47 protein-coding genes, 1 pseudogene and 1 riboswitch (2 of these 49 cut by a window edge) are annotated in these 57,671 nt (G+C 54.2%); of the genes and pseudogenes, 30 read left to right on the top strand and 18 right to left on the bottom strand.

Annotated elements, in window-relative coordinates; genetic code table 11:
* Positions 1–2,759, top strand: partial view of a beta-phosphoglucomutase gene (gene pgmB, locus NYE24_RS18120; RefSeq protein WP_235218356.1) — the 3' portion only. 295 nt of this gene lie to the left of the window's left edge; only the last 2,759 of its 3,054 coding nucleotides appear in the window; the start codon falls outside the window, past its left edge; it ends in the stop codon at positions 2,757–2,759.
* 280 nt (positions 2,760–3,039) lie between these two features.
* Positions 3,040–3,312, top strand: a pseudogene (locus NYE24_RS18115) (group II intron maturase-specific domain-containing protein); the annotation flags it as partial.
* A gap of 155 nt (positions 3,313–3,467) precedes the next feature.
* On the opposite strand, the gene NYE24_RS18110 reads toward NYE24_RS18115, so the two are convergent.
* From NYE24_RS18110 to NYE24_RS18100, 3 genes are all read right to left on the bottom strand, one after another.
* Complete coding sequence (locus tag NYE24_RS18110; RefSeq protein ID WP_342476339.1) at positions 3,468–3,617, bottom strand: hypothetical protein; 150 nt, start codon at positions 3,615–3,617, stop codon at positions 3,468–3,470.
* Between the two features lie 62 nt (positions 3,618–3,679).
* Positions 3,680–4,051, bottom strand: a complete 372-nt coding sequence (locus tag NYE24_RS18105; protein WP_036692017.1) for a hypothetical protein — start codon at positions 4,049–4,051, stop codon at positions 3,680–3,682.
* A 438-nt stretch (positions 4,052–4,489) separates the two neighbouring features.
* Positions 4,490–5,467: a LacI family DNA-binding transcriptional regulator gene (locus tag NYE24_RS18100; protein WP_036692019.1), complete on the bottom strand. Its 978-nt coding sequence runs from the start codon at positions 5,465–5,467 to the stop codon at positions 4,490–4,492.
* A gap of 273 nt (positions 5,468–5,740) precedes the next feature.
* On the opposite strand from NYE24_RS18100, the gene NYE24_RS18095 reads away from it, so the two are divergent.
* Entirely contained in the window at positions 5,741–8,650 is a 2,910-nt protein-coding gene (locus NYE24_RS18095; protein ID WP_342479258.1) for an ABC transporter substrate binding protein, read from the top strand.
* 166 nt (positions 8,651–8,816) lie between these two features.
* Positions 8,817–9,182: a DUF6713 family protein gene (locus NYE24_RS18090; protein ID WP_143804349.1), complete on the top strand. Its 366-nt coding sequence runs from the start codon at positions 8,817–8,819 to the stop codon at positions 9,180–9,182.
* A gap of 201 nt (positions 9,183–9,383) precedes the next feature.
* Here the strand turns inward: NYE24_RS18090 and NYE24_RS18085 are convergent, their stop codons facing one another.
* Both NYE24_RS18085 and NYE24_RS18080 read right to left on the bottom strand, forming a co-directional pair.
* Positions 9,384–10,796: an aldehyde dehydrogenase gene (locus tag NYE24_RS18085; RefSeq protein WP_342476338.1), complete on the bottom strand. Its 1,413-nt coding sequence runs from the start codon at positions 10,794–10,796 to the stop codon at positions 9,384–9,386.
* A gap of 9 nt (positions 10,797–10,805) precedes the next feature.
* Positions 10,806–11,510: a Crp/Fnr family transcriptional regulator gene (locus NYE24_RS18080; RefSeq protein ID WP_076159359.1), complete on the bottom strand. Its 705-nt coding sequence runs from the start codon at positions 11,508–11,510 to the stop codon at positions 10,806–10,808.
* A 132-nt stretch (positions 11,511–11,642) separates the two neighbouring features.
* Between NYE24_RS18080 and hcp the strand changes: the two genes are divergently transcribed.
* Positions 11,643–13,295, top strand: coding sequence for a hydroxylamine reductase (gene hcp / locus NYE24_RS18075; RefSeq protein WP_084648829.1), 1,653 nt, complete (start codon positions 11,643–11,645; stop codon positions 13,293–13,295).
* Between the two features lie 101 nt (positions 13,296–13,396).
* On the opposite strand, the gene NYE24_RS18070 is transcribed toward hcp, so the two are convergent.
* The 3 genes from NYE24_RS18070 to NYE24_RS18060 all read right to left on the bottom strand — a co-directional run bounded on the left by NYE24_RS18070 (position 13,397) and on the right by NYE24_RS18060 (position 17,971).
* Entirely contained in the window at positions 13,397–14,371 is a 975-nt protein-coding gene (locus NYE24_RS18070; protein WP_342476337.1) for an aldo/keto reductase, read from the bottom strand.
* Positions 14,372–14,401: 30 nt separating this feature from the next.
* Complete coding sequence (locus NYE24_RS18065) at positions 14,402–16,051, bottom strand: flagellar assembly protein A (RefSeq protein ID WP_342476336.1); 1,650 nt, start codon at positions 16,049–16,051, stop codon at positions 14,402–14,404.
* Between the two features lie 74 nt (positions 16,052–16,125).
* A riboswitch (cyclic di-GMP riboswitch) is annotated at positions 16,126–16,218 on the bottom strand.
* Positions 16,219–16,858: 640 nt separating this feature from the next.
* The gene (locus NYE24_RS18060; RefSeq protein WP_083678035.1) at positions 16,859–17,971 is read right to left on the bottom strand and encodes an FUSC family protein; all 1,113 of its coding nucleotides are present in this window, start codon (positions 17,969–17,971) and stop codon (positions 16,859–16,861) included.
* 282 nt (positions 17,972–18,253) lie between these two features.
* Between NYE24_RS18060 and NYE24_RS18055 the strand changes: the two genes are divergently transcribed.
* From NYE24_RS18055 to NYE24_RS18040, 4 genes are read left to right on the top strand one after another with little or no spacing between them, the layout of a single operon-like run.
* Positions 18,254–19,378 carry an ABC transporter ATP-binding protein gene (locus NYE24_RS18055; protein ID WP_179090487.1) on the top strand — a complete coding sequence of 375 codons (1,125 nt, stop codon included), beginning with the start codon at positions 18,254–18,256 and terminating at the stop codon, positions 19,376–19,378.
* Positions 19,368–20,174: an ABC transporter permease gene (locus NYE24_RS18050; protein ID WP_036692036.1), complete on the top strand. Its 807-nt coding sequence runs from the start codon at positions 19,368–19,370 to the stop codon at positions 20,172–20,174. The genes NYE24_RS18055 and NYE24_RS18050 overlap by 11 nt, the downstream gene beginning before the upstream one ends.
* Positions 20,171–21,016, top strand: coding sequence for an ABC transporter permease (locus NYE24_RS18045; RefSeq protein WP_036692038.1), 846 nt, complete (start codon positions 20,171–20,173; stop codon positions 21,014–21,016). The genes NYE24_RS18050 and NYE24_RS18045 overlap by 4 nt, the downstream gene beginning before the upstream one ends.
* Positions 21,013–22,086: an ABC transporter substrate-binding protein gene (locus NYE24_RS18040; protein ID WP_036692040.1), complete on the top strand. Its 1,074-nt coding sequence runs from the start codon at positions 21,013–21,015 to the stop codon at positions 22,084–22,086. The genes NYE24_RS18045 and NYE24_RS18040 overlap by 4 nt, the downstream gene beginning before the upstream one ends.
* A gap of 478 nt (positions 22,087–22,564) precedes the next feature.
* Here the strand turns inward: NYE24_RS18040 and NYE24_RS18035 are convergent, their stop codons facing one another.
* The 5 genes from NYE24_RS18035 to NYE24_RS18015 all read right to left on the bottom strand — a co-directional run bounded on the left by NYE24_RS18035 (position 22,565) and on the right by NYE24_RS18015 (position 27,398).
* A complete protein-coding gene (locus NYE24_RS18035) occupies positions 22,565–23,239 on the bottom strand; it encodes a hypothetical protein (RefSeq protein WP_342476335.1) in 675 nt (224 codons plus the stop codon).
* 110 nt (positions 23,240–23,349) lie between these two features.
* Positions 23,350–24,723, bottom strand: coding sequence for a helix-turn-helix transcriptional regulator (locus NYE24_RS18030; RefSeq protein ID WP_342476334.1), 1,374 nt, complete (start codon positions 24,721–24,723; stop codon positions 23,350–23,352).
* 250 nt (positions 24,724–24,973) lie between these two features.
* Positions 24,974–25,798, bottom strand: coding sequence for a class I SAM-dependent methyltransferase (locus tag NYE24_RS18025; protein ID WP_036692046.1), 825 nt, complete (start codon positions 25,796–25,798; stop codon positions 24,974–24,976).
* Between the two features lie 41 nt (positions 25,799–25,839).
* Complete coding sequence (locus NYE24_RS18020; RefSeq protein WP_342476333.1) at positions 25,840–26,691, bottom strand: 1,4-dihydroxy-6-naphthoate synthase; 852 nt, start codon at positions 26,689–26,691, stop codon at positions 25,840–25,842.
* Complete coding sequence (locus tag NYE24_RS18015) at positions 26,691–27,398, bottom strand: futalosine hydrolase (protein ID WP_076159340.1); 708 nt, start codon at positions 27,396–27,398, stop codon at positions 26,691–26,693. Before NYE24_RS18015 ends, NYE24_RS18020 begins: the two co-directional genes overlap by 1 nt.
* A gap of 291 nt (positions 27,399–27,689) precedes the next feature.
* Here NYE24_RS18015 and NYE24_RS18010 point away from each other — a divergent pair, with 291 nt between their 5' ends.
* From NYE24_RS18010 to NYE24_RS17945, 14 genes are all read left to right on the top strand, one after another.
* Complete coding sequence (locus tag NYE24_RS18010; RefSeq protein WP_341183495.1) at positions 27,690–28,379, top strand: response regulator transcription factor; 690 nt, start codon at positions 27,690–27,692, stop codon at positions 28,377–28,379.
* Between the two features lie 220 nt (positions 28,380–28,599).
* Positions 28,600–29,538, top strand: coding sequence for an ATP-binding cassette domain-containing protein (locus NYE24_RS18005; protein WP_342476332.1), 939 nt, complete (start codon positions 28,600–28,602; stop codon positions 29,536–29,538).
* Entirely contained in the window at positions 29,522–30,229 is a 708-nt protein-coding gene (locus tag NYE24_RS18000; RefSeq protein ID WP_342476331.1) for a hypothetical protein, read from the top strand. Before NYE24_RS18005 ends, NYE24_RS18000 begins: the two co-directional genes overlap by 17 nt.
* A 13-nt stretch (positions 30,230–30,242) precedes the next feature.
* Positions 30,243–30,989 (top strand): ABC transporter permease, encoded by a 747-nt coding sequence (locus NYE24_RS17995; RefSeq protein WP_342476330.1) that lies wholly within the window; start codon positions 30,243–30,245, stop codon positions 30,987–30,989.
* Positions 30,990–31,174: 185 nt separating this feature from the next.
* The gene (locus NYE24_RS17990) at positions 31,175–31,900 is read left to right on the top strand and encodes a HAMP domain-containing sensor histidine kinase (RefSeq protein WP_342476329.1); all 726 of its coding nucleotides are present in this window, start codon (positions 31,175–31,177) and stop codon (positions 31,898–31,900) included.
* A 146-nt stretch (positions 31,901–32,046) separates the two neighbouring features.
* Entirely contained in the window at positions 32,047–32,520 is a 474-nt protein-coding gene (locus NYE24_RS17985) for a MarR family transcriptional regulator (protein ID WP_342476328.1), read from the top strand.
* A gap of 146 nt (positions 32,521–32,666) precedes the next feature.
* The gene (locus NYE24_RS17980) at positions 32,667–33,068 is read left to right on the top strand and encodes a DoxX family protein (RefSeq protein ID WP_036692067.1); all 402 of its coding nucleotides are present in this window, start codon (positions 32,667–32,669) and stop codon (positions 33,066–33,068) included.
* A 50-nt stretch (positions 33,069–33,118) separates the two neighbouring features.
* A complete protein-coding gene (locus tag NYE24_RS17975; protein WP_156949551.1) occupies positions 33,119–34,069 on the top strand; it encodes a ring-cleaving dioxygenase in 951 nt (316 codons plus the stop codon).
* Positions 34,066–34,683, top strand: coding sequence for an alpha/beta hydrolase (locus NYE24_RS17970; RefSeq protein WP_036692068.1), 618 nt, complete (start codon positions 34,066–34,068; stop codon positions 34,681–34,683). The genes NYE24_RS17975 and NYE24_RS17970 overlap by 4 nt, the downstream gene beginning before the upstream one ends.
* 596 nt (positions 34,684–35,279) lie before the next feature.
* Positions 35,280–36,506 (top strand): multidrug effflux MFS transporter, encoded by a 1,227-nt coding sequence (locus NYE24_RS17965; RefSeq protein ID WP_036692258.1) that lies wholly within the window; start codon positions 35,280–35,282, stop codon positions 36,504–36,506.
* Positions 36,503–37,369, top strand: a complete 867-nt coding sequence (locus tag NYE24_RS17960; protein WP_342476327.1) for a DMT family transporter — start codon at positions 36,503–36,505, stop codon at positions 37,367–37,369. The genes NYE24_RS17965 and NYE24_RS17960 overlap by 4 nt, the downstream gene beginning before the upstream one ends.
* 89 nt (positions 37,370–37,458) lie before the next feature.
* Complete coding sequence (locus NYE24_RS17955) at positions 37,459–37,821, top strand: FlxA-like family protein (RefSeq protein ID WP_342476326.1); 363 nt, start codon at positions 37,459–37,461, stop codon at positions 37,819–37,821.
* Positions 37,822–38,253: 432 nt separating this feature from the next.
* On the top strand, positions 38,254–40,908 hold the full coding sequence (mprF, locus tag NYE24_RS17950; RefSeq protein ID WP_342479257.1) for a bifunctional lysylphosphatidylglycerol flippase/synthetase MprF: 2,655 nt from the start codon (positions 38,254–38,256) through the stop codon (positions 40,906–40,908).
* A gap of 161 nt (positions 40,909–41,069) precedes the next feature.
* Positions 41,070–42,134 carry a hypothetical protein gene (locus NYE24_RS17945; RefSeq protein WP_342476325.1) on the top strand — a complete coding sequence of 355 codons (1,065 nt, stop codon included), beginning with the start codon at positions 41,070–41,072 and terminating at the stop codon, positions 42,132–42,134.
* Between the two features lie 470 nt (positions 42,135–42,604).
* Here the strand turns inward: NYE24_RS17945 and NYE24_RS17940 are convergent, their stop codons facing one another.
* Together NYE24_RS17940 and NYE24_RS17935 are read right to left on the bottom strand one after the other, a co-directional pair.
* Positions 42,605–44,260 carry an ATP-binding cassette domain-containing protein gene (locus NYE24_RS17940; protein ID WP_342476324.1) on the bottom strand — a complete coding sequence of 552 codons (1,656 nt, stop codon included), beginning with the start codon at positions 44,258–44,260 and terminating at the stop codon, positions 42,605–42,607.
* Positions 44,257–45,069 carry an ATP-binding cassette domain-containing protein gene (locus tag NYE24_RS17935; RefSeq protein WP_342476323.1) on the bottom strand — a complete coding sequence of 271 codons (813 nt, stop codon included), beginning with the start codon at positions 45,067–45,069 and terminating at the stop codon, positions 44,257–44,259. Before NYE24_RS17935 ends, NYE24_RS17940 begins: the two co-directional genes overlap by 4 nt.
* 225 nt (positions 45,070–45,294) lie before the next feature.
* Between NYE24_RS17935 and NYE24_RS17930 the strand changes: the two genes are divergently transcribed.
* Positions 45,295–45,903: a biotin transporter BioY gene (locus tag NYE24_RS17930; RefSeq protein WP_036692081.1), complete on the top strand. Its 609-nt coding sequence runs from the start codon at positions 45,295–45,297 to the stop codon at positions 45,901–45,903.
* 381 nt (positions 45,904–46,284) lie between these two features.
* Here the strand turns inward: NYE24_RS17930 and NYE24_RS17925 are convergent, their stop codons facing one another.
* The 3 genes from NYE24_RS17925 to NYE24_RS17915 all read right to left on the bottom strand — a co-directional run bounded on the left by NYE24_RS17925 (position 46,285) and on the right by NYE24_RS17915 (position 50,650).
* The gene (locus NYE24_RS17925; RefSeq protein WP_342476322.1) at positions 46,285–47,769 is read right to left on the bottom strand and encodes an alpha-amylase; all 1,485 of its coding nucleotides are present in this window, start codon (positions 47,767–47,769) and stop codon (positions 46,285–46,287) included.
* Between the two features lie 117 nt (positions 47,770–47,886).
* On the bottom strand, positions 47,887–48,732 hold the full coding sequence (locus NYE24_RS17920; RefSeq protein ID WP_036692086.1) for a DUF72 domain-containing protein: 846 nt from the start codon (positions 48,730–48,732) through the stop codon (positions 47,887–47,889).
* A gap of 325 nt (positions 48,733–49,057) precedes the next feature.
* Complete coding sequence (locus tag NYE24_RS17915) at positions 49,058–50,650, bottom strand: histidine kinase N-terminal 7TM domain-containing protein (protein ID WP_342476321.1); 1,593 nt, start codon at positions 50,648–50,650, stop codon at positions 49,058–49,060.
* A 380-nt stretch (positions 50,651–51,030) separates the two neighbouring features.
* Between NYE24_RS17915 and NYE24_RS17910 the strand changes: the two genes are divergently transcribed.
* The 6 genes from NYE24_RS17910 to NYE24_RS17885 form a co-directional block, all read left to right on the top strand.
* Positions 51,031–51,813, top strand: a complete 783-nt coding sequence (locus NYE24_RS17910; protein ID WP_036692092.1) for an ABC transporter ATP-binding protein — start codon at positions 51,031–51,033, stop codon at positions 51,811–51,813.
* 2 nt (positions 51,814–51,815) lie between these two features.
* Positions 51,816–52,628, top strand: coding sequence for an ABC transporter permease (locus NYE24_RS17905; RefSeq protein WP_342476320.1), 813 nt, complete (start codon positions 51,816–51,818; stop codon positions 52,626–52,628).
* A complete protein-coding gene (locus NYE24_RS17900) occupies positions 52,628–53,482 on the top strand; it encodes an ABC transporter permease (protein ID WP_342476319.1) in 855 nt (284 codons plus the stop codon). Before NYE24_RS17905 ends, NYE24_RS17900 begins: the two co-directional genes overlap by 1 nt.
* A gap of 208 nt (positions 53,483–53,690) precedes the next feature.
* Positions 53,691–54,800: an ABC transporter substrate-binding protein gene (locus tag NYE24_RS17895; protein WP_342476318.1), complete on the top strand. Its 1,110-nt coding sequence runs from the start codon at positions 53,691–53,693 to the stop codon at positions 54,798–54,800.
* A gap of 98 nt (positions 54,801–54,898) precedes the next feature.
* Positions 54,899–56,362 carry a CoA-acylating methylmalonate-semialdehyde dehydrogenase gene (locus tag NYE24_RS17890; protein WP_342476317.1) on the top strand — a complete coding sequence of 488 codons (1,464 nt, stop codon included), beginning with the start codon at positions 54,899–54,901 and terminating at the stop codon, positions 56,360–56,362.
* A 30-nt stretch (positions 56,363–56,392) separates the two neighbouring features.
* Positions 56,393–57,671: the 5' portion of an aspartate aminotransferase family protein gene (locus NYE24_RS17885; protein ID WP_342476316.1), read on the top strand. It continues 89 nt past the right edge of the window; the window shows 1,279 of its 1,368 coding nt (coding positions 1–1,279); the start codon lies at positions 56,393–56,395; its stop codon lies beyond the right edge, outside the window.

The raw sequence follows: 57,671 nt of genomic DNA, 5'->3' as shown, positions 1-57,671 counted from the left end.
ACCCCTCCCGCAACCAGGCCATGCTGAATGTGAGCGATGCCCGTATCATCCGGCTTAGTATCGAAGGGCATGAATTCCGGCTGGATCAGGGGAAGCTGCACCGGTATAAGCGCCGGCTGGATATGAGGAGCGGCATGCTGCACCGGGAGCTGGAGTGGGAATCTCCCGCCGGACACCGGGTGCTGCTGGTGATCCGCCGGATGGTTGCCTTGGCGCACAAGCATCTGGCCGCTATCGACTATGCCGTGACGGCGCTGAACTTCTCCGGGACACTGAAGTTCGATTCTGCGGTGGACGGCGAGATCCGGCGGCCGGAAGCGACGGATGATCCCAGGCTGGGAGCGGGCAGCGCGGTGCCCAGCCTGCTGCTGGAGAATACCGGTTATGACGAAGCCTCCGGGGACCTGTGGATGAAGCAGCGGACCCGGCATACACGGTTCGCGCTGCTGACTGCTGTCAGCCATGCGCTGCAGGCGAAGTCCGGGCGCGAGATGAGTCACCAGCTGATCGGACAGCGCATCTCCGTCTGTTATGCCGCTGCTGTCCGCAGCGGAGAGACGGTGACGCTTACCAAATATATAACGTATCACACCTCCAGGGATTACGGGGAGGAGGAGCTGCCCGGCCGGAGTGCTGAAGCCTTGGCACTAGCCAAGGAGCTGGGCTTCGCCGGTCTGGCCGGGGAGCAGCAGACGTATCTGGACAGCTTCTGGGCACAGGCTGATGTAGAGATTAGCGGTGATCCTGCACTCCAGCAGGGCATCCGCTTCAATGCTTATCAGCTGCTGCAATCCGTGGGCCGGGACGGAGCAACGAATATCGGAGCCAAGGGCTTAACCGGTGAAGGCTATGAGGGGCATTATTTCTGGGACACGGAGATGTACATGCTGCCGTTCTTCACCTTCACACAGCCGGAGATTGCCCGTGCGCTGCTGGAATTCCGTTATGCAACGCTCGGCAAGGCCAGGGAGCGGGCAGCGGTTATGTCGCAGAAGGGGGCGTTGTACCCGTGGCGGACGATTGACGGCGAGGAGAACTCCGCCTACTTCCCCGCAGGTACTGCCCAGGCGCACATCAACGCCGACATTGCCTACGGCCTGAAGCAATATGTCCAGGCGACCGGTGATATGGATTTTCTGGTTAGCCGGGGGGCAGAGATACTGTTCGAGACCTCAAGGTTCTGGGCCGATCTGGGCCACTATAACCCCGCGCGAGGAGGGGCCTTCTGCATCGATGCAGTAACTGGGCCGGATGAATATACAGCGATTGTGAATAACAATGCTTACACCAACCTCATGGTGCAGGATCAGCTCCAGTATGCCTATGAGACAGCTCTGCTGCTTCAGCGGGATTATCCGGCGGATTACGAACGGCTGCGGCAAGAGATCGGATTAACTCCCGAAGAGGCAGAGAGCTGGAGGGATGCGGCCGCAGTGATGTTCATTCCTTTTGACGAACCGCTCGGCATTTATGCCCAGGATGACACCTTCCTGAGTAAGCAAAAATGGGATTTCGAGCATACGCCTGCGGACCGGTATCCGCTGCTGCTCCATTATCATCCGCTTGTAATCTACCGGCATCAGGTGCTGAAACAGGCCGATCTGGTCATGGCGTTGTTCCTGCTAGGGGACAAGTTCAGCCTGGCGGATAAGCTCCGCAACTATCATTATTATGAGCCACTGACGACGCATGACTCCTCGCTGTCTCCTTGTATCCACAGTATTATGTCTGCGGAGATCGGAGATCTGGCCGGGGCATACCGTTATTTCAGCCGCACAGTGCGGATGGACCTGGACGATATCAACCATAATGCCAAGGACGGGCTGCATATGGCAGCGATGGCCGGGTCCTGGATGTCGATTGTGAACGGCTTCGGCGGCATGCGGCTGGCTCAGGGGGAACTGGGTTTTGCCCCTGTCCTGCCGGAGCAGTGGGAGAGCTGCCGCTTTAAGGTTACAGTGGGTGGTAAACTGCTGGATATCTTCGTTGAACGTGAAGCGGTAGTGTATACGCTGCTGGAGGGAACAGCGCTTGAGATTAGACATAAGAAGCAGCCGCTGCGGCTGCTTCCGCAGGAGCCGGTGAGGATTTCGCTGGCGCACCGGCTGGAGGCTGTAATCTTCGATCTTGACGGTGTGATTACGGATTCCGCCGAGGCTCATTATCTGGCCTGGCAGGCCCTTGCGGATGAGCTGGGCGTACCCTTCAGCCGGGAGAAGAATGAACGGCTGAAGGGCATCAGCCGGATGGAATCGCTGGAGATCGTGCTGGAGGGCAGCGGTCTTGCGAAGCTGCCTGAAGCCGGGAAGCTCCGGCTCGCGGAGAAGAAGAACGATCATTACCGGCAGATGATCGGCCGGATCACCCCGGCGGACCTCCTGCCGGGTATCCGGGAGCTGCTCGATTCCCTACGCGAGCGGGGAATCGCTGTGGGGCTGGCCTCGGCCAGCCTGAATGCGCCGCTGATTCTGGAGCGCCTCGGCGCAGCCCGGTGGTTCCAGGCCGTTGCCGACCCGGCTGCGCTCCGGAAGGGCAAGCCCGATCCGGAGATCTTCCTGCAGGCGGCAGAGCGGTTGGGTGTTCCGCCGGGCAACTGCATCGGCGTGGAGGATGCAGCCGCAGGCGTGGCCGCGATCCGGGCGGCGGGCATGAAGGCTGTGGGCATCGGCGCGGCCGGGCAGCTTGGCGCGGCCGACCTGGTGCTGCCTTCTACGGCGGAGCTCGATGCCGGGAAACTATTTAAACTGTTCGCGCGTTAGCCGCTTGCGGTAGGCGGCATCGGGCAGCGAGATTGCTGTGCGTATAGGAAGGGAGCGGGCGCGTGGCCGGATGTATGCGGAAAACCGTATACAATGTGCTGGTGAACGCCTACCGTTAGCCAAGAGCAAGGGTGTCCGCCGCGAGGCGGAATTTGAAGGAAGCTAGAGGCAAATGCACGATCCAAGGTATACGCAAGTGATGGACCCGATCTTCGATGTGGACTTCTCAAGGCATAGGTACGGTTTTCGCCTTGGGAAGCGAGCGCATGACGCGGTCATTCGAATAGCATCTGCGAAAGGGCACTGTGAGAAATTCGACCAGTGGATTCGCCGCAGACTGCATATGTGCTTATGGAAGCAATGGAAACGGGTACGCACTCGAATCCATGAGCTTCGAGCACTCGGCGTCCCAGAATGGGCGGGTTTTGTCATGGCTAACTCCAGACGTGGAGCGTGGGAAATGTCTCGAAACACAAACAACGCCCTTCCGACTTCCTATTGGGAAGCGAAAGCACTGAAAATTTTGCTTACTCGTTATTTAGAGCTTTGTTAACCTTTCGGAACCGCCGTTTGCGCACCCGCATGTAAGGTGGTGTGAGAGGACGGGGGCTAGGCGCCCCCTCCTACTCGATCATTGCGCTATCGTTCTCCGTGATTTTTTCTTTTCATGAGCCAAACCCAGATTGACGCTTGTCCGTTTATGCTTGCTTATTGCGTTTTTGCTGCAGACACACCGTTCAGCCAATCCGCGATATCCGAGATAACTTGATCCGAAATATTGCCGGCTATGGTGTACTCGGCGCCTGTTGATGGCTGGTCAACGGATATGAAGAAGTGATTCAGCTTCAACAGTCTCAACTGCTGCGCAAAAAATACCCTTTCTTCTAGGAAAAAGCAGAGTGCCGGAGTACTATACTTGTTCAACTATCATTCGACGTTAATTCAACTCTTTCGGAAATATTTTTACTTATTTCTTCAGGATTTTTAATGCCAATGATCAACTTTGATATTTTGAACTTACCAACTTTAAAGCTATCCAAATCGAAATGAAGAGTTTCTAGCTCATTCTCAAAAAAGTGCAGTTGAAAACCACCTTTTGATCTGAATAACCCATTTCTCTTTTCTCCTAATAAAGCACCATATAGTTTAAAAGCATTTGGTATCGGTCTGCCTGTTGTTATTCCCTTGATGGAAGAGTATGGAATTTGCAGCCCTTTATCTATTTTTAAAAAGGGTGAGTTTCCAAGGTCGATATTTACGTAGGTTTCCATTAGTTGAATTTTACGTTCCATATTTTGAATCCCCCATTCCATTTATTTCACAAATTATAATAACATATAATACCACAAAACCCTCTTTTCATAAAAAAGTCTAAGCTCTTCCCGTTAGCTTAACGCACGCCGCCAGTGCGAAGAATACCTTGACGGTAGTGACCGTCCGCTCCTTGGGGTGGGGAATATAATTGATGCTGTTAATGCACTTTTACATTCTTTGAAAACCTCGGTTAAACTAAAAGATGATACGGGTTTGTGCCAATGGGACACGGAGTAGACCACTAACACAATTGAGATTAAACAAGCCTCTGCAGCTATGCAGAGGCTTGTTCGGCTACACTCATATATGCAGCGATGTATGGAGTTTTGTTCGAGGCCAACTTTCGGCGATAGATGTATGCTGTACAATTAAAAACCGTAAAAAGGCAGGATTTCCAGTTAAGTGGCAGCCCCCCCTCAAGTAGTCCCCCCCTCCTCCAGCTCCACAGGCAGAATATGCGCAGCGGCCACGCTGTGGCCTTGCACCAGCTGCAGAATCAGGTCCACTGCCAGCTGGCCCATCGCTTCCATCGGCTGGCGGATGGTGGTGATCGGCGGGTCGAGCAGGCTGCGGAGCGCGATGCCGTCATAGCCGACGATCTTCACATCCTCCGGGACGCGCCGTCCTCTGGTGCGGCAGGCCTTCAGGGCGTAGGCGGCAATGATATCGCTGCCTGCAAAAATCCCGTCCACTTCAGGATGCTCCAGGAAGAGCTGCCCGAGCAGCTGCTCGTAAGCTTCGAAGTCGAAGCTGTTGTTGTCGGTATGGAGGGTGACATACTCCAGGCTGTGCTGCTTCGCGGTATCCTCGAACGCCACGCAGCGCAGATGGGATAAGATATTCAGCTTGGGATGCCCGCCGATATGGGCGAGGTGGCGGCAGCCTTTTTGGATCAGAAGAGTTGTAGCCAGCTGGCCTCCCTCATAATTATCTGAACAGACATAAGGGATATCCGGTGAGATCTGCCGGTCAAACGTCACCAGCGGCAGATTCATCTGCCGGTAGGCTTCAACCTCCAGCGTATGGCTGCCCATAATAATGCCGTCTACCCGGCTTGCGCGCAGCATGTGGATGTATTCCTGTTCCTTCTGCTTGTCCTGCCACGAATTGCAGAGCAGCAGCTTATAGCCCTCCCGGTAGGCATGTTCTTCAATATGACTGGTCAATTCGCCGAAAAAAGGCAAAGATACATGCGGAATAATCAGTCCGATAATGTTGGATTTCGAGCGGCTGAGGGAGCGTGCCAACTCGTTCGGCCGGTAATTCAGCTCCTCCATCGCCTGGTGTACCTTGTGCTTCAATTCCTCGCTTAAGTAACCCCTGTTGTTCAGTACCCGGGATACGGTGGTTGCCGATACGCCAGCCTTCAGCGCAACGTCTTTGATGGTCGGCATGGCCAGGCCTCCTGTCTAAGCAGTCAACTGCAGATTCATTCTAACGTTAGCAGTCTGCTCTGTCCAATATCTACGGCTGCTGTCGCTTTTTGTTGTTTCTAAAAACACCTTTTCCCCCTATAATTGTATCAAAGCAGTCCCCGTAATGAAGCCCCATGTATACATTATCCTTCGACTTGTCAGATTCCGATTATGAGATAGATGAACGGGAGTGTGCGAATGAGTGTAGATCATATTCATCTCAGATTTTTAAGGAGTGTACTCTTGCCTCTGATGATCTTCCTGTGTACAACAGGCCCGGCAGGAGCTGCATTCGCCGCAGCCGAGGAGCTTCCCGCCCGGAACGTGCTGGTGTTGCATTCCTATCAGAAGGGCTTCGCCTGGACCGATGACCAAAGTGCCGGCATAGAGGAACGTCTCAAAGGTACCGCTAATCCTCCCGTCATCTACACCGAATACATGGACTGGAAAAGGTACCCCACGCAGGGGAACCTCGAACATTTCTACGAAACCATCCGCTTCAAGTATCAGAACATCCATATTAAAACGATCATTACAACAGACGATGCGGCGCTGAGCTTCGCGATGAAGTACCGCCATGAGCTTCTGAACGATGCTCCGATTATTTTCAGCGGGGTCAACGAGCTGGGGGTGGACAGCATCCCGGATAAGCGCAACATGACAGGCGTTATTGAGAAAATCGATGCTTCCCCCACCATCCGTATGGCCATGGACCTTAACCCTTCGCTGAAAAAGGTGTATGTCGTCTTCGATAATTCGGAGAGCGGGCTGTCGACCGGCCGGATGGTGATGGATCAGATTAGCTCCTTGAATCCGGAGCTTGCGCTGTTCCCCATGAACCGCTTGTCCATGGAACAGATCAAAGCTACGGCATCGGCGCTGTCCCCGGACAGTATTATACTGATGACTACATATTATAGTGACTCTACCGGAAGAATTGTGGAGTTCGACAGGTTCGCAAGCGAGCTGGGCAAGAGCAGCAGTGTTCCGGTGTATCATATTTATGATTTTGGATTGAACCATGGGGCCTTCGGCGGGAGCCTGATCAGCGGCAGAGTGCAGGGGCAGACGGCGGCCGATCAGGCGCTGCGTATCCTGAAGGGGGAGCGTGCCGGGGATATCCCGGTGGTGACCGACAGCAGTGTACGCAAGGTATTTGATTATAATGAGCTGCAGCGCTTCAAGATATCGCCGGAGAAGCTGCCGAAGGGCAGCGAAGTGATTAACGAGCCGTTCTCCTTCTATCAGACCTACAAGGTGCTGGTGCTAAGCATCGTGGCTGCTTTTGCGGTGCTGGTAACCTTCATTATGGTGTTGTTATTCTATGTGCAGCTGGTCAGAAGGATTAGAAGCAACCTGGAAAAAAGCAATGAACGCTTCAGCTTGGCAACCTACGGCTCGGATGCGGTAATCTGGGACGTTGATATGTCTACGATGATCTATTATTTCTCGGACAGCTGGTATGAGGTGCTCGGATATGCCCGGGATGAGCTGAATGAGAGCCGCGGCGGCTGGCGGGATATCCTCCATCCGGAGGATGCCGAGCAGGAGAATCGGCTGCGCATTCAGCATCTGGAGGGTCGTTCTTCTTACTACTACGCTGAATACCGGATGCGCAGCAAGGCGGGCGAATACAAGTGGTTTCAGGCGCGGGGCAAGGTGCTGCGTAATGCGGGCGGCGGATATATCCGGTTTGCCGGGTCGATGGTTGATGTAACGGACCGCAAGGGCTATGAGAGCAAGCTGCAGACGAGCTATCAGGAGCTGGAATCGACCTATGAGGAGCTGACTGCCCTACAGGATGAGCTGCTGGAGCAGTATAACAAGGTGGTGGAGAATCAGGCACTGCTGCAGACCAGTGAGGAGAAATACCGGCTGCTTGCTTATAATGACGTGCTTAGCGGTCTGCCGAACCGGCTGTCGTTATCCGAGGAGCTGCAGCGGTTCATTGAGGAGCATTCCGGCGGCCATGCGGCGCTGTTCTTCCTGGATATCGATAACTTCAAGTACATTAATGACTCCATGGGCCATACCTTCGGGGATGAACTGCTGGTGCAGGTCGGTGAACGGCTGCTTAGCCGCGCTGACGGGCGCAGTAAGCATTTCCGCTTCGGCGGTGATGAGTTTGTGATTCTGTTCAAGGATGTGGCTGAGGCGGGTGAGGTGATCCGTTATGCGGATTCCCTGGTACAGGGCTTCAAGGAGCCATTCCAGCTTCATGCGAGTGTGGTGCATATCTCGGCCAGTATTGGAATTGCGGAGTACCCGGAGAACGGAGGGAATGCGGAAGAGCTGCTGAAGAATGCCGACATTGCCATGTACAAGGCCAAAGAAGCGGGAAAGGGCAGCTATATGATCTACGGGCATGAGATGCAGCAGTATTTTGACGAACGGATGATTATTGAGAATCACTTGAGAAGCGCGGTATCCAATAATGAGCTGTCGCTGCATTACCAGCCGCTGGTGGATACCGGCTCTGGCGAGATCTGGGGCTTCGAGGCGCTGATCCGTTGGAACAGCCCGGTGCTCGGCTTCGTCTCCCCCTTATCCTTCATCCGGATTGCCGAGGACTGCCGCTTAATCGTTCCCATAGGTGAGTGGGTGCTGCGTGCCGCCTGCCGGTTCACCAAGGATCTGCAGAATCAGGGCTATGAGGGCTACCATATCTCGGTTAATATCTCGGTCATTCAGCTGATGCTGGAGGACTTCACGGAGATGGTGCTGAGCGTGCTGGAGGATACCGGGCTTGCGCCGGAGTATCTGGAGCTGGAGATTACGGAATCAATATTCATGGAATCCTTCGAGGCGATCAGCTCCAAGCTGGAGGCGCTCAAGGAGAGGGGCATTGGTATTGCGCTGGATGACTTCGGAACGGGCTATTCCTCACTCAGCTATCTGAAGCAGCTCCCGATTACTACCCTGAAGATCGACAAGTCCTTCATCGACAGCATTGATACCCCGAACAATATGTCGCTGGCCAGCTCCATCGTCACCATCGGCCATGATATGGGACTGAATGTTACCGCTGAAGGGGTGGAGACCCCGGAGCAGCTTGCTTTTCTGGAGCGGACCCGCTGTGACAAGATTCAGGGCTACTATATCAGCAAGCCTATTCCAGAGAAAGAGGTCGCGGGCTGGGTGGCGGGGCGGATGGTGGGTTGAGGTTAAGCTGTGAACCGAATAAGTCCGGGTTTTCTCACAGAGTAATACGGCAACATGGAGAAGAAGTGGGATTATGTAGTTCACCGGAACCTTTCCGTGTCTCGAAACGTAACTATCTATTTATGATGAAATTAACTCTGAGTATATCAATAAGTGAGGTGTAGGCTTGTCATCAATTTTACTAACGATTTTTTCGGTTAATTTTGCTCTCTTGCTTGTGCACGAAATGGATGCAATCAGAGCCAGGGAATGGAGAATGTTTATCTTCCTGAGAGAGTTGACAGATGAACGTGCCTTTAAAGTATTCACAATTTTGCATCTGCCACTGTATGCCATTTTACTGTTTTCATTTATAAGTCAACATCTGTTATCTTTCGTTATAATAGACATATTTTTAATTATTCACTCGATCGCCCATTTTTTCTTTGAGAAGCATCCAAGTAATAATTTTAAGAACCTATACTCTAGATTAATTATATATCCAATGGGCCTATTGGGTTTGTTGCATCTTGTTGGGTTAATGTATTTGTAGCAGCATCAGCCACCTATAGTGCATTTGAAATCACAGGACGCAGGCCAAATGAGTAAATCAAACGGCACCGTCCTTTAAAAGGACGGCGCAGCCGTTTCTAATTGGTTAAATACACGCTGTATCAGAGGAAGTGTTGCATAATGGGCAGGATTTTTAAATCGGCAATTCACATGAGAATGGCGCTATTCGTCTCGCTCCGCGCTATTTCAGCAGCTTCCGCGCCAGCTTGACCTTGCTGCCGTAAGGCGGGTAGACAATGCCGAGGTCAAACCGGGTGCCCCGCTTAACAATGCTTTTGTGATGGGAGAAGAGGTCGAAGCTGTATTTGCCGTGGTAGCCGCCGATCCCGGAGTTCCCGACACCGCCGAACGGCAGCCGGGTACTGGCTACATGGGAGATGGTATCGTTAATGCAGCCGCCGCCGAAGGATACCCCGGTCATCACTTGCTGCTCCACCTGCTTATCGCGGGTGAACAGATAGAGAGCGAGCGGCTTCGGACGGGCGTTGATGCTCTGGATGGCCTCCTCCAGCCGTGTATACTCCATAATTGGCAGCACAGGCCCGAAGATCTCGTCCTCCATGGAAGCGTCACTCCAATCCGCCGGATAGATCAGAGACGGCTCGATATACAGCTCCTCAGGGATCACTGTCCCGCCCAAAATCAGCTTATCGCGGTCCCGTTCCAGCATCTCTCCGATCCGCCGCAGCTGGCGTTCATTCACGATCCGCCCATAGTCTGTGTTGTGCCGGATGTCGGTGCCATAGAAATCGGTGACGCAGCGCTTCATCCGCTCAATCAGCTCCGCTGCCACCTCGCTGTGGACCAGCAGATAATCAGGCGCAATACAGGTCTGCCCCACATTGATCAGCTTCCCCCAGACAATCCGTTTCGCGGCGGTCTCCAGGTCAGCGCTCCGGTCTACGATTACCGGGCTTTTGCCGCCCAGCTCAAGGGTGACGGGCACCAGGTTCTTCGCCGCCGCTTCCATGACAATTCTGCCTACAGGCACACTCCCGGTGAAAAAAATATAATCGAACGCCGCATGAATCAGCAGATTCGTCGTCTCCTTCTCGCCCTGTACTACCCGGATATAAGCGGGATCAAAGGTCTCCCGGATCATATTCTCGATAACAGCGGAGGTAGCGGGTGTACTCTCGGAGGGCTTCAGTACGGCGCAGTTCCCGGCAGCAATGGCGCCGATTAGCGGCTCGATGAGCAGCTGGAACGGGTAGTTGAACGGCCCGATAATTAGCGCCGTTCCGTAAGGCTCGGCTATGATTCTGCTCCGCGCCGGGAACAGGTGCAGCGGTGAGCCTACCTTCACCGGCTTCATCCAGCGCCGCAGGTGCTTCATCATATAGCCGATGCTGTCCAGCGTGAATCCGATTTCTGTGGCATAAGCTTCGAACTCGCTTTTATGCAGATCCTGGTTCAGTGCAGCAATAATCCGGGCTTCATTGCGCGAGATAGCCTCCTTCAGCTTCTGAAGCTGCTCCAGCCGGAAGCCGGGGGTTCTCGTGACTCCGCTGGCAAACCATTGCCTGTGCTTAGTCAGCAGCTGGTCGATCTGTTGTGCAGTGGACGGTGGCATGCTTGTATCCTCCTCGGTCATTTGCGGTTCCTATAGATTGCCTGCCGAAGAAGGCAGAGTCTGGATGTAATCATGCATCCGGCTCCGGTTCAGCAGGGTGATTTCATTGCCCTTGAATTCGATCCAGCCCTGGTCGCGCAGGAACCCCAGCTCCCGCGACAAGGAGGGGCGGGCGGTGTTCATATGCTCGGCCCATTCCTTCCGGCTGAAGGGAAGCTTCAAGGTATCGGATTCCTGCTGCTCTCCCTGCTCCAGCAGGAAGTCTACGATACGGCGGCGCAGCGGCCCGGCGGACAGGTTCTCAATCTTCCTGTTCACGAGCACCAGCCGCTCGGACAGATTCTCGATGAAGCGGGTGAGGATATCGGTGTCGGCTGCGAATAATCTCAGCAGCTCCTGCTTGCTGATGAACATCACCTTGCAGGGGCCAGTGGCTGTGACGGTGGCGGGCACGGTGTTATTCCTGCGGAACAATACGGCTTCGCCGATGGTCTGCCCCTCCTTCAGATGCGCGATGGTCACACTGCTGCCGGTGGGGTGTGTCTTCTGTACCTCGATGCGGCCGGAGAGCAGAATCCCAAGCCGTTCCGCCGGATCACCCTCTGCCAGAATAATCGCATTCTTATGGTAGGAGCTGACAGAGTAGACCAGCGTATACAGTAACTGTTCGATCTCATCTGCGGATTTTCCGCGAAATAGCAGGCAGGCTTGCAGCGAAGCAGGCTCCGGTCTCATACTTTTCCTCCCGATGAGTTGTGATTGGTAACATTCGTTACCGATTGATAGACGAAAGTCTACTACAATTATTGGTAACTGTAAAGGCGAGGCACAGAGCGATTCCATTAATGATAAGGAGTGATTCAGGTAATGAGCGAAATGTTTTGTTTCCAGTGTCAGGAGGCAGCTAAGGGGACCGGTTGTACGATTCAGGGGGTATGCGGCAAGACCAGTGAGGTAGCAAATCTGCAGGATCTACTGGTGTATACACTCAAGGGCATTGCCATTTTCGCGCGCAGCGGGCGTGAGCTGGGGATTACCGATCCGGTGACGGAGAAATTTATCATAGAGAGCTTGTTCGCTACGATTACCAATGCCAACTTCGTGCCGGAATACTTCACTGCGAAGATCCGGGAAGGATTGGCCCTGCGGGATCTGTGGCGCAGCAGAGTGGCTGATGCCGGAGTAATGGCCTATTTGTCGGAGCATGACGCGGCGAACTGGAATGCGGTGACGGATGAAGAGCTGATGGACAAGGCGAGAGCGGTGGGTGTGCTTGCTACGGAGCATGAGGATATCCGCTCCTTGCGCGAGCTGCTGACCTATGGTCTGAAGGGAATGGCTGCTTACATGGAGCATGCTGCGGTACTGGGCTTCTACGAAGCTGGGGCACATGCTTTTATGGAAAAAGGCTTGGCAGCTGCGCTGGATAATAATCTGGACGGCGGTGAGCTGACGGCTCTGGTGCTGGAGTGCGGCAAGTTCGGCGTGGATGTGATGGCGCTGCTTGACCGTGCCAACACCGCAGCCTACGGTAATCCGGAGATCACCAAAGTCAATATTGGAGTAGGCACGAACCCTGGTATTCTGATCAGCGGTCATGATCTCAAGGACATGGAGGCGCTGCTGAAGCAGACCGAGGGTACCGGAGTGGATGTGTATACGCATAGTGAGATGCTGCCGGCCCACTACTATCCGGCCTTTAAGAAATATAGCCACTTCGTAGGCAACTACGGCAATGCATGGTGGAAGCAGAATGAGGAGTTTGCCAGCTTCAATGGTCCGATTCTGATGACCACGAACTGCATCGTACCGCCGAAGGACAGCTACAAAGACCGGCTGTACACGACAGGCAACACCGGTTATCCGGGCATTCAACATATCGCGGCAGGCGCGGACGGAGAGAAGGATTTCTCAGCTCTGATCGAGCAGGCCAAGAGCTGCAGTGCTCCGGTAGAGATTGAGACAGGCGAGATTATCGGCGGCTTCGCCCATGCGGCTGTAATGAACGTGGCAGATCAGGTGGTTGGAGCAGTAGAGAGCGGCGCCATCAAGCAATTCTTCGTCATGGCTGGCTGCGACGGACGGATGAAGAGCCGGAATTATTACACCGACTTCGCAGCAGAGCTGCCTAGTGACACGGTGATCCTGACCGCAGGTTGTGCCAAATACAAATATAACAAGCTGGCGCTTGGCGATATCGGCGGAATTCCGCGCGTACTTGATGCCGGCCAGTGCAATGACTCCTATTCTCTTGTGGTTATAGCACTTAAGCTGAAGGAAGTCTTCGGTCTTGCGGATATTAACGATCTTCCGATCTCCTATAACATTGCCTGGTATGAGCAAAAAGCGGTGATCGTACTGCTGGCGCTGCTGCATCTGGGCGTGAAGAACATTCATCTGGGCCCTACGCTTCCGGCCTTCCTGTCGCCTAACGTAGCTAAGGTTCTGGTAGATACCTTCGGCATCGGCGGTATTACTACCGTACAGGAAGACATGGAGCGGTTCATCGCTGCGGTATAATACACATTCTTCATGAGCCAAAATACACAAAAGCGAGTCTCCGTCTACGGGAGCTCGCTTTGTGTGTTTATAGATATGAACGTCACTGTCACCGTCACCGCTTACGGCAGCCGGTAGACCGCAAACGGCTCGCCGGTGCGGAAGGCGGCGCTGGCCAGGTCAAGCTGCTTAAGTATCCCCGCATCCGGCGAAGCAGAAAGACTCTGCAGATTATACTGTACCTGTTCTACTGTAGTCGCTCCGACAATCACCGTGGAGACCGCGGGCCGGTTCATTAGCCAGGACAGGGATAGAGCCGCAGGTGAGGTGCCCAGCCCCTCCGCAATCGCCTGAACCTGCTCCCCGAGCGAGATGCGCTCCGGGGTAAGGAAGCGGAGAAAGTTCGGATCGGTCTCTGCTCTGGAGCCGGCAGGGGCTTTGCTGCTGCCGGAATATTTGCCGGTAAGGATACCGCCCGCCAGAGGGAAGTATGGGATGATGCCCAGACCCTGATCCAGGCAGAGCGGAAGCAGCTCGGCTTCGGGCGTACGGTCAGCCAGCGAATAGCTGCACTGGATAGAGATGTATTTCGCCCAGTTACGGGCTTCGCTGATCCCAAGCGCCTTCATCAGCTCCCAGGCGGCATAATTGGAGGCTCCGATATACCGCACCTTGCCTGCGGAGATCAAATCATCCAGCGTGCGCAGGGTTTCCTCCAGCGGTGTGTAGGGATCGAAGGTATGGATCTGATACAGATCCACATAGTCGGTCTTCAGCCGGCGCAGGCTGCCTTCCAGCTCCTGCATCAGATGATGGCGCGAAGAGCCGCTGCCGCCGGGTCCCTCATGCTTCGGCAATCCGGCTTTGGTCGCCAGCACTGTGTTATGGCGTCTGCCTTCAAGCGCAAGGCCGATGATCCGCTCCGATTCAGAGCCGGCATAGATATTGGCGGTATCGATGAAATTAATGCCCTGATCCATAGCGGTGTGCAGAATGCGGACCGAGGTCTCCAGATCTGCCCGTTTGCCGAATGAATTGGTTCCAAGACCCAGGGCGGATACCTGCAGGCCGCTATTGCCCAGACGGTTATATCGCATGCGCTCACTTCTCCTTATCTAGTAGTAGTCTTAGCAGGAATCACGCACAAGCAGCTTGCCGCAGGACTCCAGGCGGCTGTCCTGCGACCGGGCAAGGTTAATCACCGCATGCTCCTCTTGGAGCAGCTCAATCTCCTCGCCCAGCTTAAGCAGCAGCCTGGAGAAGCGGCTTAGGACACTGTCTGTAATGTACCCGGTGTATTGTCCCGGATGGGCGAATACCTCAAGCATCTGCCGGAGCGGGTCCGTGCCGAAGCCGAACTCTCCGTTCATACGGCTTAGGGCAGCCTGGAAATCGCGGATCAGGCTGTCGAGATGGCTGTATTTATCCTCCAGCAGCAGCATAACCACCAGGCCGTAATTCACGGATTGCTGTCGGGATTCCACATTCTTGGCCAGCTGGCGCGCTGCCTCAAGCAGTCCGTCCGTCTCTGTCCGCAGCAGGCTTGCTAAGCTGTGCAAACGATGCTGCTGTACCCCGGCATATCCGGCGTACAGGCCGCTGCCGGTAACCTGGCCGCTAACATAAATGCTGCCGGTGGCTATAATTGTAGATTGGCGTATATCGCCATAGACGTACACATTCCCCAGGGCTTCGATCCTTACAGATCCATCCAGATCACCCGGTACAATGATGTCGCCTGCGAACATAACGTCACCGCCAGGGTCCATCATCTCCCTGGTCAGCAGACAGACTGGAGGGAAGTCACAGATTCGGACGCTGCTGTTTCCTCCGCAGATACGGGGTCTGCCTGTGTGCTTGGCTACGATATTACCACAGGGAAGGAGTTTGGCATGATTACCGGCAGCAAAGTAGATATCCTGCGGCGGGGGAGGGGGCAGGACCCTTCCGTCTGTGTCGAGGCCGGGAATGCCTTCTTCTGGCGGCAGTTTGCGGGCGAAGACTTCACCTGCAAAGGTAAAGGGGGCTCCCGGGAAACGGAGATACTCCATGGTATCCGCAGGCTTCTGAGCCCGGCTTCCCTGTCTATGAAGCATCCCGTTCCCCACCAGTGTATGCTCCGGCAGCTGCAATTCCAGCCGGGCTTCCTTGCCGGGCAGCGGGGCTCTTCCTTCAGCGATGCATACGGGAAGATATGTAGGGTTCTCCAGCTCCGCGTACAGGGCGGGAATATTCAGGTTGCGCAAAATAAAACGGTTGTCCAGTGAGGCGATAATCTGATCTATGGTAAGCGTGGACAGCAGCATTGCCGGGTTGGGCTGGGCACGGACGACCGCCTCGAAGGCGGCGGGGCAGTTGACCAGGTTCCAGGCGTACTTCTCTGCACGGTATAAAGTGAAATGGACCTTGAGCTTGTCAGGCGATACGGTAATTTCATACTGCGGCTTCTCGCAGATCTCCCAGGTAATATAATCTGCCTTGGTCACCTCGGTTGGCGCTGTAACGGTCTTCCAGTTGATCTTCAGGACAACAGGGTGGATCGCAGAAATGCGGGCGGGAGTGCCTCCGGGGAGCGGGGGAGTAATGAATATCTGGTTGTCCTGCACGAGGATAATTCCATTCTTATCCCCAGTTGTCCCGTCAGAAGCCCGGCCCTCCACAGAGAATGAATCCAGGAGACCTTTACGTTCGTGCATCAGGGACTCTACGAATTCATATCGGCTTGGTTCGATATCCTGCTGCGGCATGGTTGTAACCTCACTTTTTCGTATGATCAATGGCAATTCGTACAGAGAAAGAACATCATCAAGCCCGGGAGACTTCCCGTAAACAGTTGGCTTAAGTGGTCTCTATTGGCAGCCTGGCGACCGTAAACGCAGATTCCGGCGTTCTTAGGCCCATGGCTTTGCGTCCTGCCCTTTCGGGAAGTTTGCCTTTAGAAATAGATCAATGAGATACATCCTGTAGAGGCGATGAATTGTGATCGACTGTAATCGACAAAAAGAGTCATAAATAGTTCTTGTGCGGCATTAACTTCTGCAAACAAGCTTAATTCTAGTACTTAAAGAGCTATTTTTCAACTATATTATGCCTATTTATCAAAAAACTTAAAATATGCAGCTCTATTTCGACAAAAAAACTGGTTTCCCAGCGCTTACAGCTTATGGAAGTCATGAGAACTGGAAAAAGGGGGACGGTCTTCTTCGCCCGGCAGGTGGAAAAAGCAAAAAGCAGCGGAGGGGCATATGTTCACCGCAGCGAGGAGCAGGCTTTAAGTTCTAATCTTAAATGCGTCTTATATAGCAGTTGGATTTTGTCCACTTGCTGTTGGATGAATGCCGCCTATGGGAACAGCAGATGGATAAACAACACATATTTTGCCCACTTTTAACGGATTCCAGAGAATTCGGCGGATTAGATGTACTTTATCCAACTGCTTCAATTAAAGCGTATAATTCGGCTGAATCAAGTGTCATTTTTCCAACTGCTATAACTTTACGTGCTGCCACCCAAGCCACTTTACCCGCAAGCATCCTATCCCACCGAAAAGTTATGGCAACACAAAAAAAAGGACCCTCCCAAGCTTATAGCTTGTGGAAGAGTCCTTTTTGTATGAATTGGATGGCGCGTGCAGGGTGTGTCTTGACATGCTGTGGTGCGGTGGAAAGCGCGGCGTAATCGGCGCGTTCGATCTCTTCAAGAATCCGGTTCAGGTGGGAGAACACCGCACCGAGATCACGGAAGGCTGCGAGCGGGCACTGATCCTGCAGCTGCGAGAACCAGGCGAGCTGCACGTCGCGGGCTCTTCTCAGACTCCCCTGGAGTGAACGTCCGCTGCATTCGGCATCTGATAGCGTCCGTGTGCCGTACAGGGCGATGCAGTCTGCCGTTGCGGTTACAACCTCCAGCATCCAATCAGCGGCGGCATAATGGGCCGGCAGCAGAGCGATTTCTTCGCTTATGGCTTTGACATAGGAGTGAACCTTGATGAGATGGGTGGTCGACTGTGTCAGCTTGCCAATGTCCTTACGGCACTGGTAATGAGACAGTGTGTAATGCATCTCCTTCTGCAGCCGGTCGCTCTTCTTCAGAAGCTCGCCGGAGCGCTCAAGAGCAGCCTTGGCTTGCGCTGCATCCCGGCCGCTTGCAGCGAATCCGGTTAAGGCATCGGATAAGGTCAGGCTGCCTTTCAGTGCCAGGTCCTTGACCTTGACGAAGCTCTTGGGCGGCACGATAATCATATTAATGATGAGGGCAATCAGCACGCCGATCAGCGTCTCGGCGACTCTCCAGACGATATATTGGTCATGATAGAAGGTGAGTGCAAGCACCGAGGTGACACCGATCTGAGAGACGGCCTGGATATTGATCCGGCAGGCTGTAGCCACCCCAATGCCAATCAGCAGCATCAGCAGAATCGACAGCGCGCCCACATCGAAGAACTTGCCTACGATCAGGCTGACGATGCCGCCAAGGACCACGCCGGTCATGCGGTAGACGCCTTTTTCAAGGGAGGCCTTGACGCTGCTCTGGGTAATCAGAATCGCCGCCAGCGGTGCGAAGTACAGGTAATGGTCCCCGTAGATAATGTGCACGGCCAGCCACGAGAGCGAAGCGGCGAGCGTAATCCGTATCATATATAAGGATAATCCGAACTTTTCAAGGCGCTCTTGTAAGCCCTCGTTCATGTTTGTCATCTTCTTTCATGTAAATAGGAAAAATTTTATGGTTTTCATTCGTTTTCATTATAGCACCTCAAAACAGGCCGGAGGCGGGCAAGATTTTACGAACTTGTTAAGTTTTTGTGCGTGATTTCACAATGTAAGCTATCGCATATATTGCAGGATTCCTTTATGCTATATATTGAAGTCTGCCAGACCAAGGCAGGAATTGTCGCTTATCCGTGCTGAGCATGCCGCTGCCGGATTGTCTCCCGCAAGAAGCGGGTAAAATAGGTTGTACTACATAAGTAAGGGAGGTTGTTAGCTATAGCTACCCCGGAAGGCACTATTATTTCTTTTGACCAGGTGATTAAGCAATACGACGACGAAGAGGCTGTACTCAAAGGCGTGAGCTTCGAAATTGAACGCGGTAAATTCTACACGCTGCTGGGCCCTTCGGGCTGCGGAAAAACGACCATTCTGCGTCTAATCGCCGGCTTCGCGGAGCCGACTGAAGGTTCGATCTATCTTAACGGCAAAAAAATCAACCACATTCCCGCCAATGAGCGGCAGGTCAATACGGTATTTCAGGACTATGCGCTGTTTCCGCATCTGAACGTATTCGAGAATGTGGCGTTTGGACTGCGCATCAAGAAGCTGAAGAAGGATGTCATTCAGCAAAAGGTGCAGGAAGCGCTGCGCTTCGTCAACCTGGTCGGCTATGATCAGCGGGCCATTAATGAAATGTCCGGCGGGCAGAGGCAGCGTGTCGCCATTGCGCGCGCCATTGTCAATGAACCGCAGGTACTGCTGCTGGACGAGCCGTTATCTGCGCTTGATCTGAAGCTGCGTACCGAGATGCAGTATATTCTGCGGGAGATGCAGCAGCGGCTGGGAATCACCTTCATCTTCGTTACCCATGACCAGGAAGAGGCGCTGGCGATGTCCGACTGGATCTTCGTCATGAACGGCGGCAAGATTGAGCAGAGCGGCACGCCTAATGATATCTACGATGAACCGATTAACCGGTTCGTGGCGGACTTCATCGGAGAGTCGAACATCGTGCCGGGTGTGATGATTGAGGACTATGTGGTGGAGTGGGGCGGCCACCGGTTCGAATGTGTCGATGCCGGTCTGAAGCCGAATGAAGCGGTGGAGGTTGTGATCCGCCCTGAGGATCTGGAGATTGTCACCCTGGAAGCGGGCAAGCTGAAGGTGCGTGTGGATTCCCAGCTGTTCCGCGGGGTTCACTACGAGATCAGCTGCTACGACGGCTCGGGCCATGAATGGCTTGTCCATTCTACCCGTAAGGCGGAGGTTGGCTCCGAGATCGGGCTGTATTTCGACCCTGAAGCGATCCATGTTATGCGTTTCGGTGAAACGGAGGAAGAGTTCGACAAGCGTCTGGAGGCTTACGCCGAGGTGGAGAGCCATGATGAGTAAGGGGAAGTCGTATTATCTCATCCCGTACTATCTGTGGATCGCACTGTTTGTCATTGCGCCGGTGCTGCTGGTGGTCTACTATTCCCTGTTCGATCTGGAGGGGAAGCTGACGCTGAATAACTACGTCAATTTCTTCACACCGGTCTATATGAGAATGATGCTGAATTCATTCTGGTACGCTTTTCTGATCACGGTGTTCTCGCTCCTGGTGGCGTATCCGGCGGCTTATCTGCTAACGCGAACGAAGCACAAGCAGCTGTGGCTGCTGCTGATTATTCTGCCGACCTGGATCAACCTGCTGCTCAAAACATACGCCTTCATCGGGATCTTCGGCACCTTCGGCCCGGTCAATAACTTCTTTGATCTGGTGGGTCTGGGCGAACAGCAGATTCTGTTCACAGGCTTCAGCTTCGTGTTTGTGTCGGTCTATATTTTCATTCCATTCATGATTCTGCCGATCTTCAGTGCTCTGGATGAGATGAATCTGTCGCTGGTGGATGCCGCGCGCGATCTGGGCGCATCGGGATGGACAACGTTCCGGCGGGTGGTTTTTCCGCTGACGATCTCGGGTGTACGCTCCGGCTGTATGGCGGTGTTCATTCCGGCGCTGTCGCTGTTCATGATTACGCGTCTGATTGCCGGGAACCGGGTGATTACGCTCGGCACCGCGATTGAGCAGCACTTCCTGGTTACACAGGACTGGGGAATGGGCTCGACCGTTGCGGTGTTCCTGATCGCGATTATGGCGCTGTTCATGATTCTGACCGGCGGCTCGCGGAAGGGGGTGCGCGGATGAAGAACAGACGCAGGGTTAAGAACAAGAACGGCATCGCCAATATCTATCTGGTGCTGGTCTTCCTGGTGCTGTACGCGCCTATCTTCTATCTGATGTACTACTCGTTCAACAGCGGCGGCACGATGCACAAGTTCGAAGGCTTCACGCTGGATTATTACCGTGAAGTGGTTGCTGATACCCGGCTGATGATTATTGTGATTAACACATTGGTCATTGCCCTCCTGTCATCGGCTATTGCGACCATAATAGCGGTGATCGGTGCGCTGGCGATTCATCATGTCCGCAGCCGCCGGGCCAAAAACACGCTGCTCTCGCTGAACAATGTGCTGATTGTCAGCCCGGATGTCATTATCGGAGCCTCCTTCCTGATCCTGTTCACGATTGTCGGGATCAAGCTGGGCTTCACCTCCGTGTTGCTCTCGCATGTGGCGTTCAGTATTCCGATTGCGGTCATTATGATCCTGCCGCATTTGCAGGAGATGAGCCCGACCTTAACGGATGCCGCCCGCGATCTGGGGGCTACGCGCCGGGATGTGCTCACGAAGGTCATTCTGCCGATCATCAAGCCGGGAATCTTCAGCGGATTCTTCATGGCCCTGACCTATTCCCTGGATGATTTCGCAGTTACCTTCTTCGTCACGGGCAATGGCTATTCCACCCTGTCGGTGGAAATCTATTCCCGGGCCCGGCAAGGGGTGTCGCTGTCGATTAACGCGCTGTCGACGCTGATTTTCCTCTTCACGATTCTGCTGGTCATCGGTTATTACTACCTGAACCAGCGTAAGAGCCGCCCGCCGGTACAGATTGCCGAGCCGGTGGCCGAAGCGGGGGTGCCTAGATGAAGCAGCTAGTCAATACGTTCCTGGCGATTCTGATCGTTGCCTTCGGACTGATGTTCCTGGCCTCCCGGCTGAACTCAGCCCAGGGCTATTCGGGCGGCAACACGTTGACCATCTATAACTGGGGCGACTATGTGGACCCCGATCTGCTGAAGCAGTTCCAGGAGGAGACCGGGATTACGGTCATCTACCAGACATTCGATTCCAATGAAGCGATGCTGACCAAGGTCGAGCAGGGCGGCACGATCTTCGATGTCGTCATCCCGTCTGACTATGCGATCGCCAAGATGCGGGAAGAGAATCTGCTGCTGCCGCTGGATCACAGCAAGCTGCCGAATCTCGCTAACATCGATTCCAAGTTCATGAATCTGTCCTTCGATCCCGGTAACAAGTATTCGGTTCCTTATTTCTGGGGGACGGTGGGGATCATCTTCAACCCCGACATGACGAAGGGGATTGATTTCAGCAGCTGGGATTCCCTGTGGGACAAGCGGCTGAAGAATAATATCTTCCTCGTGGACGGAGCCCGTGAGGTCATGGGTATGGCACTGAATAGCCTGCACTACTCTGTCAACGACACGAAGGAGGAGCATTTGCAGGAGGCGCTCGCCAAGCTGAACAAGCTGTCTCCGAATGTGAAGGCCATTGTGGGTGACGAGGTCAAAATGCTGCTCGCCAACGAAGAAGCGGCGGTCGGCATTGTCTGGTCCGGCGACGCTTCGGAGATTATGGATGATAACGACAAGCTGGACTTCGTCGTGCCGGAGGAAGGCTCGAACAAATGGTTCGACAACATGGTCATTCCGCGCACAGCAGGTAATGTCGAGGGCGCGCATAAGTTCATCAACTTCATGCTGCGGCCGGATGTGGCGGCCCAGAATACGGAATACGTCGGCTATTCCACGCCGAACGTGCCTGCGCTGAAGCTGCTGCCGGAGGACATCTCCGGCGACGAGCGCTTCTACCCGCCCGCCGAGCTCACTGACCGGCTGGAGGTCTACGACAACCTCGGTAAGCGGATGCTTGCCCACTATAATGAGCTGTTCCTGATGTTTAAGATGAATAAGAAGTAGCTGGCGGAACGCCAGAAGTGTAACGAGGCCCCCTGCATGCGCGTAATTGCGTAGGCGAGGGGCTTTTGCTTGCCAGGGGGTAAGGAAGGGGAGGTGTGGGGATGATTTGAATGAATCAGATGGAGGAATTCAAGGAGAGTGGGGGGGCGGGGAGTTGCATGGGGGATAAGGGCGGGGCTATGGCTGCTGATAGTTCAATAGAGGCTAAGAACGGGTGCTGCTGATGCTTGTGGAGTAATTAGTGTTGGTGGAGTCGGGTGATAGTGCAGCGGAAGCAAGAAATAGATGGATTTTGTCCACCTACTGATAAGAATTACGTGGTTGTGGCGGAGAGAGTTGGAAAAACAGCACCTAAGTTTCCTCAGTTCGCCTCATGGCGGCAAAACCAAGAGTAGCAGATGCTGTTTTTCCACTTGTTGTCGGGTATTGCTCAGGAATCGGGAAATTAAGATACGATTTTCCAATTATTTGCCGCAGATCAATTGAAATATTCCAGTACTCCGTGGTTCAGCTCATACCGGGCGATGCGTTCCTGCTGGTCGGTGGCAACCGGGAGAAGCCAGCCTTTGTCAGAGAGACTGCGCAACGTCCGGACGGCGGTCCTGTAATCGATGGAGAAATGCTGCTTCACATCCTGCGGACGGATGGGCCGGGCCAGATGAAGAGTTAGCCGGATTACCTCTTGCTCCAGTAGCCGTATACGTGATACCGGAGCTTCGGCAGGCTGATATTTGCCCAGGACCATCCGCAGCAACGTCATGCAGAGCTCGGGACGCTGTTCAACATCATCGTATGCGAAGGAAATCACATGATAGCCCATAGCATAGAGGAAGGTCTCCCGGTTCAGTTCGCCGCAGTATTTGTTGCGGTCCATATCGCGGACATGCGTTGCAAATCCCTTGATCTCTATCAGGAGCTTCATATATCCGGGCAGCCAAGCAAAGTCAGCGAAATAAGATCGTCCCCGCCAATCCAGCACCTCGTACTCCGGATGAAGTTCGGTAAATTGCCGCCGCAAAGGCCACCATATATTCTTCAGGAACAGCACCTCGGCATGCCGATGCCCCCTTTCCAAGCGTGCTTTTCGTTCCCCCTCAGGTCTGCTATTCAAGTGTCCGCTGATAAACTGTTCATGCGCTTCTTCAAAAGTCATGCTCCTCATCCTCTCCGGAAAATAGAAAAACGCCCCGGCTTCCCCACAAAGGGCAACCGGGACGTTCTTCGTCTCGCTGATTTTAAGTATAGGGTAAATGTTGGGGAAAACTAGAATGCTGTTGCTTTTGAATTTCGTGCTGTTCTAATTAAAAGTTTGTATTTCTCCATTTCTTCTTCTCCTGCTGTATACCTGTATTGTTCAAATAGATCCACACAAGTAATGGCTATACTCTCGTTGTTGATTTTAGCGGAGGATTCCAGGTTTCGCAGTACATTCGTAAACTTCTCATAATACTTATTGTGGAGGTAATAGGCTGCTAATTCAGCAAGAAAGCGAGTATGCTTGTCTGCCATAACTTGCTGGTTATATTCACCAAATTCAGAATTATACGTTCGGTAAGGGATGTAACTAGAGAAGCGCTCAAGAATATGGTCTACATTCCAATTATACCGATTTGCAGATTTAACAATGTTATACATTGCCGTGAATATCTCGTCTGGCTGGGTAGATATAAATTCCACATAATCATTCAATACCTCTAATTGCCCATCGAGTAAACGATACAAATAGATATTTGCTCTACCCCACTCTTTGAATTGGGCTAATATCCGCTTTGCTTCGTCATTAGTTTCTTGTATCCAACTCACATCTGTATAGAGGCTTACACGCTCTATCGCAGACTTATAGTCTCCATACTCCATACAGACACTTGATAGAAAGAGATGGGAGCGGAGAATATATAAATACAGCGGACTTGAAGGCAATCTTTCATTGTCCGGTTTACGTTTTGACCGGAGCTGGAGATTGTAACGGAGCGTAGCCAATTGGAGCATTTTCTCAGCAAGCTCGTTCACCTTGGACCACTTCTGCAGAGAGTAGTAGACATCCAGCAGGTCTTTCAATCCGTCCAGCTGATCCGCCTCATTCAGCCGGTCGATGAAGCACTCGAACAGGATGGCTACCCGCAGATTACTGCTCTGGTCATCACCAAGACCAATCCGGAACAAGCGGTATTGACATACGGCCAGCCGTTCGGAATTCTGATATTTCTCACTGGTGCTCACATTCTCGTACAATAATGCTGCTGCGTGCCACAATCCCTGCTCGAACAGCCCTTCTGCAACCTCAAATAGCATAGGGGCATAGACCAGATTCTCCAGCAGGTTCAGAACGACCTGTTCAACACAGTCGAGACGGCCGAGTGCCGCTGAACGCATAAGAAACGGCCGCAAGCGCCGCCAGGTGGGAACCGAATGGTGAAAGCACTCGTCCACATATAAGCTATAGAAGTAGTCCTCCTGCAGGCCCATGCCCCGGGTAATGCGTTCCAGATGATTCATGGCAATCGGCTGACGGTCTTTAATGACACGGCTGAGTGTACCGGAATTAATTCCTGAAGAGATGGCAAACTGATTAATGGACAGGCCCTGATTAGACAAATATGCGGTTACCTGATCGCGAATCGTGGTTGTGGACTTCATACGAACACCACCTGACCTAATCCCAGTAATTAGATTTTTAATTTATTGGTGTAATAATATGTGATAAAATTCCAATGGTCAATAGACCGGATTAGTAGATACAGTGAACAAATGAAAGAGCAAGCTGAGGCCATATCCCGGGTTAAGTCTGCTGTAACGTTGAAATGCCCCGGTTCCCTTATTAGGATGACTGGGGCGTGCTTGATTCAGCTTGTACTATTAGAATGGAGCTTGGGTGCTAACGGGGATGTTACTTCACTCCGGTCCGCATACGGTAGCTAATCGGTACCTGCAAGGTCCGGCCCTGGAAGAATGCCTCTACCTCAGCCGAGAATTCGGCAATATCCTGCTCAAGTGAGGCTGGACTGAGCTTCAGGAGGGACTGAATACCACCCTGGCTGAGGGCCAGCCCGACATAGCGCTGAGCATCGCATGATTCTGTATTGTGAAAAACAATTTCGCGCGCGTACGTAAACCTTCCGCAGGCTTTGATCCGGCCCAGATGACCTTCCTTGTCCCATTTATTGGCCTGATCGGCACCGGTCTGAAGCTCCGCAAGCAGGGCGTCCGAAGCCGCGATCAGCCGGTTGTAACGGGCTTCAATAGCGGGCTGCAGTACCAAGGGCCAGTCACAGTCATAAGCTGCGAAGACTCCGCCTGGCCGCAGACAACGGGCGATCTCCTCAAGGGTGCTGTCCGGGTCCATCCAATGGAACGACTGCGAGCAGGTAATGATGTCCACGCTCTCCGTATCGAAAGGAAGCTGGTTAGAGTAGCCCTGCACAAAAGACAGGTTCTCTGCTCCTTGATCCAGGAGATGCAGCTTATCCTGAGCTTTGCTGAGCATATCCGGGTTAGGCTCCACTCCGGTTACTGCATCGGCAGCATCCTTCCACAGAAAGGTGGACAAGCCGGTACCGCAGCCAATATCTGCAACATGGGCAGGACGGCGGCCCAGATAACTGGTGAGCAGTTCAATAACCATTGGCGGGGCTTCCGGCCGGTAACGGTCGTAGTCATTCTGGTACCCTAGAAAACGGTCGATATTAGCCTTGCTGTTGCCTGAAGGAATCATGGGAATAGCCTCCTCACGGGATGGATTATCTCCTTACTTCATTAACGCAGAAGCGAAGGATCGACAGCAGGTACAAGCCCTTCGGCAGCGGCCCGGGTCAATAATGCAGAGATGGCTGCGTAGCCGTCTTCGCCCAGATTCATTGTGAATTCGTTGACATAGAGATCAATATGCGACTTGGCCACTTCCGGAGATAGCTCCTGGGCATGGCTTAGCACGTATTCCTGGCAGTCGAGAGGATGGTCCCAGGCATACTGTAGTGAGCTGCGAATCCAGCCGGTAATGGCTTCATGGTCCAGATCGCGGCGGGCAATAATCGCACCTAGCGGAATGGGCAGGCCGGTCTCGCTCTCCCACCAGCTGCCGAGGTCAGTCAGCAGATTGAGATTGTAGGACGGGTAAGTGAAGCGGGCTTCGTGGATGACGAGTCCTGCATCGATCTCTCCCTTTTGCACGGCAGGCATGATCTCATCAAAAGGCATAACGATGATCTCGGCCGGACCGTCCTGTACCTGCTGCGCTACCCATAGCCGGAACAGCAGGTATGCCGTAGAGCGTTCGCTCGGTACAGCAATTCTGCGGCCGGACAGCTCGCGCGGATGCTTGATGGCGCCTGCGCCTTTGCGCGTCAGTACGAGCGGTCCGCAGCCCCGTCCCAGTGCACCACCGCAAGGGAGTAGCTTGTATTTGTCCAGCACCCAGGGGAGTGCGGCGTAGGAGATTTTGAGTACCTCAGGCCCGATGCCGTCTGCGGCAAGCCCGTTCGTAATATCGATATCGGCAAAAGTCACATCGAGCCGGGGAGCGTCAGGCACAAGGCCATGCGCCCAGGCATGAAAGACAAAGGTATCGTTCGGACAAGGGGAATAAGCAATATGAAGCTCTTGAGTCATTACAGCACCTCCCGTAAAATAGCCGCCGCCGCTGCCAGAGCGTCCAGCGCTTCATTGATCTTCCACGCGGCCCGGTCGCGCGGGCCGACCGGGTTCGAGATCGCGCGCAGCTCCAGCGCCGCGATCCCCAAAGCCTGGGCGGCCACGGCGACCCCGTGGCCTTCCATCGCCTCCGCCGCCGCCTCCGGGTGGCGCGCGGCAAGAGCCGCGGCCGTCCCGGCGGTGCCGGTCGCGGTCGATACGGTAAGCACGGTCCCCGTGCTTACCGTGAGGCCGGCCGCTGCCAGCGCGGCCGCAAGGGCCTGCACCGCAGCGCCCGGTGCAGGCACGGACACGCTGCCGAAGCCCAGCTCGGCAGCGCTGCGGAAGCCCTCCGGCGTCTCTGCGCCGAGGGCCGCGTCAAGCATCTCGCTGGCGACGACCAGCGAGCCTACGGGTGCCCGGCCCGGGAAGCCGCCGCCGATCCCGGCGCTGACGACGCAGCCGTACGAGCCGGCTGCCAGGGCGGCGGCGGTGCCCGCCGCTGCTGCCGCGGTGCCGGCGCCCGCCGCGATGACGTCGAAGCGGCGGCTGCCGTGCAGGCCGCGCAGGACCGCCTCGCGCTCAGCCGCGACTGCCGTCACGATCAGCACGCGCGGCCCGGGGGCTTCTTCCGCCGCAGTAATGCGCGCGGCGGCCCCGGAATGATGATGATCCTTCGATTGCATAATCAGCCTCCTTCTATAAATATTATTTATATTCCTCAGTTCATACTCACCTTTTGAAAGTGTACGCCGTTTTGGAGGGCAGGTCAAATGAGCAAGACGGTTATGGGAAGCTAAGGATGAGGGCTGAATTTAGAGGATCGCAAGGTATCTAATTCTAATCTTAATTATCGTTTTTTCGGGAATGAGTGTTAAAATAAAGGATAAAAGGAAAAAAATATACCCGGAAGAGTCTGGGAGTCCGGCAAAATAGCCGAATGATGATGATTAGGGAAGCGATAAGGATGTGGTTAATTGGAGCATATACTTATTGTTGAGGATGAGAAAGAGATAAATAGTCTGCTTCGCCAGTTTTTGACGGAACACGGCTATTTGACTACTTCAGCTTACAATGGGTTAGAGGCTTTGCAGTTCATTCAAAGGGGCTGTTATGATCTAGTCCTCCTAGACCTGATGCTGCCCTATAAGAGCGGCGATCAGTTGCTAAATGAATTGCGGGAATATTCTGCAGTTCCGGTGATCATAATCTCAGCCAAGGACACGATCCAAACCAAGATTGAGCTCCTGCGGATTGGCGCGGATGATTATATCACCAAACCTTTTGATCTTGATGAGACCCTTGCGCGAATAGAAAGTAATCTAAGGCGTAATCGAATGAACCAGGATTCTGTAGGCACCAGAAGTTTAGCTTATCAGGACATCCAACTCAATGAGATGAATCATATTGTAGAGGTTGCGGGTCATGAGCTTGCGCTTACGGCCAAAGAATACGGTATTCTTGAACTGCTTATGAGGCATCCAGAGAAAATATATTCTAAATCCAATTTATTTCAGAGTATCTGGAATGAAGAGTACATGAGTGAAGATAACACGCTGAATGTTCATATTAGCAATATACGCAATAAGCTGAAGGCAGTAAGTCCGGATAAACATTACATAGAAACGGTTTGGGGAATAGGATACCGCTTGTATAAACTTGACTAGCCCAAGATCGGATAAAGTATATAAGCTCGTTTTGAGGATACCGTTTGCTTATGGCGCAAGCGGCTCTTCCTGTTGTGTGCAAAGCCCTGCAGGAACATAAACTTTATAAATTCTTTAAAAGTGGCCCAGGCAGAATTAAGAATTTCTTTAAGGTTACCGCTTAATGTAGTCAGTAAGGTTATGTAATTCAGCGTAACTGTAGATAAGGAGCGTGGCAGACATGAGTGACATCATCCTTATGACCAAAAATCTCACCAAGAAATATAATCATACTTTGGCCTTGGATAATATTAATCTAACCATTGAAAGGGGAAAGATTTACGGCTTCATCGGGCAGAATGGCGCGGGAAAAACAACGCTGATCCGTCTTATTGTAGGGTTGTCCTTTCCTACGAGCGGTGAGCTGCACCTGTTCGGTAAGACAGGGAAGCAGGCCTTGCAGGAACAGCGCAAACGGATCGGCTGTATGGTTGAAACGCCTGCCTTGTATCCTAACATGACTGCGGTGCAGAACCTGGAGGTTCAACGGCTTCAGCGGGGGATACCCGATCCGCAGGTCATCAGAGAGACACTGGAGCTGGTGGGTCTGGAGGATCATCTTACTGGAAGGAAGGCAGTACGTAATTTTTCGCTCGGAATGCGCCAGCGGCTGGGTATTGCGATTGCTTTGCTGCATGATCCCGAGTTGCTTATTCTGGATGAACCTATTAATGGGCTTGACCCGATGGGCATAGCTGAAATGCGGATCTTGCTGAAACGCCTAAATGAGGAACGCGGGACAACGATATTGATATCCAGCCATATTCTCAACGAACTGTATCAGACAGTGTCGCAGTACATCCTCATTAATCAAGGCGCTCTGATTGAGGAATTAACGCAGAGTCAGCTAAATGAGAAATGCAAACGCCATATTGCCCTTCAGACTAATCATGTAGAGAATGCCCTGCATGCTCTGGAAAGCCGGATGAATATCAAAGATTATCAGGTTATGCCTGATGGCACCATTAAGCTATATGATCACTTAGATGACATGGAGGGGATTTCGGCCACTTTAATGAAAGAAGGGGTGCTGATCACAGGAATGACAATCGCCGGGGATACGCTGGAAGGGTACTTCCTGGAGCGTATTGGAGGAGAAAAGCATGTATTGTCTCATTAAGGCGGAGCTTTATAAGCTGGTGCATGACAAGAGTTTTTTCATCCTGTCTGCCCTGTCTGTAATGCTTGGCAGCTTCCTTATGCTGGATCAGGGGCAGCTTACGGGATATGACAGTGTCTCGGCATCCTTATATAACGCACCTATATTAATGCTGTTCACTTGTGTATTTGGAGCACTCTACCTTGGCAAGGACTTCGCTGACCATACTCTGTACCACATGATTTGCGCAGGACATTCACGTAATCATGTTTTCTTTAGCAAGGCCATCCTGTTTATCGTGGGGTCCAACATCATTTTGCTATTGCAGCCCATTCTTTCTATTGCGTATAACACCGGAAGTCACGGATGGGGTGGTCATTCTTTCGGGTCTGATTCTAGCAAAGTAATTGCCTTATTCTTTACCACAGCAGTATTGAATTCAGCGATGTGCGGAATTTCGCTGCTGATGGCCTTCATCTGTAGAGACATCGGTAAAACCTTATCGATTCCAGCATTGATTTATTTTCTGAACATCTTCCTGCTTAATGGTCCGAACGCTAAGACGATTGCACACTTTATTCCATTGGGGCAGCTGAGATTATTAATTGAGGACTCTTCATCCATAGGTGCGGCGTTGCTGGTCGGAATCATTTTTTTGATGTGTTTCTGCTTGGCGGCAGTTAGAATCTTCAATCGTTCAGAATTATATTAAAGGGGAGGATGCCATGAATAATCTATTGCAAATGGAATGGTACCGCATGAAATGCAACCGTTTTTTTACCGGCAGTGCACTGCTTAGTATCCTTTACGGGCTTCTTGCCAGCAAGAGCTATATTGCTGATCTGACAACACACAAAGATACTATAGGCATATTTTATGCAATGGTTTACGATTCAACGGTCTGGCTGGTGTTATTCTCGGCAATCGTGGCTTTGCTGATGGGCCAGGACTTTTCGAACCGCACGATTCATCTGGAGGTCGTAGCGGGTCATTCGCGAATGGCAATATTCTTCAGTAAATGTTTTATCTACTTGGCTGTATTCAACCTTTTGATGCTGCTGGGGCCGGTAGTGGGGAGCATAAGAATGTCCTTTCAATTGGGCTGGGGGAGCTCATGGAATCATGATATTTTGTATATCCTCAGAGTAATTCTGTTGTCGGTGCTACTGAATAGTGCAGTGTTCTCAGTCTGTATCTTTCTTGCCTTTTTATTCAAGGACTCTGCCAAAACAGTATCTGTATCAATAGTTGTTCTTTTTATCAGTGCAATGATTATTGCCTATGCCGGGCCGCTTGGCTGGTATGAATTTGTGCCGTGGCTGAGGTTCCTGCCTATGAATCAGGTCAGAGCCTCCTTAGCCTACTCGCTCTCTACGGTTCAGGTGTCTGAGATCATACTTTCAGGAGGATTATTTCTGCTGTTGTTCATCGCACTTTCATTTCAGCGGTTCAATACTTCTGAACTTAAATAAAAATGGGAAAAGAGGCGCTACAATCAATGATATATATTGCTGTTCTGCTCTCGGTAATACTTGGGGCACTTATGTTCCGCCTCTTTTCACTGAAAAGGCAAATTCGCAATATTACAAAACAGATGGTTGAACTGTCTTCGGGAACAGTTGAAAAGAAACTGAATATATCTTTGATCGATAAGGATTTGAATTCACTTACTGCGGAGATCAATAAGAATCTGACGAAGCAGCGTGAGCTCCGCATTCAGATGATACGCAGCGGCAATCACTTGAAAGAATCCGTAGCTAATATCTCCCATGATCTGCGCACACCCTTAACATCAATGATCGGCTACCTTCAGCTGCTGAGCAAAGGGGCGGTGAATCCAGAGCAACGTGAGCAAATAGGAATAGTCTTCCGCAAAGCTGCTCATCTGCAGACTTTAATCAAATTATTCTATGAACTGGCTGTGCTGGATTCTGAAGAGATTCAGCCGAAACTCAAGAATATAAATTACTCGAATCTGATTATGGATAGCGTGGTGGAGAATGCTGCTATGTTCGAGGGACGGAACCTGCATCCTGAAATTAGTCTCCCGGAGGATACTGTATTTGTCTGGGCAGATGAGGATATGCTGCGGCGTATTTTGCAGAACCTGCTGGATAACGCAGCTAAGTATGCCACTGGTGATCTCAAGATCACCCTGATGAAGGGTAGCGCAACAGAATTAATAATAACCAATAGGATCTCAAGCCCGAATGAAGTGAATCTGGAAAGACTGTTCGACCGCTTCTATACATCGGATATATCCCGAAGTGCAGGGAGCACCGGACTGGGATTGGCAATTGTCAAAATTCTGATTGATAAACTAGGCGGAACGATCAATGCTGAATTACTGGAAGATCACCTGCAGATCACAATTGTGTTGTGAAGCGCGATAAAGAAGCTCAATTTGTTTCTCCAGAAGCAAATTAGTGTGTAGAACCACTTGACAGACTGCTCCCCATAACGTATATTTATCTTAACTTAAAGATAATTAACTTAAAGACAAACACAGCCGGACAGGAGGTGCAGGATATGAGCAGCAAAAACAAGACAGCAGGAACAGAAGCAGACACTACTCAGGAACAGGAGCAGGCAGCGTCGCTGAAGTTGTTCGTCGTTCTGTCGAAGGCGTATAAGAGCCTGATGGATCAGGCGGTGAAGGATATGAAGAGTCACGGGCTGGCATCGGCGGAGTTCATGGTGCTGGAGGTGCTGTATCATAGAAATCGGATTCCACTTCAGCAGATTGGTGAGAAGATTCTGGTCACCAGCGGCAGCATTACCTACAATATCGACAAGCTGGAGAAGCGGGGACTGCTGAAGCGCGTTCCTTGCGAGGATGACCGCCGGGTTACGTATGCCGAGATTACAGAGGCGGGGCGTGAGCTGTTCGACAATATTTTTCCGCAGCATATTCATTCTATTCATAACCTGATGGGCGGACTGGACAGCGGAGAGAAGGCTCAGGCGACACTGCTGCTGAAGAAGCTGGGCAAGGGCGTATAGAAGTGAGTGCGTCGCAGCCCAGCGGCGGTAAGGTTGTCTGCTTATTAGTACGCTGAACTAATGAGAGAATAATAGCTCAATAAATTTTTTTAGCCAATATCTTAATGTTAAGATAATTAAAACCAAGAGAATGGAGAGTGTTTAAAATGGTTAGTGTAGGTTTATTGTTGATGAGATTGGTAATTGGTGTAGCGTTCATCGGGCATGGTGCACAGAAGCTGTTCGGCTGGTTCGGCGGATATGGGCCTAAGGGAACAGGCGGCTGGATGGAGTCGATTGGCATTAAGCCCGGCGTGCGTATGGCGGTGCTGGCAGGTCTGATGGAGCTGGCCGGAGGCTTGCTGTTCACTCTGGGTCTGCTGACTCCGGTGGCTGCGGTACTGATTGCGGCAACGATGCTCGGTGCTATTGTGAAGGTGCATGCTCCTAACGGATTCTGGTCCACGGCGAACGGGATTGAGTTTCCATTGACGGTACTGGTAGTCGCTGTAGGTATAGCGCTGACAGGCGCGGGTTCGATTTCGCTGGACGCAATATTCTTCAACTAAAATAAAAATAAGCGTATCATCATCATCATAACTATCAGGAGGGTTCACTCATGACTATGCATACTGCAGGGATTCACCATGTTACCGCTTTTGTTGGAGACGCACAGCGTAATGCTGATTTCTATGCCGGAATTCTGGGCCTGCGGCTCGTCAAAAAAACCATCAATTTCGACGCCCCCGAGGTCTACCACCTCTACTTCGGCAATGAGCAGGGTGCACCGGGTACGATCATCACCTTCTTCCCATGGGCTCATGGACGTAAAGGCAGAATCGGCGGCGGCCAGGTCGGTGTGACCACTTATGCTGTACCTGCCGGCTCTTTCGGATTCTGGGAGCAGCGGCTGGCCGCTTACCAGATCCCTGTGACTAAGGTTACCCGGATTGGGGAGTCGTATCTCTCCTTCGCGGATTATGACGGACTGCGAATTGAGCTGGTGGAGCGTGAAGAGGGTGCGCTGAGCACCTGGTCGTTCGGCGGCGTTCCGGTAGAGCATGCGGTAAAAGGCTTCGGAGGTGCTGTCCTCTACAGCACAGCCCCGGAACGCACAGCTGATACACTCTCCCGCACACTGGGGATGGAACGTATTGCTGAAGGGGACGGTTATTTCCGGTATAGAGCGACTGGAGACATCGGCAATATTATTGATCTGAAGGCCACACCGGTTCCGCAGGGCGGCGGCGGTACAGGTACGGTTCACCATATTGCGTGGCGGGCGGCAGACGACAGTGAGCAGCTGGAGTGGGGCCGCCGGGTTCAGAGTCACGGCTACCAGCCGACTCCGGTGCAGGACCGCCAGTACTTCAATGCCATCTACTTCCGGGAAGAAGGCGGAATTCTGTTCGAGATTGCAACCGATCCTCCAGGCTTCGCCCGTGATGAAGCACCTGAGGCGCTGGGGCAGAAGCTGATGCTTCCGGGGTGGTTTGAGCCGCAGCGTGCGGCAATTGAAGACAATTTAAGCCCGTTTGAAATCCGTGAACTGGAGGTGAAGCCGGTATGATTCATGTATTTGAGCAAGGTACAGACGTAACACAGCCAACGTTGGTTTTATTCCATGGTACAGGCGGCAATGAACGTGATTTGCTGCCGCTGGCCGAGCTGCTGGCACCTGGAGCATCTGTGCTCGGTATTCGCGGTAACGTGCTGGAGAATGGCATGCCCCGCTTTTTCCGGCGGCTGGCGGAGGGGATTTTCGATGAGGAGGATTTGATCTTCCGCACCCATGAGGTGAAGCAGTTCCTGGAGGAAGCGGCTGCCAAATATGGCTTCGATGCCGGTAATCTGGTCGCTGTCGGCTATTCCAACGGTGCGAACATCGCGGGCAGCCTGATCTTCCATTACGGAGCCCTCTTCCGGGCCGCAGTGCTGCTGCACCCGATGGTTCCGCTGCGCGGCCTGGCGATTCCTTCGCTGCAGGGTGTTCCGGTCTTTATCGGGGCAGGGACCAATGATCCGATTATCCGCTCCGAGGAGACCCGGGAGCTGGAAGCTCTGTTAAGCGGCGCCGGGGCAGAGGTTACCTCGCACTGGGGCAATCAGGGGCACCGCCTGAGCGCCGCCGAGGCGGAGGCAGCAAGAGATTGGCTGGCCGCTCTGAAGGGTTCAATGAATTAACAACAGCACCACCCGGAATAACCGCCTGCGGGCCTGCCGATCACATAGAGGATTGGCGGCTACGGCAGGCGGTTTTTTGTTGTTGTGGAGAGTGGGCGGGGGCAAGCGGGCACGTAGCTCAAATTCGGCACAAATTGGGGTTGTGACTGTTGCATTTCGCGCAGGATATGCGCACAGTACACTTCAACCGAGCAGCAATGTTGCACTTTTTGCAGCAATTTTCTAAATTTGTTACTGGCTATGGCACATTGTTGCATCTTTTGCAGGAATTCCGGCGCTTCGGGGCTAGTTAGGGCTGCGAATGTTGCATTTCATGCAGGATTTCCACGCAGAGGGCCTCTCATGAGCGACATTGTTGCATATTCTGCAGGATTTGCGAGCAGGTCTCCCCCATCAGACCGCTTCTATCTCCCGGCACTATTGCACTTTGATCCCTCTGCACCAGTTCCCCCTGCTCTTCCCCGCCAAACCATAAATTCATTGAACAATCCGGCGGTAATCGGGTAGTATGGAGAAATATATTAACGGGCCTGAACATAAATAGCACTGCCGTCTTACTAAAGGTTACGGGCAAGAAAGGATGTATTCTGTTTATGATGAAGCAAAACTCGGTGACAAGCCTGGCCGAAAGCGGGCCGTCCAGAAGCCAGCGGCTGCAGCTTGCCGTGATTCTGGGAGCCATCGCTACCATTGGCCCGCTGTCGATTGATATGTATCTGCCTGCGCTGCCTGCTCTTGGCCTCTATTTCGATACCAGTCCCGCCATGATACAGCTTACTCTGACCTTCTTCCTGCTGGGGCTGGCTTCGGGCCAGCTTGTAGCCGGACCGCTCAGTGATGTGCACGGGCGCCGGATTCCTCTGTTGTTCGGGATGATTATCTATGCGGTGTCTTCGCTCCTCTGCGCGTTCAGCCCGTCCATCGGACTGCTGATTGTGCTGCGCTTCATTCAAGGCCTGGCCGGATCGGTAGGGGTGGTGATCTCCCGCGCGGCGGTCCGCGATATGTACAGCGGCTCGGAATTAACCAAGTTCTTCTCGCTGCTGATGATTGTCAACGGACTGGGCCCGATTGCAGCGCCGGTCATCGGGGGACAGCTGCTGAGAGTGACGGACTGGAAGGGCGTATTTATCGTCTTGTTCGTATGCGGGCTGCTCTTCGCGGCGGTCATCCTGCTGCGGCTGCCGGAGACTCTGCCTAAGGAACGGCGTATACGCAGCGGACTGGCAGGAACCCTGCGTACCTTCCGCACTCTGCTAGGCAATGCCGGCTTCATGGGCTATGCGCTCTCCCAGGGCTTTGTTATGGCAGGCATGTTCGCGTATATCTCGGGATCATCCTTTGTGCTGCAGACGATTTACGGGGTATCCCCGCAAATGTACAGCCTGATCTTCGCCGTGAACGGCTTCGGTATTATTCTGACCGGGCAGATTGCCGGGCGGATGTCGGCCAGAGTGGGTGAGCGTAAGCTGCTGATCTGCGGCCTTCTCCTTAGTACCTCCGGCGGTGTAATGCTGCTGATTACCCTCCTCGCCGGAGGCGGGCTGCTGCCAATCCTAATCTGTCTGTTCGCTGTGGTTGCAAGTGTAGGTCTGGTGGGTACGACCAGCTTCTCGCTGGCGATGCAGGATCAGGGGGAGACAGCAGGCAGCGCCTCTGCGCTTCTGGGTCTGCTTCCCTTGCTGCTGGGGAGCTGCGCGGCTCCGCTGGTCGGACTCGGCGGCAGCGGATCGGCTCTTCCAATGGCGCTGGTCATCGCGGGAGCGGGTCTCCTGTCGGTTCTGTCCTATCTGCTGCTGTGCCGAAGAGAGGTCAAGCCGTGAGCCGCAAGGACTTTGCTACCCTGCTGCTGCTTGCTTTTGCCTGGGGGGCTTCCTTCCTGTTCATGCGGATTGCCTCGCCGGAGCTTGGTCCGGTCTTCACGACAGAGCTGCGCGTTACGATTGCCGGAGCTGCTCTGCTGCTCTATGCGCTGTTGACCCGGCGCAGGCTGGGCCTCCTGAAGCACTGGAAGTCTTTCCTGCTGCTTGGTGCGATTAATGCGGCGCTTCCGTTCACGCTGATCTGTATGGCTGAGCTGCATCTGAGCGCCTCACTGGCAGCGATTCTGAATGCTACAACCCCGATGTTCGCGGCACTGGCAGCGTGGGGGACCCGGAAGGAGAAGCCGGGGGCGGCCAAATCGGCCGGATTGATTATAGGCCTGGTGGGTGTGGGTGTGCTGGTCGGCTGGAGCCCGCTCCCGCTGACCAGTACGGTTCTTTTATCCGTAGGTTACTCTCTTGGAGCCGCGCTTTGCTATGCGTTCGGAGGATTGTACGCATCACGCGTAGGCTCCGGTCTCTCTCCGCTGGCGCTTGCTGCGGGACAACAGCTGGGCGCAAGTGTGGTGCTGCTGCCGCTGGCGGTGCTTTTTGCCCCGGATCATCTCCCTTCTTCCGCCGCTGTATATTCTGTCCTCGGCCTGTCGCTGATCTGCACCTCGGTGGCGTATCTGCTGTACTTCCGGCTGATTGCCAGTGTCGGACCGGTCAAGACCGTCAGTGTTACTTTCCTCGTACCTGTATTTGGCCTGTTGTGGGGCGTAATCTTCCTGCAGGAGCAGGTGTATGTTAACACCATCGCCGGGCTGGTCATCATCCTGCTGAGCGTTATGCTGGTGAACCGGAGGGCGCGCCAGGAGTAGAGAGCGGATATTCAGCCAACTTTCAGCGCATTTTAACGTTCATTGTAGAGAAAGGGGATATATTGAAGAGGTGAAAGGAGGGATCGCCCATGAATGTCTCATCCGTAGCCGCTTCAGCATCCGTATCTTATACCTCCTCCAGCGCCAGCGATACCGCTGCACTTGAGAAGCAGAAGGCGAAGCTGGAGGCTGAGCTTGAGAAGGTAAGCGCAAGCCAGGACAACGAGCAAGCCAAAGAAACACAAACCAAGCAGCTAGAACAGCAGATCAAGCAGATCGAAGCACAAATTGCCCAGAAGTCACAGGCTGCGGGCAGCTCTGCTTCTGCCCACAGCGCTGCTGCGTCTCCGGACAAGCCTTCCGGTAACAATAATAAGCTGACAGCAGCATCCGTTCAGGCGATTGCTAACGCGACCACTGACAGTTCAGGTAGATTCGACATTAGAGTATAGCCTTAACGAGAACAGTATGCCTCTGAAGAGAGCCGCCATTGCCGTGGTGACAGGCTCTCCGTTAGGGGATGACAACCCTTGGCACGATGATAAAAGCACCCGGACTAATCGCAGTCCGGGTGCTTTTAAAATATAGAATTTATATGTTGCACACGATAAATTATCCCTCTATTTCCCGCTGAAACGGTACCGTCCTTTAAAAGGACGGTACCGTTTCCACTTGTGCCAATATAGATGTATACACTTCACATCATCAGAGGAACAAATATAGCTCCAGTGCAGGGAATTATCCTCCGCCTGCCGTCTTACTCTTGTAAGCGTGTGACCATTATACGGGAGTTCTGCTGCGGATCTTGTTATAATGGGTTCGTATGAAGAGGGCTGAATATGTTCAGGTAACAAGAGCGTTCGGCAGTGAGGACAGGTGAAGTCATGCATACTGTAATCAAAAATAAATTGGAACGCTTCAAAATCGTACGGCTGCTGATATCCATTTACCGGATTAAGGCGGTGCGGGCGCTTTTTCCGCTGATGATTATCGGGCTGGTCTATCTGGAGGGGCAGCATGAGCTGAAGCAGATTCACATGGGTAAAATCATCCGTGATCTGAAATCCGTTCCCGTGCCCTCTATTATGCAGATGCTGGGAATATCGCTGCTGTCAGTGGCAGTTATGAGTACTTATGATTACTTGATCCGGCGGCATTTCCGCCTGCAGATCGGCTGGCTGCGGACCTTCCGTTATGCCTGGATTGCCAATACGTTCAATAATATGATCGGATTCGCCGGTCTGGCTGGCGCGGGCCTTAGAACGCTGCTCTATAAGCGGAGCAGTGTGCCTGCGTCCTTGCTCGCGCCGGCCATTGTGTTCCTGTCACCGCTGATGATTACGGGGCTGTCGCTGCTCGGGTGGGGGACGATTACCGGGCTTCTGCCGGCGGACCGGTTGCTGGAGGCGCATCGCTGGCTGGGTTTTGCAGTCTGGGGGATAGCACTGTATCTGCCGTTCTTTGTACTCCTCCAGCGCTCTGCGCTCTTCGCCAAATGGGTCAACCGGGGTGAGGGGAGAACCGCCTGGCTTACTGTGGTTGCTTCTGTAGGTGCCTCCTTCCTGGAGTGGGTGTTCGCCGGGCTGACCTTCTGGTTCATTGCCGGTGAGATGCTCGGAAGCGCTCCGTTTCTCACCGTCTTCAGTATCTATGTTGTGGCTGCGATAGCGGGAATTCTAAGTATGGCTCCCGGCGGCATCGGCGCGTTCGATCTGATTGCACTGCTCGGGCTTACCCAGCTTGGCATCAAGAGCGATCATGCCATGGCAGTCCTGGTCATCTACAGATTATTCTATTACATTATCCCCTGGCTGCTCGGGCTGGTGCTGGCTGCGCTGGAGTTCGGGCTGCCGGGTACGAAGGGCACTGAACGCAGCGGCGACAGAGTCGAAGCACCCCTGACGGTATGGCAAAAAATATGGGGCTGGCCCGGCCAATATACCTTCCTCAGTGATCTGGGCGTATGGGCACTCGGTAAGCTGGTCTTAGCCAGTGGCCTGCTTCTGCTGTTGTCCGCAGCTACGCCTGAGCTGCTCTACAGGCTAAAGGTGACAGAGGAGCTGCTGTCGCTGCCCGTGATGCAGATCTCGCACCATCTGTCCGTGCTAATCGGCTTTATGCTGATTCTGCTGTCGCGCGGGATCTCCCTGCGTGTCCGTAGAGCCTATGTCTGGACAAGCCTGCTGCTGCTTAGCGGGGCGGTCTTTGCATTCACGAAGGGGTTCGATTACGAGGAGGCCCTGTTCCTGCTGGTGGTGGGGATGATTCTCTGGATCTCACGAAGCCGGTTCTACCGGATCAGCGTTCCTTTTAGCGCTAAAAGCACTTTATGGTGGCTGCTCCTGACTTCGGCTGTAGCCCTTAGCTATTACGGGCTGGCGAGTTATACCCATCACGGCTTCCTGAAGCATCTTCCGCCCGGCATCCAGCCGGAATGGCTGCGGCAGCACAGTAATGTGGCCGTTACGGCGGCCGGCGGACTGATCTTCTCCTGGCTGCTGCTGACGATGCTGGTAGCCCTCAGGCCGCAGCACAAGGCAGATACGCTTCTCGCGGATAAGGATATGGCGCGGCTGGAGCGCTTCCTCTCAGAAGGCTGGGGCAATGCCTTAAGCCACATGCTGTTCCTTGGCGACAAAAGCTTCTATTGGGCCCAGGAAGGCCGGGTGCTATTTGCCTTCGCCAGAGTCCGGGACAAGCTGGTGGTGCTGGGGGACCCGCTGGGGCCGATGGCTCTGCTTAACAATGGAATCAGTGAGTTCAGACAGGCTGCAGACTTATATGGCCTATCTGTAGTCTTCTATCAGGCGACCCCGGCGCATCTTCCGCTCTATCATGAGCAGGGCTACCGGTTCTTCAAGCTGGGGGAAGAGGCGCTGGTTCCGCTGGCGGACTTTGGCATTAGCGGTTCGCGGAACGCCAGCCTGCGTAATGTGAAGGGGCGGTTCGAGCGCGAGGGCTACCGTTTCGAGATCACAGAGGCACAGCATTCGAAGGAGCTGCTGCAGGAGCTCCGCCTGTTGTCAGAGGAATGGCTGGCCGGACGAATGGAAAAAGGCTACTCGCTGGGCTGGTTCAGCGAGCCGTACCTCCAGCTCGCACCGCTGGCGCTGCTGCGCGGACCAGAGGGCCATGTGTTGGCTTTTGCCTCCGTGGCTCCTGGCTATGACGGGCAGAAGAGCGTCTCGGTGGATCTGATGCGCCATCACAAGGATACCCCGAACGGGACTATGGATTACCTGTTCCTGTGTCTGCTGGAATGGGCGAAAGCCCGCGGATACAGTAGCTTTAACCTCGGGTCGGCCCCGCTGTCTAATGTCGGGGGCCGCTTTGGAGCGCTGCGGGAGGAGAAGCTTGCCCGGCTTGTTTTTGAACGCGGCGGCCACTGGTACGGCTTCTCCGGTCTGCGCCGGTATAAGGAGAAGTTCAACCCGGTATGGGAGCCGCGGTATCTGGCCTATCCCGCTGCTGTTACACTCCCTCTGTTGACCCTGGATCTGGTGCGGCTGGTCTCCAGACATCCGCAGGAGGAGGAGTGAGTTGAATAGCCTGTTGGTGATTGGCGAATAAGCCTTGTAATAGACGGAAGACCGGATACGGCGACAAGGAGTTGCGGAAAATATTTGATTTTCTGCAACTTTTTATATATCCAGGCGTCATAAATAGGGATTCAAAAATCGCGTAACAGGAGGATTATTCTATGTTCAAAAAGGTATTAGTTATTTCTGCGTTGACTATGGGCCTGCTGATTTCCGCCGGTCCGGCGAATGCCGGTCCCAAAGAGCAGCCGGTTAATGAGCAGACCGATGTGGTATGGGTTAGCGGAAATGCAGTGGCACTTGTGGATCATGTGAATAATAAAGCCGATATCGTTGACTTACATACAAACACTGCGATTACGATATCAGAGGACTCCAGCCGTATCCTGGACTTACAGGTGATGAGCAGTCCCCCGAAAATTGTGCTGCTTAAACAAGGCAAGGGCACTAAAATATCGAAATCCGTATTCTCCTCTAGTGGACGTCTCCTCAGCAAAACGGATATCCCGCTTAAAACGGCAGGGGATAAAGTGAAGTGGGTAGCTCCAAGCGGTAAAACCAATGAACGGATCATGGTCCAAGCGGGGAATACCTTCAGCCTCTATCAGTATCCCTGGGCGAAGCCGAATGTAACTTACAATGCCAAGTTCGTTGATAAGGGCTATGAGAATATATCTGTAATGGATTGGGATTTTCAGAGATACCCGTATTTGGCGGTTAAGTATCAGGCACAGGGCATTATGAGCACGGACTATCTGGTGAAGCTGGTTAATCTGTATTCAAGAAATGAGACGGTAATCAAGGACTTCAATACGGACTTCTCCATTCAATCCAGCGGGAACTTCTATGCGGCCTACACTTCCTACACTTATCAGCCCGTACCGGGGAATGTCAGCCGTCCTTCAGCCGATGAGGCTCAGAAGGTCTTCCGGTTAATCAGCAAAGCTACCGGCAAAGAAACGGCTTCAGTACAACAAATCTTCAAAGAGGAAGGCGACATTTCCGGTTGGGTTACGGGAGCGGTTAACGGTCAGGTTTTTGTGGGGGATCTGCAGGGGCACTCATGGTCTCTATTCTCTCAGGGGGGCGCGGCGCTGCTGAAGAATCAGGAATGGCCGAAGAATGGCACCACCAAATTCCTGTACGCTAATGTGAAGTCGAAAACAGCGTATTTCCTGGATTATTCCTCCGGTGATATCTCGGTCCTTGCGAGTACCTTGAAGTAATTAAAGCTGCTGTAGCTGCAAAAAAGTTGCCGCCCTCTCCGATAGCTGGGGGGGCGGCTTGCTTTTGATTAGGAGTGTGCGCTGTTGGGGGGAGTACTCGGACGCATGCTAAAGGAGTAAATGGTGTACCAAGATTGTATGAGAAAAACCGAATACATTGGACGGCGAGAGGTAGCACGAGCCGAATGTATGTCAAAAACAGCATACAATGGGCAGCTAGAGGGGGCACGGGCCGAATGTATGCCAAAAACAGCATACAATCAGCAATGGGCTGACGCGAAGGAGCGTAGGCCGAATAAAGGTCAATGGAGCAAAAATCAGGGGCGCTAGCGCCCCTGATTTAGCTGAATGCCCCACAAGTAGGTGGATAGGTAAGGCGGGTTTAACTATATTAGCTGCGAAGCACGTATAAGTTATCGCATGATCCATCCGCTAAGGTGATTTTGTTCGCGGACTCGCTCCGCATCCGCTCAGCTAATCCGGGCTACCCACCACAGTGTAGCTGCAACAGCCAGGATACCTATCGCTGCCAGTGTATCACGCCTGCTCCAGCGGAGCTGATAGACGGGGGTCCGCTGCTTGGCGGGATCATAACCACGTGATTCTACGGCTGTCGCCAGCTCATCGCCCATGCCCAGGACAAGAATCAGCAGAGGCACGATGATTAGGGCGATCTGCCTCGGGGACCAGCGGGCCATTCCGCGTGAGCCCAGCGCAAGCTGCAGCTGGGCCAGCTTGCCGAGAATCCACGGCACGAACTGCAGGGTCACGGATACGGCAAGCGACCAGTTACGGGTGCGGATGCCCAGGGTCCGCAGTGGAGCGATGCCCCATTCCAGACCCTCGCGCAAGGGGGCTCCGGTGGTCGTCTCGGTGAACAGGAAGCCCAGGGCAATCAGCAGCAGGAAGCGCAGCACGCTAATTCCCCCGCGCTCCAGTCCTGCATAGCTGAAGCTGAGCGGCCCGAGTACGAGGTCGGGAGAGCTCCAGCTAAGGCCGGACAGCAGCCAGAGGAACAGGAACATCAGCAGGAACGGGCGGAAGAAGCGGAAGGCCCGGCGCCAGGAGATGCGAGCCGATGCCGCGAGCCCGGTCAGCAGCCCGGTGGTAAGCAGCAGCGGAAGCAGAGTGTTCATCCCTAACAGGACCAGCGAGCCGAGAATCATCCCCAGCCATTTGGCCCGGGGATCAAGGCCTTGCCAGCCAGATCTGCGTGGAGGGTCCTGTTCGCGACTTGGGCTGCCGGATGTTGAAGCGCCACTGCGTGCAGAGTCGCCAGAGTCTGCGTGCCTGCTGTCTGCTTGCGGGATAGGCAGCGGGTGCTTTTCCAGCCCTGCCAGCAGCTCCTCCAGACTGTCCGGGACTGCTCCCAGCAGGCCATGCTGCACTGCTCTGCGTCCCATGGAAGCATAGACGGGGGGCGTGAGTCCGGCGTCTGCCAGCAGGCCGGGGTCGGCAGTCAATGCCGGAGCAGGACCGTCATAATGAATAGCGCCCTGCTTCATCACGATGACCTTGTCTGCAACCGGCAGGAAGCTGTCCAGATCATGGGTGCCGATGATCAGGGTCAGGCCGCTGCTGCGCAGCTGCTGCACCATTTCGAGCAGTGCTTGCGCTGCCTGCGGGTCCAGCCCTGCGGTCGGCTCATCCAGAATCAGGAGTCCGGGTTCTACGGCCAGGGCTCCCGCAATACATACGCGCCGCTTCTCACCTCCACTAAGCAGAAAGGGTGAGCGCCCGGCGAATTCATCGTAAGCCAGCCCGGTCTTCGCCAGGGCGCTGGCGATGATCTCTGGACGCTTCTCCTTGGACACCCCGCGCTCCATTAGGCCGTATTCGATATCTTTATGTACCGTAACCGCGAACAGCTGCGTCTCCGGCTGCTGGAACACCATGGATACTGCTTCGGCGGTCTTGGAGTCCGTCTTCTTCCCGTGATCGTAGAGTATCTGCCCGGAGGAAGGCTGTGCAAGACCCGCGAGCAGACGGAGCAGCGTAGATTTACCGCTCCCGTTCACTCCGCAGAGGACGGTCAGCGTACCTGTAGGGATATCAAGAGAGATCTCATGAACCGCTGGCCTGCTGCCTTCATAGCAAAAGGAGAGCTGCTCTGTATGAATTCTCATAGCAGCTCCTCCAGATCCTGCCCGGTCAGCGGCAGCAGATGAAGCGGCCAGCCCTGCTTCAGCAGCAGCTTCCCGACCCGGACAGCCGGAGAAGGAAGCCAGCCGAGTGTCTCCGGCAGATCCGAGGTATAGAACAGGCTGCGCGGGCTGCCGTCATAGAGCAATTGTCCCTCGCCCAGCACCGCGATGCGCGGGCTTGCGGCTAGCTCCTCCATCCGCTGGGTGACCCAGAGGATGGTAGTCCCCGCCTGCCATAGCCCCTGGGCCAGCTCCAGAATATCTGATCTTCCCTCAGGGTCCAGCATCGAGGTGGCCTCATCGAAAATGATCATATCGGCTTCCAGTGCCAGGCAGCAGCCTACCGCCAGGCGCTGGCGTTCTCCGCCGGACAGCGTGGATACCTCTGCTTCTGCTTTATGGCTTAGCCCTACCTGCTGTAGAATCTCATGGATTCGTGCAATCATCCGCTTCCGTTCCAGTCCCCGGTTCTCCAGCCCGAAGGCGATATCCTCGAAGGGGGTGGAGCCCACCGTCTGTGCTTCGGGATTCTGAAATACAAGCTGCACATGTTGCTTCACAGCCGTCCGGTTCTCCGGCAGGCGCAGGTCCAGTCCGGCCACGGACAGACTGCCGCCCGAGGGGGTATTCAGTCCGTTGAAGGAGCGGATGAGCGAGGATTTGCCGCAGCCGTTGGCCCCTGTGAGTGCTACCCATTCCCCGGGCTCTATATGAATGTTAATCCCTTGCAGTACCGTACGGCGATGCTGCCCCTCCCGCACAGACAAGCTTATATTATGCGCCCTGATCATCCTCATGCCTGCTTTCCGTCCAGCTCTAGTCAACAATTGCTACCCATTATAACAAAGTTTTCAGGATTGATGTATCTGGAGGGGGATGTTATAGTGATCCCAAGTGAAAACGGCTTTGCCGTCCTTCTAAAGGACGGTACCGTTTCTGCGGGAAATAGAAGGATAATTTGTAGCGTGAAACATATAAATTCTTATATTTTAAAAAAAAGGGGGAACCTCCCGGCCATGAAGAAATGGACAACCCGCGGCCTGATATTCAGCGCTTTATTTGCCGCTGTCATGATAGCTCTGAGTTATTTAAAAATCTCGCTGCCCTTCTCCACGGTACCCATCACCATGCAGACCCTCGCGGTAATGCTGGCTGGTTCTATCCTTGGGGCCCGTTACGGGGCACTTGCTGTACTGATCGTAATCGGACTCGCTGCTGCCGGATTCCAGGTGATGGGCGGAAGCGGAGGATTAGCGGTCCTGGTTGGCCCTACCGCCGGATATATCTTCTCCTGGCCGTTCGTGGCCTGGCTGATTGGCTTTTTCGCCGAACGCATCAAGCAGGACAAATACACCTTCGCGAAGCTGCTGGCCGTTAACTTTATCTTCGGGGCACTGTTAGTTTATCCGGGCGGTGTGGGATGGCTTGCCTATTCTACAGGCATGGATTCACTCGGCAAGGCACTGACGGCTGGCATGTGGCCGTTTCTTCCGGGCGACCTGCTCAAAGCAGTCCTGTGTTCGGCTGTAGTAACCGCAGTATGGAAGGTATATCCGATCGAACGTATTCTGAACAATGACACAGGCGTCTGGGCTGACGGGGATAACACAACCACAAGCCGCTAACCAACAGAAGCAAATGCTAACTGCAAGCTATGTCTTGCACAGCATAAATAGGCGAATTCATAGCCCCCGTGGCGTGGATTCGCCTATTTTGCGTTATTCATAATAGAAATTCTGTAGAGTTCATCAGATGTTGTGCATGTTGTGGATAAGATGTGGATAACATCGGGGATAAATCCCATTGTTGGAGCTGAAAGTGGGCCGGGTGAGTACCAGATGAGCAAATAAGTAGCTTGTTTTCGTTTATAAAGAGCAATATATTTCTTTTGTGGATAATATGTGGATAAAATGGGAGGTTTGTTGCCCGGGAAGTGAATCCGCTTCACAGCTATAAAAGAATGCCGTCCCCTAATCACAGGGACGGCATTCTTTATCTTTACAAGCTTACTCCTCCGCGCAGGCATCGGCCGGCTTCGGCTCGGGTAAGGCCCAGACGGAGACGCTGCCGCCGTTCACCGGGAATACGGCCCAGCCGTCTTCACCGATGGTGACGGACTCCTCACGGTTATGGGTGAAGTCCTCCCATACCTCCCCGCTGCGCGTTTCGCCCGCGAACATCCGCTTCTCTCCGTTGTCTCCGTTGGAGATGACTACAGCGCAGCCGGAGCCTTCGATCTCCTGAACGCCGCGCCGGACCCAGCCGATGGTGTTCGGATGGTCGAAGTAATCGTCCTGCTCCCCGTACGCCTTGGTGTAGCGGGCGCAGAGCAGAGGATCGATGGCGTCCTTCTTGCCTTCCATCGGGGCAGGGCCGCCGATGCCGTAATAATCCCCGTAGAAGACCACGGGATATCCGTCGCGCCGCAGCAGAATCAGGGCATAGGCACTTTGCTTGAACCAGTCGCCCACCCAGGATTCCAGCGCTTCATGAGGCTGGGAATCATGATTGTCGACGAAGGTGACAGCATTCGCGGGATGTGTCTGGACCAGCGTATCATCGAAGATATGCGTCAGGTCGAAGTCCCGGCCTGCCAGTGCAGCGGAGTACAGCTTGTAATGAAGAGAGACATCGAACAGATCGATCTGGTAATCGACAGTGTTCAGGAATTCGCGGCAGGCCTCCAGATTGGAGTTCCAGAATTCACCGACGATGTAGAAATCCTCGCCGCGTTTCTTTTTCATCTCCATGGCGAATTCCTTGATGAACTCGTGGTTGATATGCTTGATTGCATCCAGCCGGTATCCGCTGCATTGCAGCGTATCCACCAGCCATTTGCCCCAGTTCAGCATCTCCTGCTTCACATCTGCATTGAGGTAATCGATGTTGGCGAACATCAGATAGTCGTAGTTGCCGAATTCGGTATCCACATTCTCATTCCAGCCTTTATTCGTGCCGTCAATCCGGAAGACGCCGCTGCGGCCTTCCTTGGCATCGAAATCGGTCCCGTTGAAGTGAGTATGATTCCACTTGAAGCTGGAGTATTCATCCCCGCGCCCCGGGAAATCGAATTTGGTCCAGCCTTCAATCTCGAACGGCTCGGAGATATCCTTGGTACGGTCGTTTCGATCCACCTCAATGACCTCGAAGACCTCCGTCTCATCCGCTCCGGCTTTATGGTTCATGACCAGATCCACGTAGACCGCAATGCCGTTCTTCAGGCACTCGGCAATCGCGTCGATTAACTCCTGTTTGGTTCCGTACTTTGTGCGCACATCGCCCTTTTGATCGAATTCACCAAGGTCGTAGAGATCGTAGACCCCATAGCCGGTATCTTCGGGCGAGACGGCCTTAGTCACAGGGGGGACCCACACCGAATCAATGCCCGCCGCCTTCAGCTCCGGGGCCATCTGGGCCAGGCGTTTCCAGTGTTCTCCGTCCGCCGCGACATGCCATTCAAAAAATTGCATCATAGTATGATTTCTCTTCATATAGGTAGGCCTCCTTTACATGTGTAAGACAACTCCGACGGTTACCCTGATCTGGAGATTCTGGTAATGCTGGCGCTTCAGCAAGGAGTAGAAGAGATATATGTAGACCTCTGTACATCAGGTGAACAAGTCCAGCTGGCGCGGGGCCAGTCCGCCGTCGATCCCGAGCAGCGATTGCAGCTCTAGAGCATTAGGAGTGGCATCCCCGGCAGAATTATTATTAAATACCACGTAAATATTCTTACAGGTCTGTTCAAGCTCCAGCAGCCGGTCCCGCCACTGCGTCAGTTCCTCGGTGCTGTAGCAGTACAGATAGCGAAGCTTGCGCCAGTCCGGGTGACTGCTCTGGTTCCAGCCTGCGGTGTTGCGCCCATGCAGCCGCACGTAGGTGAGGTCCGGCCGGGTGGCGACAGGGACAATCGGGACGGAGCCGGAACCTGCCTGCGGCTCGTCGGCTATCGTATGAATCCAGCCTTCCTGCTCCAGGAAACGGAGGGTCCGCTCACGCATCTCAGGGCTGTACCAGGAATCATTACGGAATTCGATGGCAGCGGGCACATCCAGCAGCAGCTCCTTCGCCTCACGCAGGAAATCCACGTTGTCTTTGGTGCAGTCGAACCAGGGCGGGAATTGAAACAGGGCCATCGCCAGCTTCCCCGCTGAGCGGACAGGAGCGATAGAGGTATGGAAGGCCCGGTACATCTCCTCCGGCGTATCGTAGTAATTCTTTTTTTCCCGCAGATGTCCGGTCATTCCCTGATAAGCCTTCACAATGAATTGGAACGCCTCCGGCGTCTGATTCACCCATTTCTCGTAATTTCGGACCGGCTGAACCGCATAGAAGGAGCTGTCAATCTCCACAATGGGAAAATGGGCGCTGTAGGCGGGCAGGCGGTCGGCGGGTTTGATTTTGCCGTACAGCTCCTCATGGTCTCCGAAGCCGGTCAGCCCAATCTTGATCATAGTCCCCTCCCCCTCACAACTACCGGAATTAAGACCGAACGGATCGGCTAACTCTTATTAAACTGAATACCCGCCTATGCAAACAACAGGAGAACAGGAATGACGGAAATCAGTGCGGAACCAGGAAAGAACTGGAGAGAAAAAGGGGCTATGGAAGCTGGTATCACCAAAAGAGCAGGCAGATATACCCGGCGGGTGCCTTTTATTCAAATATAAGAATTTTTATGGTACCGTCCTTTAAAAGGACGGCAAAGACGTTTCTACTTGATATGCGCAGAGAAAGCAGGAGGTGCCGCGCGGGGCAGGAAAAGAGGGCTTGCCTCCATCACACGGGCTTGAAGCGGGTGATGGAGGAGACGCCATAGAGATGAACGCTATTGCGGCCGTTCCGCTTGGAGGAATAGAGGGCGTGGTCTGCTTCTGAGAGCAGCTCCTCCAGTGAGATCGAACGGCGGAAGGCTTCAGTTACGCCGAAGCTAGCTGTGATTTTAATGGTTCCGGTGAAGGTGGAGAAGGTGCTCTGCTCGATGTCCCTGCGGATGCGCTCAGAGATCAGGGCCGCTTCCTTCAAGGGGGCTCCCGGCAGGCTTAAGACGAATTCCTCACCTCCGTACCGTCCGAAGACGTCCCCCTCCCGGACATGCTGGCGGCATACGCTTACTACATGCTGTAAGGCCATATCCCCGTGCTGATGCCCGTAGCGGTCGTTAATATTCTTGAAGAAATCGATATCCAGCAGGATGACCGAGAAAGGGGCGGCGGAGCCGGCAGCTTCCTTCAGCCGTTGGCGGCTCAGCTCCATGAAGTGGGTCCGGTTGTAGATGCCGGTCAGGCTGTCGATGGTGGCGAGCTGTAGCAGCTTGTCCTGGAGCAGGGTCCGTTCAGTAACATCGATCAGCATGATCATCCGCCCGGCGAGATGGCCGTCATGCTTCTGCACCGGGGAGGAACGGACCTGATAATAGCGGACTTCTCCGCCGGAATGCCACACCAGCTCCTGCTCTTCACTGATCTGCGGATTGGAATTCATTACATAATCGACCGCCTCTTTGCCGGCAGGCAGGAAGAGCTGGGCCAGCGGGCGGCCGATGGCGGCAGCATCCAGATCTTCAAGCATCTCGGCAGCGGCCCGGTTATAGTCCACCAGCTTGTCGGAGAGGTCCATGACCAGTACGCCGTCGCGCATGCTCTCGAACAGATTCTCGCGGGCAATCGGCGCGGCAGTCAGCATCCCTCTGGACAGAATGGCCCATATATACAGGGACGAGGTTACGCTCATCACAACGGGAACAGGGTCTGTTCCATACGGAGTCAGGTCCATCAGATAGAGGAAGGCCCCCAGCGCAGGCAGGAATTGTCCGACAAAAATAATCAGCATCTGCCGCAGATAAGCCCGCCGCATCCGCCCCCAGCGCCAGAGGATCAGGCACATACCGGCCAGCATACAGCCGAAGGTCAGACTGCCCTGCACGATATACCAGGGCCCCATGACGATATCCACCAGCGGTGTAGGTGCGTCTCCCCGGAAGTAGATAGACTTATAGAACAGGTGATGGGAGTCGTTGGTCCAGACAAGCACCGTGGAGATCATGGGGACGGAGTAGAGGAAGACCAGCAGTTTTTTGGAGACCAGCTTCTCTAAGCCTACGAAATGCATGATCATCAGCAGACTGGAGGGCGCGATGTACGGCATTCCGAGATACTCCAGCTTGATCCAGAACTTAATCTGTTCCATCGAGTTCCCTGAGAGTTCAAGTGCGAAGGCAAATGTGTATACCGCCGAGGCGGCGGAGCTGACGATGAATGCGCGCAGACCCGAGAAGTCAGTCTTCCTGTAAAAAGCAAACAGGGCGAGCAAGGCGTTCAGCACACCGGAGATCGAAACGATAATAATGTAGTTGGAAATCATAGATGCCATGGGGAATGCCTCCATGGGTTGGGATGAGCATAGGACATTGGGAATAGTCTCCTGGACACAAAATGACATGCATGTAAAGGATAGCACACATCCGCGAAGATGACATGGCGGGGTGGCGCAGCCGTTTCCACTTATGGTTACTTACTATTTTATCGGCAATCCGTTCTATTATTTACACTGTAAGCGGCCCCTTAGACAAAGTGACGGAATTTCACAGCCTCAATCTTACGCTTTGTCTAATGTGGGATTAGCAGGCAAAGTGTAACATGTTAATTAATCCTACATGAATAAATTAAAAGCACGGAAAACGCGATAATGACGCGATTATTATGTTATTTTAATTAACATTAAATAGATTCAGGGATGGAGGGGGACTGGAGATGTCACTAGTAGCAGCAACAATTCCTGAAATACAGCTGGAGCATGTCGAAATGCGTTACCAGACGGAGACGGCAGATGTGCTGGCCCTGCATCAGGTAAGTCTTGATATTGCCAAGGGGGAGTTCGTCTCCCTTCTGGGCCCTTCCGGGTGCGGAAAGACTACGCTGCTGAGGCTGATGGCAGATCTTATCACACCAACGGCAGGGAATATCATGGTGGCAGGCAAAAGCGCCAAGGAGGCCCGGCTGGCCCAGAAATACGGCATTGTGTTCCAGAGTCCGGTGCTGTATGACTGGCGGAAGGTCAAGCATAATATTACGCTGCCGCTCGAGCTGCTGGGCGTTAAGAAATCGATCCGTGAGGACAAAGCGCTGGAATTGCTGGATCTCGTAGGCCTGCAGGGGTTCGCTGACAAGTATCCCTGGCAGCTCAGCGGGGGGATGCAGCAGCGCGTAGCCATTGCCCGGGCACTCTCCATGGAGCCGGAAATTCTGCTCATGGATGAACCGTTCTCGGCGCTGGATGAATTCACGCGCGAGCGGCTGAATGAAGAGCTGCTCTCCGTCTGGAGTAAGGTGCAGAGCACGATTGTGTTCGTTACCCATAGTATTCCCGAATCGATCTTCCTGTCGGACCGGGTATTCGTTCTGTCTCCGCATCCGGGCAGGCTCTCGGCAGTCGTTGATATTCCGCTGCCGCGTCCGCGAACGGCGGACATGAGGAACAGTCCGGAGTTCTTCGAGCTGATTGCCCGTATCCGCGACAGCTTCGAAGGGGTGTAGCTATGAAGCTGAACCGTGCGTTAATGCGGGGGCGTACACTGCCGCTGCTTGTCTGGATCGGCGGCCTGCTGGTGCTGTGGGAGGCGGTCTCCTGGTGGCTGCTGCATGTGGCGAAGACGCCGCTGGCCCAGTCCAAGCTGCCTTATGTCCACGAGGTGGCGCTCACCCTGTGGCAGTACAGCGGCACCCTTCTCCGGGAAGGGGGAGCCACCTTCGGCAATGCCGGGGTGGGCTTTCTGATTGGCGCGCTCTCCGGAGTGCTGCTGGCCGTGCTGATGAGCCTCTCCCGGATGATAGAGCAGCTTGCCTTCCCGTATGCCGTTGCTTCGCAGATGATTCCGATTCTGGGGCTAGCGCCGATCATATACGGGATTGTGCGGGATGAGCAGATGTCGAGGATCATCATCTCCGGCTATATCACCTTCTTCCCGGTGGCGCTGAATATGCTGCGCGGTCTGCGGAGTGTGGACCCTTCGGCCCTGGAGCTGATGCACTCTTATGCCGCTAAGCCGTGGGCTGTATATTGGAAGCTGCGTTTCCCGGCAGCACTGCCGGGGCTGTTCAGCGGTCTGAAGATTGCGGCGCCGCTGGCTGTAACCGGCGCAATTCTGGTCGAGCTGATGGGTGCGCAGCGCGGGATCGGGGTTATTATGCTCCGCAATCTCTATTATGGACCCTCCCATACCTATATGTTCTGGTCCACGGTGCTGGTCGGTGCTCTGCTGGGTATGGCCAGCTATTGGCTGATGAGTCTGGTGGAACGTCTGGTAGCCCCCTGGCAGCCGGAATTCCGTCCTCAAGGAGGCAGCCGCTAATGGACATCAATACGGTTCGCGAATTCTCGTCCTCTAACAACGTTATTACGACAGATACGGATCAAAGCAGAGATCCGTGGAAATTCCTGAGATGGCTGAACCCCGGGTTCGTGCTGCCCCTGCTTGCCGGAGTTTTGTTCCTGCTGCTGTGGGAGCTCCAGATCTTTCACCGTATCTTCGATCTGAAGAAATATCAGCTCCCCTTGCCCTCCGCCATCGCTGAAGCGATGCGGGATAATCTCAGTCTGCTGCTCTCTTACACCGGGTATACCCTCACTGAAGCTGTTCTTGGTATGCTGATCGGCTCCGGCTGCGGCTTCCTGATTGCCTTGGCTGCCACAGCCTGGCCCCGATGGGGCGGCGGCAGCCTCACGATGGTAGCTGCACTCAATGCCGTGCCTATTGTGGCGCTTGCCCCGATCATGAACCTGTGGTTCGGAGACGGCATCGGCTCGCGGGCGGCGATTGTGACCGCGACCACGATGGCGGCTATGGCGATCAATGCCTACAAGGGCATGGCGGCTGTAGACCCGCTGGCGCTGGACCTGATGCATTCCTATGCGGCAGGCAAGCGGGCGGTATTCCGTCATCTGCGGATTCAGAACAGTCTGCCTTATGTATTCACTGCCTTGAAGATCAACGCTACAGCGAGCATGATCGGGGCGATTGTCGGGGAGTTCTTCTTCTCCTCGCGGGGGCTGGGTTATCTGCTCTCGAATTCCATCAAGGTGGCCAAGATGCCGCTGGGCTGGTCCTGCATCGTGCTTGCTGCGATTGCCGGAGTAATCTTTTACCTGGTCGTGGAGCGGCTGGAAAAGGTATTTATCAAGTGGCACCCCTCCCGGCGGACGTAGTGTTAATTCGCGTAGTATCCGCTGCACCCGTAATCGCAGTGCCTGTAATTGCAATATCCGCAACCCTGGAACTGTTACATCCGGTTTGTACCCTGGCGGGAGATAGAGAAGCTGCCAGGCACAAGCTGTATGCATATAGCAACAAGAGCGCAATCATGCTGTGTCAGGCTGTCTTACAAAAAAAACTTGAGTGGTAGGGGGAGTTGCTATGATGAAGGGTAAACAGGGCAAAACTCGTGGCGGGTTATGGCTTGCGGCGGCTCTAATGCTGATCTCGCTGCTTGCGGGCTGCGGCGGCAACAACAACGCCATTCCCTCCGCGGCAGAAGCGACTACGGGGAATGCGGCAACGGCTTCGCCGGAAACGGCGGCAACCACAGAACCGGCGGCTGAGCCGGTCACCGTGAAGCTTCAGCTCAAATGGGTGCCGCAGGCCCAGTTCGCAGGGTACTTCCTGGCGCAGGACAAAGGGTATTATGCGGCAGAGGGCCTGAAGGTCGAGATTCTGCCGGGCGGGCCGGATATCGTGCCTGAGCAGCAGGTGGCCGGCGGTTCGGCTGATATCGGGGTGGACTGGGTGGCGAGTCTGCTGACCAGCCAGGAGCAGGAGATGCCGCTGGTGCAGATCGCCCAGATTTTCCAGAAGAGCGGGCTGGTGCTGGTATCCAAGAAGGAAGCGGGCATCACTACACCGGCTGAGCTGAAGGGCAAGAAGGTAGGCAACTGGATGGGCGGCAATGAGTTTGAGATTCTGGCGCTTTTTGATAAATACAAGCTGGATTCAGGCAAGGATCTGAACTTCACCAAGCAGGGCTTCACGATGGACCAGTTCCTCGGCGGTGAGCTGGATGCGGCCTCGGCCATGACCTATAACGAATATCAGGTGGTGCTGGAGTCGGGCCTCAAGGCAGAGGACCTCAGTGTTATCGACATGAATGACGAAGGTGTGGCGATGCTCGAAGACAATCTGTTCGCCAATAAGGAGTGGCTGGAGGGCAACAAAGAGACGGCTGCCAAGTTCGTCCGTGCTTCCCTGAAGGGCTGGGCGGATGCGATTGCTGATCCCGAAGCGGCTGTGGACAGTGTGATGAAGCTTGCCGAGGCGGGCAGCACGACCCGGGAGCATCAGCTGACGATGATGACAGAGGTTGCCAAGCTGATCCAGCCGGAGGGCTTCGATGCTTCCAAGTTGGGGTATACGGATGCTGCTGCTTTCCAGCAGACCGCCGATATCGCGCTGAAATTCGGGGTCATTAAGACGGCTTCCAAGGTGGAGGAGGCCTACACGAACGAGATTGTGGAGATGGCGGCGAAATAACAGGTAATAGGATTCCTTCATAGCTGAAGCAGATGGCCGCCTGGTAAGGCGGTCATCTCTTCTAAATAGCGACGAACACAGGAAAAGAGGTGCAGACGATGACACTGCTCACGGGGCAGGCCGGTAAAGTGATGAACTATGTGAATGGAGCTTGGGTGGAGTCCTTATCCGGGCGGCAGGAGGAAGTGTTCAACCCGGCGACAGGTGAGGTGATTGCCTATGTGCCGATTTCCAGCCGGGAGGAGCTGAATGCGGCGGTGCGGGCAGCTTCGAGAGCCTATTCCGCGTGGAAAAGAGTCGCCGTTCCGCGTCGGGCCCGCTATTTCTTCCAGTACCAGCAGCTGCTGGTGCAGCACAGCAAGGAGCTGGCTGAGCTGATTACGCTGGAGAACGGCAAAAGCCTGGAGGAAGCGCTGGGCGAGGTGCAGCGCGGCATCGAATGCGTGGAATTCGCTGCCGGCACTCCTACGCTGATGATGGGCAGTCAGCTGCCGGATATCGCGACAGGCGTAGAGTCCGGCATGTATCGTTATCCCCTGGGAGTTGTGGGCGGCATCGCCCCGTTCAACTTCCCGATGATGGTGCCCTGCTGGATGTTCCCGCTGGCGGTAGCCTGCGGCAATACCTTTGTTCTGAAGCCCTCCGAGCGGACACCGCTGCTGGTGAATCGGCTGGCGGAGCTGTTCGCAGAAGCGGGCTTCCCGCCGGGGGTGCTGAATGTAGTACACGGGGGGCATGAGGTGGTGGACGGCCTGCTGGCGCATGAGGAAGTGAAGGCTGTCTCCTTCGTCGGCTCGCAGCCGGTGGCGGAATATGTCTATAAGCAGGGGACCGCACATGGCAAGCGGGTGCAGGCGCTGGCCGGCGCGAAGAACCATTCGATCGTGCTGAAGGATGCCGATCTGGACCATGCGGTGAAGAATATTCTATCCGCAGCCTTCGGCTCCGCGGGCGAACGGTGCATGGCCTGCGCTGTAGTGGTGGTGCAGGAGGACATTGCCGATGAGCTGGTGAGCCGGATCGCGGAGGCCGCGGACGGGCTGAAGATTGGGAACGGCAAGGATGAGGGGGTGTTCCTGGGCCCGGTCATCCGGCAGGCGAACAAAGACCGGACAATCGATTACATTGAAGCTGGGCTTGCCGAGAAGGCGGTGCTGGTGCGGGACGGCCGCAAGGATGCTGCGGCCGCAGGCAGCGGCTATTTCCTGGGCCCGACGATCTTCGACCATGTGCAGCCGGGTATGAAGATCTGGCGTGACGAGATCTTTGCGCCGCTGCTGTCAGTGGTGCGGGTGAAGAATCTGGCGGAGGCGATAGCGGTCACCAATGAGTCGCCCTTCGCCAACGGAGCGTGCATCTACACGGACAGCGCCAGGGCGGTCCGCGAATTCCGTGAGGAGATCGATGCCGGGATGCTGTGCGTCAATCTGGGCGTGCCTGCGCCGATGGCGTTCTTCCCTTTCTCAGGGTACAAGAAATCGTTCTATGGAGATCTGCACGCGAACGGCCGTGACGGTGTGGAATTCTACACCCGCAAGAAAATGATTACCGCGCGTTACTAAAAGAAGGAAAGCTAAGGAGGAGAGTGTGTCATGCAGAGTCTGGGCAAAGAAAGCGAGCTGGCGGTTAAGAAGGACCAGCGGTACTTGTGGCATAATATGACCCCTTACAGTGAGCAGCATCCGCCGATGATTGCAGCTTCCGCAAGCGGCTCATGGGTTACCGATATCGATGGCAATAAATTCCTGGACGGCATGTCCGGCCTGTGGTGTGTGAATGTAGGGTACGGGCGCAAGGAGCTGGCGGAGGCGGCGTACAACCAACTGCTGAGCCTGCCCTATTTCCCGCTGACGCAGAGCCATATGCCGGCCATCGCGCTGGCCGAGAAGCTGAATGAATGGCTGGAGGATGAGTATGTCATCTTCTTCTCCAACAGCGGCTCGGAAGCGAACGAAGCAGCCTTCAAAATCGCCCGCCAGTACCAGCAGCAGACCGGCCAGCCTGACCGCCATAAATTCATTGCCCGCTACCGGGGCTATCACGGAAGCTCGCTGGGCGCCCTGGCGGCGACCGGGCAGGCGCAGCGCAAGTACAAGTACGAACCGCTGGGAGGCGGGTTCCTGCATGTAGCGCCGCCTGACAGCTACCGCCGTCCGGCCGGCATGACTGAAGAGGCGTTCAACCTCCAGTGTGCGCAGGCGATTGAGGATATGATCGTCTGGGAAGGCGTAGCCTCTGTAGCGGCGGTGATTATGGAGCCGGTCATTACCGGCGGGGGCGTGATCGTCCCGCATCAGGTCTATATGGACCGGGTGCAGGAGATCTGCCGTACCCACGGCGTATTGCTGATTATCGACGAGGTGATCTGCGGCTTCGGGCGGTCCGGCCGCAAGTTCGGACATCACAATTTCGGAATCAAGCCCGATATTGTCACGATGGCGAAGGGGCTGACGAGCGGCTATCTGCCGTTATCGGCTACCGCTGTACGTAAGGAGATCTACGAGGCCTTCAAGGATAACAGTGATGACTACGGGCATTTCCGTCATGTGAACACCTTCGGCGGCAATCCGGCTGCCTGTGCGCTGGCCCTGCGCAATTTGGAGATTCTGGAGCAGGAGCAACTAGTGGAGCGGGCCGGAATTCTGGGCCACAGGCTGGCGGACGGGTTCGCCGGGCTGCTTGGGCATAAGCTGGTTGGTGATATCCGCAGCTTCGGGCTGGTCGTTGGGATTGAGCTGGTGGCGGATAAGACCACCAAACAGCCCGCCGAGCTAAGCATCGTCAAGGGGATTATTACGGACTGCAAAGCCAAGGGGCTGATCATCGGCAAGAACGGCGATACGGTGGCTGGCTTCAATAATGTGCTCACCT

The organism is Paenibacillus sp. FSL H7-0350 (assembly GCF_038593195.1).
In the GTDB taxonomy this organism is placed as follows: Bacteria; Bacillota; Bacilli; order Paenibacillales; family Paenibacillaceae; genus Paenibacillus_AQ.
This window is presented reverse-complemented; position numbering and strand designations above follow the sequence as displayed.

What these genes read in the sequence shown, in the direction of transcription:
- NYE24_RS17910 (WP_036692092.1), top strand. Translation starts at nt 51,031, where the DNA reads ATGTCACTAGTAGCAGCAACAATTCCTGAAATACAGCTGGAGCATGTC.
- NYE24_RS18070 (WP_342476337.1), bottom strand. Translation starts at nt 14,371, where the DNA reads ATGCGATATAACCGTCTGGGCAATAGCGGCCTGCAGGTATCCGCCCTG.
- NYE24_RS17985 (WP_342476328.1), top strand. Translation starts at nt 32,047, where the DNA reads ATGAGCAGCAAAAACAAGACAGCAGGAACAGAAGCAGACACTACTCAG.
- NYE24_RS18060 (WP_083678035.1), bottom strand. Translation starts at nt 17,971, where the DNA reads ATGACAAACATGAACGAGGGCTTACAAGAGCGCCTTGAAAAGTTCGGA.
- NYE24_RS17955 (WP_342476326.1), top strand. Translation starts at nt 37,459, where the DNA reads ATGAATGTCTCATCCGTAGCCGCTTCAGCATCCGTATCTTATACCTCC.
- NYE24_RS18105 (WP_036692017.1), bottom strand. Translation starts at nt 4,051, where the DNA reads ATGGAACGTAAAATTCAACTAATGGAAACCTACGTAAATATCGACCTT.
- NYE24_RS18095 (WP_342479258.1), top strand. Translation starts at nt 5,741, where the DNA reads ATGATCTTCCTGTGTACAACAGGCCCGGCAGGAGCTGCATTCGCCGCA.
- NYE24_RS17930 (WP_036692081.1), top strand. Translation starts at nt 45,295, where the DNA reads ATGAAGAAATGGACAACCCGCGGCCTGATATTCAGCGCTTTATTTGCC.
- NYE24_RS17995 (WP_342476330.1), top strand. Translation starts at nt 30,243, where the DNA reads ATGAATAATCTATTGCAAATGGAATGGTACCGCATGAAATGCAACCGT.
- NYE24_RS17970 (WP_036692068.1), top strand. Translation starts at nt 34,066, where the DNA reads ATGATTCATGTATTTGAGCAAGGTACAGACGTAACACAGCCAACGTTG.
- NYE24_RS17915 (WP_342476321.1), bottom strand. Translation starts at nt 50,650, where the DNA reads ATGGCATCTATGATTTCCAACTACATTATTATCGTTTCGATCTCCGGT.
- NYE24_RS18040 (WP_036692040.1), top strand. Translation starts at nt 21,013, where the DNA reads ATGAAGCAGCTAGTCAATACGTTCCTGGCGATTCTGATCGTTGCCTTC.
- NYE24_RS18030 (WP_342476334.1), bottom strand. Translation starts at nt 24,723, where the DNA reads ATGAAGTCCACAACCACGATTCGCGATCAGGTAACCGCATATTTGTCT.
- NYE24_RS17980 (WP_036692067.1), top strand. Translation starts at nt 32,667, where the DNA reads ATGGTTAGTGTAGGTTTATTGTTGATGAGATTGGTAATTGGTGTAGCG.
- NYE24_RS18015 (WP_076159340.1), bottom strand. Translation starts at nt 27,398, where the DNA reads ATGCAATCGAAGGATCATCATCATTCCGGGGCCGCCGCGCGCATTACT.
- NYE24_RS17900 (WP_342476319.1), top strand. Translation starts at nt 52,628, where the DNA reads ATGGACATCAATACGGTTCGCGAATTCTCGTCCTCTAACAACGTTATT.
- NYE24_RS17925 (WP_342476322.1), bottom strand. Translation starts at nt 47,769, where the DNA reads ATGAAGAGAAATCATACTATGATGCAATTTTTTGAATGGCATGTCGCG.
- NYE24_RS18085 (WP_342476338.1), bottom strand. Translation starts at nt 10,796, where the DNA reads ATGACCGAGGAGGATACAAGCATGCCACCGTCCACTGCACAACAGATC.
- NYE24_RS18025 (WP_036692046.1), bottom strand. Translation starts at nt 25,798, where the DNA reads ATGATTCCTTCAGGCAACAGCAAGGCTAATATCGACCGTTTTCTAGGG.
- NYE24_RS17935 (WP_342476323.1), bottom strand. Translation starts at nt 45,069, where the DNA reads ATGATCAGGGCGCATAATATAAGCTTGTCTGTGCGGGAGGGGCAGCAT.
- NYE24_RS17895 (WP_342476318.1), top strand. Translation starts at nt 53,691, where the DNA reads ATGATGAAGGGTAAACAGGGCAAAACTCGTGGCGGGTTATGGCTTGCG.
- NYE24_RS18050 (WP_036692036.1), top strand. Translation starts at nt 19,368, where the DNA reads ATGATGAGTAAGGGGAAGTCGTATTATCTCATCCCGTACTATCTGTGG.
- NYE24_RS17920 (WP_036692086.1), bottom strand. Translation starts at nt 48,732, where the DNA reads ATGATCAAGATTGGGCTGACCGGCTTCGGAGACCATGAGGAGCTGTAC.
- NYE24_RS17945 (WP_342476325.1), top strand. Translation starts at nt 41,070, where the DNA reads ATGTTCAAAAAGGTATTAGTTATTTCTGCGTTGACTATGGGCCTGCTG.
- NYE24_RS18035 (WP_342476335.1), bottom strand. Translation starts at nt 23,239, where the DNA reads ATGACTTTTGAAGAAGCGCATGAACAGTTTATCAGCGGACACTTGAAT.
- NYE24_RS18045 (WP_036692038.1), top strand. Translation starts at nt 20,171, where the DNA reads ATGAAGAACAGACGCAGGGTTAAGAACAAGAACGGCATCGCCAATATC.
- NYE24_RS18080 (WP_076159359.1), bottom strand. Translation starts at nt 11,510, where the DNA reads ATGAGACCGGAGCCTGCTTCGCTGCAAGCCTGCCTGCTATTTCGCGGA.
- NYE24_RS18000 (WP_342476331.1), top strand. Translation starts at nt 29,522, where the DNA reads ATGTATTGTCTCATTAAGGCGGAGCTTTATAAGCTGGTGCATGACAAG.
- NYE24_RS18100 (WP_036692019.1), bottom strand. Translation starts at nt 5,467, where the DNA reads ATGCCGACCATCAAAGACGTTGCGCTGAAGGCTGGCGTATCGGCAACC.
- NYE24_RS17940 (WP_342476324.1), bottom strand. Translation starts at nt 44,260, where the DNA reads ATGAGAATTCATACAGAGCAGCTCTCCTTTTGCTATGAAGGCAGCAGG.
- NYE24_RS18020 (WP_342476333.1), bottom strand. Translation starts at nt 26,691, where the DNA reads ATGACTCAAGAGCTTCATATTGCTTATTCCCCTTGTCCGAACGATACC.
- mprF (WP_342479257.1), top strand. Translation starts at nt 38,254, where the DNA reads ATGCATACTGTAATCAAAAATAAATTGGAACGCTTCAAAATCGTACGG.
- NYE24_RS18005 (WP_342476332.1), top strand. Translation starts at nt 28,600, where the DNA reads ATGAGTGACATCATCCTTATGACCAAAAATCTCACCAAGAAATATAAT.
- NYE24_RS17965 (WP_036692258.1), top strand. Translation starts at nt 35,280, where the DNA reads ATGAAGCAAAACTCGGTGACAAGCCTGGCCGAAAGCGGGCCGTCCAGA.
- NYE24_RS17975 (WP_156949551.1), top strand. Translation starts at nt 33,119, where the DNA reads ATGACTATGCATACTGCAGGGATTCACCATGTTACCGCTTTTGTTGGA.
- NYE24_RS17905 (WP_342476320.1), top strand. Translation starts at nt 51,816, where the DNA reads ATGAAGCTGAACCGTGCGTTAATGCGGGGGCGTACACTGCCGCTGCTT.
- hcp (WP_084648829.1), top strand. Translation starts at nt 11,643, where the DNA reads ATGAGCGAAATGTTTTGTTTCCAGTGTCAGGAGGCAGCTAAGGGGACC.
- NYE24_RS17890 (WP_342476317.1), top strand. Translation starts at nt 54,899, where the DNA reads ATGACACTGCTCACGGGGCAGGCCGGTAAAGTGATGAACTATGTGAAT.